Source organism: Hymenobacter arcticus (genome assembly GCF_054779975.1).
In genome coordinates this window covers 347,071-403,267 of sequence record NZ_BAAGXF010000002.1, presented here as the reverse complement: position 1 = coordinate 403,267, position 56,197 = coordinate 347,071, and the positions used below count along the sequence as shown (strand labels likewise).

Here is a 56,197-nt window from a genome sequence, read left to right as displayed (position 1 = left end):
CATCTCAATCTTGGCCTCCTGGCAGATGCGGAAGAAGTGGTCGACCGCATTACGGCTGGTGAAGATGACTGCCGTGTACTCCAGGATATTGATTTTATCCTTGCGGAATTCCTTGTAGGGGACCCCTTGCACGTCAATGAATTCCCGAAAATCTACGCGAATACCATATTTCTCAGCCAGCAAGAAGTAGGGCGAAACGTCGGTGGTAGGCGTGGGCTGGGTAACCAGAATGCTGCGAATGGGCTGGGCGTGCCGGTCCAGACCCGGCTGTGCTGCGCTCTCGGCCATAGAAGAAGTAAGGGTAACGCTAGAACTATAAAGAGAAAACTGAGCCTCGCCCGAAGGCAGCGGCACTGCCTAAGCAGGGTACGTAAACACGATGAGTTTCAATAATACTGCCAAGGGCAGTACTTCAGTAGCACAAAGGTACGCGAACAAATGAAGATTAAGGAGCGAGGCCCGTTGATGCAAGGTTCGGGCCACGCGAAGTACTGTGGCAGTGAGCAATAGCAGCACGCAGCCATTGGCCAGGCTAACAACGCCCGGCCAGTGGGCGTTCAGTCCGAGATAGAGCAAAAGCACCACGGGTAACAGTAAGCCCAGCAGCAGGGTGGTGCGCAAAAACTCGCGGTAGTGCAGGTTTACCAGCAGACGCAGATCGAAGATGTAGCTGAGCAGCTCTACCAGCAAATACTTACTGATTATAAAACTGATAATAAGCCCCGTATATAACAGCACACGGGCTATAATGGCCGACTCAGGTACGTTGAGCACGCGCTGCAACAGCGGCAAGTTGCTAAAATCGGTGTGCAAGGCTGTGAGCAGTAGGCCCAGCGATAGGGAAAACAAAAGCACCAGCGCCGTATTGAGCCACGTGAAGGCTGGGCGCGTGAGAAAGCTTTGCGGGTCGGCCGAGCTGCCAAATAGCTCATTTACTTGCAGAATACGCGCCAGGCCCACCGGGTAAGCGCTGCGCACCACGCCGTAGAGCAAGCCCAGCAGCAATAGCAATAGCAATAGTACGTTGGAACCCTGCACCGGCGGCAGGCGCAGCAACGGCAGCGCACTGGCGGTGGTAGTGGCCGAGGTGGTAGTGGCCACGGCTGGGAGCAGTGCCGCTGCCGTGGAGGCACTGAATGACCCAAGCGCCGGGTAGCCCTCGGGCTGCCACACGGCGAGCAGATGCGGCCGGCCCACCTGCGCGGCGGGGGCCGTGCGGGCTAGGTCAATGGTATACCGCCCGGCCGCGGGGGCCGTGAATACCAACTGGTTATCCAAAAAAAGACTTAGGCCGGGGGCGGCGGCAAACGACAGGCGAAAGGGCTGCTTTGGCAATAGCCGCACCCACTGGTAGTAGGCGTGGGCTGGGGCGTGGTAGCCCGGCAGGTAGAGAATGAGGCGGTTACCGGCCGCATCGTGCAGCAGCCAATTATCGGCCGATAAGCCGGTGGCAGCAGCGGGCGGCAGCGGCTGGTACTCGGCGGCAGCCACTGGCAGCAAAAGCCCTGCGGCCAGCAGCCAGGCCAGCACCAGGCTCAGGCAGTAGCGGTAAGGAAGCAGGCGGGCCGCAGTCACTCGCACTAAGTTGCTAATCAGGACGATGCCACTTGGCGGCGGGCGGCGCGGCTTTGGTACACGCCCAGAAACACGCTGAGCAGCACCGAAAACAGCACCAGCACGCCAATCAGCGGCAGGTCGCCCAGGAAATAAAAGTTGATGACGAACAGCACGACCACAATGTTGAGCAGGCCCAGCAACAGCACCGTGCTGATTTGGGAAAAGCCCATGGCCATGATGCGGTGATGCACGTGGTTTTTGTCGGGCGAGAAGGGCGAGCGGCCCGCCGCCATGCGCAGAATAAACACGCGCAGCGTGTCGAAGAGTGGCACGAACAGCACGCCGAGCGTAACGGCCGGCGCGGCATTGCCAAACGGCTGCCCCGTGCGGCTACCCAGCTCAATAAACTCGATGGCTAGGATGGACACGATAAAGCCGCACACCAGCGACCCAGTATCGCCCATGAAAATACTGGCTTTGTGGAAGTTATAGCGCAAAAAGCCCAGTAGGCCGCCCATCAGGCAGATGGCCACGAACGCGTAGTTGCTGAACTGCGGGCCGCCATAGCGGTAGAAATAATACCCAAACGTGCCGCTGAGAATGAGCACGATAGTACCCGCCAGCCCGTCGAGGCCGTCGATGAGGTTGATGGCGTTGGTGATACCCACAATTACAACAAAGGTGAAGGCATAGCTAACGCCCACGGGCAGCGTGTAGATGCCCAGGATACCCTGGAAGCTGGTCACGCGCACATCGGCCATTATCATTACGATGCCGGTGGCCAGCAGCTGGCCCACAAATTTTTTGGCCACCGAGATGGTCACCAAGTCATCACGCAAGCCTACGAAGAAGAGGATAATGCAACCGGCCAGTAGCTCCTTCACCCCATTTTCAAGGGGGGCAAAAATGGTGAGGGCCGACATGAAGCCCGCAAACACTGCCACCCCACCCAGGCGAGGCGTCAGCGACTGGTGCACGGTGCGCCCATTGGGGGTATCGAGCAGGTTTTTGAGGTGCGCGATATGCACAATGGACGGCACCGCAAACATGGCCACCAGCAGGGCCCACATGCCCGCCAAGCCCAGGTAGATGCTAAAGTGATTCCCGATAACAGGAGTTGTTATTTGTAATAAGCTCGTCATTATCAGTTAGTTACTAGTATGTTTCGTAGATAATAAAGGTCGTGCGCCAGCAGGCCGGGGCTATGTCATGGCACCACGCTAGCCGTGCAGCACGCCGGGCCGCCCATCCAGCAAGTTGAGCGGACTGAGATTGTCCGGCACAATAGAATCGGGCACGAAGAGGAATTTCTTATCAAAAATCCGGCCCTCTTGGTAGTAGCTCACCCAGTACTGATTGGTGAGGTGAAACACAGCGGGGTCAATGAGCTCAACGGCAGTAGCCGAGTGGGGCGCTATTGTCTCAAAATGATAGCGCAACGTGGAAGTGCGCACGGTTTCGCCGGTAGGCTGGGTGCCGTAGCCATCGGCCGCAATGAGCACGGTATCGAGGGCTACGTCGTTGTTATTCAGCAAGTAAACCGTCCACACAGCTACGCCATTCGGGTCAGAGGCAGCCGCTTCGTCGGGCACAATGGCAATTGATACGCCTTCTACGGGGTCAAAGGAAATATCCTGCTTCATGGGGTGGGTACGGGGGTAGAACGGGGTAAAGACAACTTACTGCGTCAGGTACGCATCAAACTGCGCCAACAGATTGCCAAGCAGGCGCTCCTGCACTTCGGCCACGGGCACGGCGTGGCCCAGCTCGGCTTGCAGCGAGGTCACGGCCTTGTCGGTGATGCCGCAGGGCACAATGTAGCCAAAGTAGCTGAGGTCGGTATTCACGTTGAGGGCCAGGCCGTGCAGGGTAACCCAGCGGCTGCACCGCACGCCTAACGCGCAGATTTTGCGGGGGTTAGCAGCACCTTCTTCCCAATCGAGCCACACGCCGGTGAGGCCCGCGATGCGGCCCGCCTGCAGGCCGTAGGTGGCCAGCGTTTGGATAACGGCTTCTTCCAGCGCCCGCAGGTACCAGTGGATGTCGGGCCGGAAATTTTCGAGGTCGAGCACCGGGTAGGCCACCAGCTGGCCGGGGCCGTGGAAGGTGATGTCGCCGCCGCGGTTGATGCGGTGAAACGTGGCCCCGTGCGCCGTCAGGGCTGCTTCGTCGAGCAGCAGGTGCTCGGGCTTGCCGCTTTTGCCCAGCGTGTAGGTGGGCGGGTGCTGGCAAAAAAGCAGGTGGTTGGGCGTGGGCTGCGGAGCCGCGCCGGTAGCTTCGGCCTGCCGGTTGCTAGCCTTGACGGCCACCGTATTGGCCAGCAACTGCTCCTGCAATTCCCAGGTGGGCACGTAAGGCACCAAGCCCAGGCGCTGCACCCGTATGCTCCGCTGGCCAGCCGCAACCGGCGCGGCCAGCGAATCGGCCCCCAGGGGCGAGGCGGGGGAGGCGGCCGGAGCCACGCAGGCCGAAAAGATATCCATGGGAAGAAGCAGAAAAAATAGAAGCCGGTAAGGCAAAGTTACTTCGCACCCGGTGGTTTAGCTTGCGCCAGCGGCCCGCCAACTTGGCACTGGGGCCAACCCGGGCAGCTAATTTATTTTCACAACCAACACTAAATCATTTATTTATGCCAACTGATGCCCACGCTCTCGGCCAGGCTGGTGAAGCGGCGGCGGCCAACTTTTACCAGCGGGCGGGCTACGAGCTAGTGGCTCAGGGCTACCGCCACGGCCGGGCCGAAGTAGACCTGATAGTGCGCCAGGGCGCGGCCCTGCTGGTATTTGTGGAGGTCAAAACGCGTTCGGGCGCGCAGTATGGCCCGCCCGAAACCTTCGTCTCGGCCCGCAAAAAGGAGCTGTTTCGCCTTGCCGCCACCCACTTGCAGGAGGAGCTGGACTGGCGCGGCGACATTCGGTTCGACATCCTGGCCATCACCCAACTCAGCCAGGGCTTTCGCATTGAGGCGTTTGAAGATGCCTTTTACTAGCCTACGCTAGGGGGTGGTGGCCCCGGCAGCGGGGGCGCTGCCGGCCGGCGTGGGCGACACGGCGGGCGGCGTGGCAGCGGGCGTATGGTAGCCGGGGCGGCGCGGCTGCACCTTGCGCACAGGCGGCCGGGGCGCGGGCACGCCGTGGCTGCCGGGGCGGCGGGCATCCTTCACGGGCGTGGCATCGGGGTCGGCATCGCCGCGCTTGTCAAGGTTTTTCTCCTTGTCGTAGATGACCGAGCCGCCATGGCTGTACTCGCGTACCAGTTCAGGCTCCTCTACTTCGGGCTCGTAGCCGCTCTCACCGTAGGCGTACACGTAGTGTGGGTATTTTTTGTAGTCGCCGTAGTTCACCCACTCCCCTACCCGGTGGCCGTTCTCGAATTTGCCGGTCCACTCGCGGCGGCCATCGTTGCGGTATTTTACATAATCGCCTTCTAGCTTGCCATTTACGTAGGGAACTACCTCGCGCAGCATGGTATTGCCGGCATCGTAATAGCTGATGTTGGCGTCGCGCGGGAAGCCCATCTCGTAGTGAATCTTGGTGAGCAGCGTGCCCTTGGCGTCAAACTTCTCCCAGCGTAGGTGGCGGGTGCCGAAGGCGAAGTAGCCACTTTCGAGTACCTTATTATTCTGCATCTTTTTGTAGGGGCCGTGTAGCACTTTGTCGGTGCTGGGGTCGAGCTCGCCGGTAGCTTTGTAAAGCTTGTGCTTTTTGGGGCTGAAGTAAAAAGCCGCCGGGGCCATGGGGTCGGGCTGCTTGAAGTTCTTGAGGTAGTAGAACACCTCCACTATCTGGTTGCGCCCTTTGCCGCCCGACTTGATGAAGCCCTTCTTGGTGCGCTCACCCAGAAACAGCTTCTTCTTGATGGGCTTTTTGCGCTGGGCAGCTTTTTCCAAGTCTTTGGCCGCCTTTTCTTCTTCCTTGGTTACAACGGCTTTGCGACCGGCAATGCTGAGCTTGGGCGCACCCTTGCGCTCGGTGGTGGTGAGGGTATCGCCGGGGGCCACGAGGGCCGTCACGGCCCCATCGCCGGGCCGCGAATTGAACGACACCGTTTTGCGGGTGCAGGCCACGGCCAGCAGCGCCAGCAGGCTCATCCCCCAAAAGCGAAAGCGTAGCAAAGACATGTTCGGGTTTAGTAAACGTTAATTATCTGGCAGCCAAACGTACAGGTGATTAGTTTTGGTGCCCTAGCTGGGTTCAGTGAACAGTTATCAGTGAGCCGTAAGCAGGACGTCCCCATTCTTCACTGATAACTGTTCACTGCTCACTGATAACTGAAAACGTATCGCCAGCCACCAGCAGGCTCATGCTAAAGCCCTTGCCGCTAATGGGTTGCCCCGTGGGCCGGCCGGCGTAGTTGCTGGCCGTTACGTGGCGGCCATCCGCCAGCACCACCACTTCGTCGCCAAATACCTCGGGCAACTGGCCGGGCCGGAAGATGACGCCCGTTTCCTCGCTCAGGCCCAGGCCTAGTAGGGCTGGGTGGGCCAGCAGGGCGTGTAGCAGGCGCGGGTAGCGGGCCCGCTCGGCAAAGTGCTGGTCAATCAGTAAGTTAGGTAAAATACCCAGGGCTGGAATCACCTCGATGCCGCCAGCCAGCAGGCTGCGCCAGCCGCGGCCGGCTACCAGCATTTGGCCGCCCAGAGCCGAAGCTCCGGCGCTGGTACCGGCCAGCACAAAGCCCGCCTCGTGCTGGCAGCGCTGGTGCAGCATTCGCAAAAACTCGGTGCCCAGCAGCAACTCGGTGAGGCGCTCCTGGTCGCCGCCGGTCAAAAACACGAGGCTGGCCCCGCGCAGGCGGCCCAGGGTGGTGGGCGCGTCGGCGGGGTGGTTTTCGTCTATCTGGAGGTGGCCCACGTTGGGGCAGCCCAGCTTGGCCAGCACCCGGGCGTAGGCGGCGTAGGTGCGGGCCGGGTCGTGGGTGGTGGCGGCGGTTAAAATCTCCACGGGGGCCGTGCGGGCGGGCAGCAGCCCAGCCAGCAGGGCTAGGGTGGGGTCGTCGTAGCCACCGCCCAATACTACAATGGTAGCCTGGGGCGAAGCGGCGGCAACGGGCGAAGAGGTGGCGGAAGTCAAATGGACGGGCAAAAGCGGATACAAGAGCGAAGTACGCCAAAAATGCCGACCGGGCTGCCGCCCCGGTGCTGATTGGGGCCGGTTCGGGCGTAATTTTGCCCCACTACCACTTATTGCCTAGCGAAACACTTCGTCTGTTTTAAAAATCTTCATCCGATTTTTTACCTTGCCTATGACTGCGCCCGAAACCGTGGACCACATCGCGACATTGATTCAGGAGGGCGAGTTTTTCAAGCTGAAAAAGCTGCTGCGCGATTTCCAGCCCAGCGAGCTAGTGACGCTCATTGAAAACGAGGACGAGCGCGAGCAGCTTATCATCTTCCGGATGCTGCCGCTGGAGCTGGCCACCGAAGTGTTTGAGTACCTCGACCTGGAGGTGCAGCGCCACTTTCTCGAAAACCTGGCCCAGGACAAGATGACCGACATTCTCAACGAGATGTCGCCCGATGACCGCACGGCCCTGCTCGAGTTTTTGCCCGCCAACTTCGTGGCCGAGCTGGTGCAAAACCTCTCCGAGCCCGAGCGACGCGTGACGTTGCAACTGCTGGGCTACCCCGAGTATTCGGTGGGCCGCCTCATGACGCCCGACTACATCGCCATTCGCGAGAACTGGACGGTGCAGCAGGTGCTCGACTTCGTGCGCCAGCACGGCGGGCAGTCCGAAACCCTGAACATGCTCTACGTGACCGATGCCCAGGGCAAGCTCATTGATGACATTCGGATTCGGGAGGTGTTGCTGGCCGCGCCCACCACGCGGGTCCGTGATATTATGGACCACCGCTTTGTGCAGCTCACGGCGGCGCAGGACCAGGAGGAAGCCATCGACATTTTCCGGCGCAACGACCGCGTGGCCCTGCCCGTGGTGAGCCCCGACCTAGGCATCCTGCTCGGCATCGTAACGCTTGATGACATCCTGAGCATCCGGGAGGAGGAAGACACCGAGGACATCCAGAAATTTGGGGGCTCGGAGGCGCTTGACGAGCCCTACCTCACCATTCCGCTGCTACAGCTGGTGCAAAAGCGCGCCGGCTGGCTGGTGGTGCTGTTTTTGGGTGAGCTGCTGACGGCCTCGGCCATGCAGTTTTTTGAGGGCGAGCTGCAAAAGGCCATCGTGCTGGTGCAGTTCATTCCGCTTATCATCAGCTCGGGCGGCAACTCGGGCTCGCAGGCTACCTCACTCATTATCAGGGCAATGGCGCTGGGCGAGTTTACGCTGGGCGAGTGGTGGCGGGTACTGCGCCGCGAGCTGGCGGGCGGCCTCATGCTGGGCATTATCCTAGGTATTGTGGGCTTTGGGCGCATCGCCATCTGGCAAAGCATCACGCCCATTTATGGGCCGCATTGGCTGATGGTGGCCCTCACAGTGGGCGTGGCGCTGGTGGGCATTGTGCTGTGGGGTAGCATTGCGGGCTCTATGCTACCGCTCATATTGCGCCGGCTGGGGCTCGACCCCGCCACCTCCTCGGCTCCCTTCGTAGCCACGCTCGTGGACGTGACGGGCCTGATTATCTACTTCACCGTGGCCCTGGTGATGCTGCGCGGCACACTGTTGTAAAAATGCCGCCAAGTAAGCAGGTATAAATACGTGTTCTCAAAACCACGTACTTCTACCCTAGTATTGCTACTAACCAAGCCGTCCCTTTGTGGCTATTACAACGGCTTCAGCATTGGTAGAAGACCCTTCCAAAAAGCCCCCACGTTAGGTACATGGGGGCTTTTTGGCTGCGGCCGAGCGGCCTGGCAGCTACTGCAATATATTGCCTTATAGCATTTTGCAAGTCAAAGGCTCCGCTGCTATTTCTCGTAGGCAACACGTTTCCCTCACTTTTTTTACCAACCCCATGGCCCCCCAGCCTCCTGTTCACATTCTCGACCAGCACCAGTTCGACAAATACGCAGCCGCGTGGAGCCGGCACGTAAGCCACCACCAAGATTTGACGGCCGTGTTTCAGCAGCCCGATGGCAGCCCGATGCAAGCCGTCCGGCTTTCCTTCCCTATCGTGGAGTACCTGCTGTCTACCGTAGGGGCACAACAGATTAAGGCCCAGTTTCTACTGAAAGAGGAGGAAAAATCGGGGGAGAAGCTCTTCGTGCTGGCGCTCTACGCTACTGATGCCCTGGGCGGCCGGGTATCGGCCTACTACCTGGCTGAGTACATGCCGCCGGTAACTACGCCTACCAGCAACGCTGTACAGCTAGGTGCAACTGAGCATCTCGGAGCCGACGACCAGGTAAGCAGCTTGGGTGACCAGATTCCGAACGAACTGGTGCACACCTGGCTCAACAACTGGAAGCAGGCATCGCTGAAAACTGCCCATATGTTTGGCAGCAACTACGGGCCGCTAACGGGCTACACCTTCGACATGGGTGACTTCCTGGACTCTTTCTTTTATGCTAACAAATTTAAAGAGAAGGAGTTACTGATACTTTTTGGTTTGCACCAGCACTACCCCGCTTTCCCGAACTGCTACACCCTGAAGCAAACGTTCGGCCTGGTTTTGCGCATTCGCCAAATAACTGATGCCGCGCCAAAAACGGAGGCTGACTTCGCTGCCGACCGCGAGGCTTTTGTAAAAACTATCAGTGCAACCAATTCCTACGCCGAGCTTACCAAGGCAGCGCTAATACAGGCCACCGGCGAAGATGCTGGGCAGCCATTCTACGACTTCTCCAGGCCTAGCCCACCCAACTAAGGGCTGGCAGCTACTAGCCCTTTATTCTGCCCATTACTATTGGTCTACCTACTACTAACTTGATAGCCACTACTCTTCAATCACTTTTTTTCGGTAGAGGCGTAGCTGCGCTGGCTCAGTTTGTACTAGGCGTAGCCTTTATAGGGGGCTTAATAAGGTACCGGCGCTTGCCAGTCAAGCTACGCTACTTAACGGGGCTGCTCGGCGTAGAGGTCGCTACTGAGATTGCGGTTGAACTTCTGCTTCATTACCACCGACCAAACTTATTCATTATCCCCATTTTTGTAGCTGGCGAAATCTGGCTGTTGGCGTTAGTGTATGACAAAGCCCTGAGTTGGGCCGCTTTTTCGCGAGTGCGGCCCTGGCTGGCTGGTGGTTTCGTAGCGTACTGTGCTTTCGACAGCCTGCTGGCTCCCGAAGTAGCTCACTTCAAGCCAGCGCTGCTCGTGCTGGAAAGCATCCTGGTGTTGGGATTGGTTACGCTGTATTTTCGTAAGCTCCTCAACGAGTTACGCGTAGCTAATCTTAACCAGGAGCCTATGTTTTGGGTGTCAATAGGCCTGGTTATCAAGCACCTCGGCAGCCTACAGATTTTCTTGTTTAGTAATTTCTCACTCAGCCATTATTCCAATCAGCTGAATGTGGATATCTGGGAAATTCACGCGCTCCTTTTGGTCGTATTATATAGCTGCTACCTTGTAGCCTTATGGATTCGCCCCCAGAAATAGCCTTCGGCCAGCTTTTGGTCGGCGGCATCAGCTTCATGCTGTTGTCGGCGGTGGCGCTGGTGCTGTTTATTGTGGTGTACCAGAAGCGGCTGCTGCAACAGCAGCTGCGCCTGCGCGCCGCCGAGGCCGACTACCAGCAGCAGCTGCTAGCCACCGTTATTGAGGCTCAAGAGCATGAGCGCGAGCGCATTGGGCGCGATTTGCACGATGGCATCGGCTCCACGCTGGCCACGGCTAAGCTGCTAGTGGGCCGCCTCGACAACAGCCTGGCCGCCGAAGAAATGGAGAGCCTCACGGCCATGGTAAAGGAGATTTTAGGCAACGCCGTGCATGACGTGCGCGGCCTCTCACACAGCCTTTATCCCGCCGTGCTCGACCGCTTTGGCCTGGCCGATGCCCTGCACCACCTGGCCGATGTGTGCAACGAGACCAGCACCCTCGACGTGGTGGTGGCCATCGATTACCCCAAGCCGCTGGCGCTGGCCCAGGAGCTGGCGCTCTACCGCATTTGCCAGGAGCTGATTCACAACGCCCAAAAGCATGCCCAGGGGGCCACCGTGCTGCACGTGGCACTGCATCAGGCCGGCTCCCGCCTCACCCTCACGGTGGAAGACAACGGTTGCGGCTTCGACCTGGCCGCCCGCGAAAGTGGGCAGTCCGTGACGAGTGGGGCGGGCCTGCGCAGCATCGAGGTGCGCGTGCGCATGCTGCGGGCGCACCTCAGCCAGCAGTCGGCCCCCGGCCAGGGCACCCGCACGCTTATTGAGCTTGACAACTCCGTTTCTTAATCTCCCGCTTCTTTCCCGCCCGCTAGCTATGCCAACGCCTACCACGCCCATCTACATTGCCTTGCTCGATGACCACCAGCTGTTTCGGCAGGGCATGCGCTACATTTTGCAGGCCCTGCCCTACGTGGAGGCCGTGACCGAAGCCGCCGAGCTACCCGAGTTGCTAGCCACCTGCCGCCAGCGCCTACCCGATGTGCTGCTGCTCGACCTGCAAATGCCCAACATCGACGGCCCCGAGGCGGCCCGCCTGCTGCTGCACGAGTTTCCCGACCTGAAAATTATCGTGTTGTCAATGTTCTCGGCCGATAAGTACATCAGCCAGATGATGAAGGTTGGCGTGCGCAGTTACCTACCTAAGGACGTGGACCAAGAGCAGTTGCGCCACACTATTGAGGAGGTAGTGACCACGGGCTACCACTTCACGCCGCGCATCTCGCGGGCGCTGGTGCGGGGCGTGCAGCACCCCGAGCGCACCCCCACCACCCGCCAGCCCGACCTGGTGCAGCTCACCACCCGCGAGCACGAGGTACTGCGCCTCATTTGCCAGGGCCGCACGGCCGCCGACATTGCCGAGCAGCTCTTCATCAGCCGCCGCACCGTGGAGGGCCACCGCCAAAAGCTGCTCGAAAAAACCAGCGCCCCCAACTCGGCCGGCCTGGTCGTGTACGCCGCCCGGCACGGGCTGATTGATTAGCGCAGCTACCCCCGTATAAATACCTGTTTTTCAAAAAGGGAGTTTTTACGCTCAACTCCTCACCCCTAAACATAGTCCTTTGTATCGGAAACTACGCTTTCGCCAGCGCAGCAACCGCCACCCTTTCTGACTATGAGACAACCCTGCTAGCCGCTCTGCCCGCTTCTATCCTACTCGCTCTGCCTGCCTCGTTACTCACCAAGGCCCACCCTACAAGGGCGGGCCTTTCTGCTTTTGGGGCTTTGCCGGGCAGTGGGCCGGGCGCAGTGGGCCGGCCAGCCGCTACTCGGGCCGCCGCCGGTTGGCCTTTTTCTCGCTTTGTATCTTCTTGCCTTCCAGTCGCTTGCGTACTGCGCCGGCGCCGGGGCGGGTGGCCCGGCGGGGCTTGGGGCGGCGTAGACTTTTTTGCAGCAGCTCGTAGAAGCGGGCCAGCGCGATTTCCTTATTGCGCAGTTGGCTGCGGTCGTCCTGGGCAATTACTTGCAGGTAGCCTTCGGCAGTGAGCTGCCCCACCAGCTTTTCCAGAATGAGCTGCTTTTGCAGCGCCGTGAGCACCCCCGACTCCTGCAAGTGCCAGCGCAGTTCCACGCGGCTTTCCACCTTGTTCACGTTCTGCCCACCCGGCCCACTGGCCCGGCTGGTCTGGAACGTGATTTCAGATAAAAAAGCGGCGGCGGGCGGCAGCATGAATTTCAGTTATCAGTGAACAATCATCAGTGAACAGACAGTAATGTGGTTTACAAGCAATTGCTCACTGCTCATTCCTAACTGCTCATTGTTTTTCCAGCAGCATGGCCCCGTAGGAGTAACCGCCACCGAATACCGTGATAATCAAGTTATCACCCTGCTTGATGTTAGGCCAGATTTCGGCTAAGCCGATGGCCGCACCTGCACAACCCGTATTGCCGAGGCGCTCGATGTTGTTCACGGCGCGGGCGGGGTCGAGGCCCAGTTGCTTCACCACGTTGGCCGAGATGCGCAGGTTGGCCTGGTGCGGAATCAAGTAGCTTAACTCATTTATTGTAAGCTTATTAGCATCCAACAGTTGTTGCGTAATGCGCGCCATGTAGGTACAGGCTTGCTGAAACACGTCGCGCCCAAACGGCATCACAATGCCCTTATCCACGGGCTTGAGGGTCACCGCTTCGTCGGCCTTGCCCATGGGCGCGGCCCCGCCCGTGAGCACCTGCACCACGCGCAAGTCGGTAGGGGCCAAGCGCTCCTTGGTAAAGAGCAGCGCCGCCGCGCCATCGCCCCACAGGTGGCCGGCCATGGTATCCTCTTCGTTGTTGTAGGCCGTGTTGTGCTCGGTTACTACCACCAGCGCGCGGCTGGCCTTACCCATGGCAAAGTAGCCTTCCACAATCTCAACCGCGTTGAGCAGCGACGAGCAGGCCGACGAAATACTCACCACCGGTATCTCATTGATATTCAGTTCACGCTGCACGGCATGGGCGGCAGTATAGATGGTATCGTGCGGCGTGTAAGTGCCCACCACAATGAGGTTGATGCTGGCTGGGTCAAACTCCGGTAGCCCCGCCACCAAGGCGTGGGTGGCCGCAATGGCCATCGTGTTCGCATTTTCGCCCGGCCCGGCCTTGCGGCGCTCCCGAATGCCGGTGCGCTCAATTATCCAGTCGGAGGCCAACCCGTTGAGACGGGTAAAATGTTCGTTGGTAACAACGGCCGCCGGTAGGTAGGAGGCCACGTAATGCAAGTACACGCGGTAAGCAGTGGGTGAAAAAATATCAATACAAAGGTCCGGCTAACAAACGTTAGGCCCCGAGAAAAAGCTGCAAAAGCCGGAATCTTATACGTAACCACCGCGTAGCTGCCCAGCGTAGGGCACTAGCCACCGATAGGCCGGCGTTGGCACCGTAGTTGCCTGCGCCACGCCAGCTTTGCTTTGTTACCAGTTATGACGCACCCACACTTTATCCGCCTCAGCGGGTTGCTGGCCCTGTTTTTGGCCCTCGGCCACGGGGCCAGCGCCCAGAAATACAATACTGCGCTGGGCGCACGCCTGGGGGGCGGCAACTACGGCATCACGCTGCAACAGCGGGTGGCTTCGCGAGTCACCATTGAAGGCATTGCCGGGCTGGGTGAGCGCGAGTACAGCGGCACGGTGCTGGGTGAGTATCACTTTGGTATTCTGGGGCCTAGCCTCAACTACTACTTCGGCGCGGGCGGCCACGTGGGGCACAACAAGGATACGGGCGGCTTTAGCGGCCTCGACGGGATAGTGGGGGTCGAGTACAAGGTGGCGTTTTTACCCGTGGCCCTCAGCTTCGATTTTAAGCCCACCATCGAGTTCAGTGGCGACGACTATGCCCGGTTTCCCACAGCCTTTTCCATTCGCTACGTCTTCATCAAGCGCAAAACCAGGTTTATTGATACCATTCGGGGCCGGTAGCGGCGAGCGCTGACAAAACAAAAAGGGCCTCTAGCGCAGTGCTAGAGGCCCTTTTTGTGGTGGCGACAGTTGGAATCGAACCAACGACACCAGCATTTTCAGTGCTGTGCTCTACCAACTGAGCTATGTCGCCGTTTTGCCCCAGGTAGCTTTTTAGCTGCTTGGGAGTGCAAAGGTACTAAAAATGCGTTACGACGCAAGAAATGCTGTGAAAAAAATTCTTTCAGCGAGTAAAAAGCTGAAGCCGGAGGCAGAAAGTAGTCGTCATGCCTACTAAATTGCAGCCCCATCCCACCCCGCCGCTTACCTTTACCGTCTATGCTGCAACCCATCCTTTTCGCGCTGCTGCTGCTGGCAGCCTTCGGCCTGTTTGCCTGGCAGGTTCAGAAAATCAGGGCCAATATTTTCGTGGGCCGCGCCCGCGACATGAGCGGCCACGCCGCCGAGCGCTTCAACAAAACGCTGCTCGTGGCCTTCGGGCAGCAGAAGATGTTTAAGCGCCTCACCCCCGCGTTTTTGCACCTCATTGTGTACGTGGGTTTTATCGTCATCAACGTGGAGGTTATCGAAATCATCATCGATGGCTTGTTCGGTACGCACCGCTTTTTGAGCTTCCTGGGGCCGGTGTACAGTGCCCTCATGGCGACCAATGAAGTGCTGGCGGCGCTGGTGCTTATTGCGGTGGCGGCCTTTTGGTGGCGGCGCAACCACAACCCGCCCGTGCGGCGCTTCACCGGCCCCGAGCTGCGCATGTGGCCCAAGCTCGACGCCAACATCATTCTCTACATCGAGGTGGCCCTGATGCTGGCGCTGTTCTTTATGAACTCGGCCGACATCCGGCTGCATCAGATGGAAGGCAAGGAGTTGCCGGGCGCTTTCCCGGTCAGCCACTTCCTGGCTAATCTGCTGCCTACCTCTAGCGTGGCGACGCTAGAAGTGCTGGAGCGTGCTGCCTGGTGGATTCACATTACGGGTATCTTATTGTTTCTTAACTACTTACCCAGCTCCAAGCACTTCCACATCATCACGGCTTTTCCGAATGTGTGGTACTCGCGCCTGGTGCCGCAGGGGCAGTTTTCCAACGTCGAGAGCATCACCCACGAGGTGAAGGCCATGATGGACCCCAGCTACGAGGTGCCCGCGCCCGCTACCAACCCCGATGGCTCGGCCGTGGCGCCCATGTCCTTCGGGGCGAAGGACGTGGAGGACCTGCCCTGGACGGCCCTCATGAACTCGTACGCGTGTACCGAGTGCGGCCGTTGCACCTCGGTGTGCCCCGCCAACCTTACGGGCAAGCTGCTTTCGCCGCGCAAAATCATTATGGACACCCGCGACCGGGTGGAGGAGAAGTACAACTCGCCGCTCATCTTCCACCCCAACGTGTATGGGGAAGAGACTAAGCACGAGCCCGTTACCGACCTCATGGAAGCCACGCTGCTGCGCGGCAAGGTGACGCCTGAGGAGCTCTGGGCCTGCACCACCTGCAACGCCTGCGTGGAAAGCTGCCCCGTGAACATCAACCCCCTGGAAAGCATCATCGAGATGCGCCGCTTCCTGGTGCTGGAAGAGTCGGCCGCGCCTAACTCGCTGAACGTCATGTTCTCCAACATTGAGAACAACGGCGCGCCGTGGGCCTTCTCGCCCTCCGACCGCCTCAACTGGGCTGATGAGTTGTACGCCGCCGAGAAGGCCACCACCACAGTATAGTATTGATTTATAAGCAGTAGTATTCTTTTCGTTATGACTCCTACCTCCTCTCCCACCGCCCCCACCAAGCGCCAGCTTACCGTGCCCACCGTGGCCGACCTCGCGGCGCAGGGTAAAGTGCCCGAAATCCTGTTTTGGGTGGGCTGCGCCGGGGCGTTTGACGACCGCTACAAGCGCGTGACGCGCGCCTTTGCCCGCATTCTGGAGCACGTGGGCACCGACTACGCCGTGCTGGGCCTCGAAGAAAGCTGCACCGGCGACCCCGCCAAGCGCGCCGGCAACGAGTTTCTGTTTCAGATGCAGGCCATGCAAAACATCACCACGATGAACGGCTACGGCATCAAGAAAATCGTGACGGCCTGCCCGCATTGCTTCAACACCATCAAGAACGAGTACCCGGCACTGGGCGGTGAGTACGAGGTGATTCACCACAGCACGTACCTACAACAGCTTATTAATGAGGGCAAAGTAGCCGTGAGCGGCGGCGAAAGCTTTAAGGGTCGCCGCATTACTTTCCACGACAGCTGCTACCTAGGCCGCGCCAACAACATCTACGAAGCCCCGCGCGACGTGCTGGCCGCCCTCGACGCCGACCTCGTAGAAATGAAGCGTAGCAAGGCCAACGGCCTGTGCTGCGGCGCGGGCGGTGCCCAAATGTGGAAGGAGCCCGAGCCCGGCAAAAAGGACATCAACATCGAGCGCACCGAAGAAGCCCTGGCTACCCTCAGCGGCGCAGCCGCAGCGCTCGACAACCTGCGCGGCGTCGAAACCGAGCGCGCCGCCCCCAGCGAGCACAGCCTGCAAGGCGCCATCATCGCCGTAAGCTGCCCCTTCTGCATGACCATGATGAGCGATGGCGTAAAGAATAAGGAGCAAGAGGCTAACGTCCAGGTATTTGACCTGGCCGAACTCATTGCCAGCGCCGAAGGTATTAACCGCTAATCGCAGATTTTGCAGATTGGGCAGATTTCGCTGATTCGGATGGCGCGGTTTTGGGTGGGCGTTTGGTGGCTTTCGCTTGCGAAGGTTGCCAAGCGCCCCTTTTGCGGTTTCCACTTTTAAAAGTTAGTACTTTGCGCCAGAGCTGACCCAAAATTTGCTCCGCACTAACCCGCGCCATTTGAATCAGCGAAATCTGCCCAATCTGCAAAATCTGCGATTTATGTATGTAGCCTTTGACCACCTGCCGCCGCAGGCCCGCGTGTGGATTTACCAGGCCAGCCGGCCACTTGCGGAGGAGGAATTGATGGCGCTGCTGCCGCGGATGGCCGCTTTTGCCGAGGAGTGGACGAGCCACGGGCGGCAGTTGGCGGCCTCGGCGCAGTTTCTGCACCGACAGTTTTTGGTGATTGGGCTCGATGAGGCGGTGGCCGGGGCCAGCGGCTGCTCCATTGATGCCTCGGTGCGCTTTGTACAGGAGCTGGAGCAGCGGCTGGGCTTGACGCTGCTGGAAAAATCGCGCATGGCGTTTCTGGATAACGGGGTGCTGAGCCTGTTTACCAAGCGTGAGCTGCGCGCAGCCATTGCCGCCGGGCAGGTGCAGGCCGATACGCTGTACTTCAATAACACGCTGACTACCAAAGCTGAGCTAGACGAGCAGTGGCCGGCCCCAGCAAGTCAGACCTGGCTATCCGCCTATTTTGCCAGCTAGCTGAAGGCAAGGCACGAACGGGCCCGCCCAAACGGTTGTATTATTGTTTATTAAACCAATAGACTCGCTATTCCGGCTGCATGGCTTTCCCTACCCGCTCCTCGTCCCTCAGAAAACTAGTACTACTTGGGGCAGTTGGCCCGGCCGTGGCACTGAGCGGCTGCGCCAGCTCGGGCAAGCTGAGCAAGGCTGACAAGCGCTTTATGCGCGGCGAGTACGAGGCGGCCATCCCGCTCTACAAAGCCGACGCAACCAAAGGCAAAGGTGCGGCCATTGCCAACTACCGCATTGCGGAATCATACCGGCTATCCAACCGCATCGACCAGGCCCTGCCCTACTACCAGGCCGCTGTGGATGGCAACGCCCGCACCGCCGACCTCGGTTACCGCTACGCCGAGGCGCTGCAAGCCGCCGGCAAGTTTGACGAGGCTGCTACGCGCTTCACCACCTACGCCCAAAGCGGCACCAACCGCACCCTGGCCAGCCACGCCGAAGCCGCCGCCCGCAGCGCAACCGCCAGCAAAGCGCTGGCCGGTACGGCGGCCGCCTACGACGTAGCGCCGCTCGACGCGGTAAACTCGCCCAGCTCCGACTTTTCGGCGGCCCGCATGCCCAACAGCGGCGAGTTGGTGTTTGCCTCAGGGCGCGATGGCAAGCCTTATCCCGGCAACGGCGAGCGCTTCACGGCGCTCTACGCCCAGAAATTTGACGACGCGGCGGCCATGACCGGCGGCACGCCGCGCAAGCTGGAGCCGCTGTTCAACAACGAGAAGGAGCTGCAAGCCAGCGCCACCTACACGCCCGACGGCAAGACAATGGTGTTTGCCCGCTCGAACGACGGCTCGAAGAAAGGCTACCGCAGCGTCGATTTGTGGATTTCGTACTACCGCAACGGCGCGTGGGTGGAGCCGATACTGGCGAACATCAACGACCGCACGGCCGACGACTTTTCGCCGGTTTTTGCGCCCGATGGCACTACGCTTTACTTCGCCTCGGGGCGTAAGGGCGGGCAGGGCGGCAATGACCTGTACAAGGCCACGCTGGGCGCTAATGGCCGCTTTTCGCCGGCTGAAAACCTGGGCGAAACCATCAATTCGGTGGGCAACGACAACTTCCCCGGCGTATCGCCCGATGGCACGCTGTACTTCTCGTCGGATGGCCAGCCGGGCTTCGGTAAGCTCGATATTTTTCAGGTGAAAGGCGGCAAGCCCGTGAACCTGGGGGCGGGCATGAACACGGCGGCCGACGACTTCGCGCCCTTCTTTATCGCGCCGGGCGTGGGCGTGTTTTCCTCCAACCGCGAGGGGGGCAAAGGCTCCGACGACCTGTACACATTCAAGAAAAAAGCCCGTAAGACGGTTATTTTCTACGTCGATGGCACTGTGCTAGAGCGTGATGACAAAGCCAACACCACTGTGCCGGTAGCCAGCGAAACCGTGACCATCACCAGCGGTAGCGGCCAGAAGCAGGATGTGCTTTCCGGCCCGGATGGCAAGTTCTCGGCCAAGCTCGACTCGGCTCAGACCTACGCACTCTTCGCCGACCGCAACAACGACTTCACGGCCCGCGCCAGCCTGAGCACCGTGGGCCGCTACCCCAACCAGGAAACCCTGACGCAGCCACAGACTGACATCCGGCTACCCGTAACGCTGACGCTCAATAAGATAGTAGTGAACCGCGCTATCGAGGTGAAAGACATTTTCTACGACTACGACAAGTTTAACATCCGCCCCGACGCCGCCGTGCGCCTCGATACGCTGGTGCAAACCTTGCAGGACAACCCCAAAATCAACATTGAGCTCAGCTCGCACACCGACCAGCGCGGCAAAGACGCCTACAACCTCAAGCTGAGCCAGCAGCGGGCCGAAGCCGCCGTGGCCTACATCGTGAGCAAGGGCGTTGACAAGCGCCGCATCACGGCCCGCGGCTACGGCGAAACCCGGCCCATCGTGAAAAACGCGAAGACGGAAGCTGAGTACCAGCGCAACCGCCGCACCGAGTTTAAGGTAACACGGATAGATAAGTAATTGTCAACGAGATATTTACATTAGCGCTCTGCATTTTAGCCGGCAGTCAAGAAGCCCCCGCCAAGCGGGGGCTTTTTTGTTGGCACGGCGTTTGGATTTGGATAGGAGAAGCCGGTAAAATTTCTTGCTGGCTCCTTGGTGCTCCGGTTATGAAAAGGCTTTTTACATTGGCGGTGGCCGCCCTCCTGGCAGCGGTGGCCGTAGTACCAGCGATAGCCGCGCCCCCGGCCAACCTCACCATCACGGCTGAGCGGGGCCAGCCCTTCAGCCTGGTGCTTGATGGGCGGCTACTAACCCGGCCCGTGGCTCGCCAGGTGCACGTAGGCCTGCTGGCGCCCGGCCGGCACTGGGCTGAGTTTAGCGTACCCACCGGCTACGGCCCGCCGCTGCGCTTCCGCACCAGCGTGTGGCTGCAACCCGGCCTCGAAACCGACTATGTCCTTATAATGCGCCCCTACGGCCCGCAGCTGCGGCAGGTGGGCGTGCTGCCGCTGGGTGGCCCCGGCTCCTACGGCCAGGGCGGCGCTCCCTACGGCAATGCACCAGGCGGCTACTATGGCCAGGGCCAGCAGCCAGTTCCGAACCAGGGTGGCTACGATAACGGCCCCGGCTACGACCCACGAAACGCCCCTGGCAACGGGCCGGGCGGCTACAACCAACCCACTCCCACCTACCCCGGCGGGCAGCCGGGCGGCTACAACCAGCCGGCCCCCACATACCCCGGTAACGGGCAGCCCAACGGCGGCTACAACGTGCCCGCCAACCCAACGCCGGGCTACCCCGGTGGCTATGGCAATGCACCGGGCGGGTACCCAAATCCGGGCCCTGGCAACGGTGGCGGTTACTATCCCGGCTCCAGCACAACTACCAACCTGCGGCCCCTCGACCCAGGCGAGGCCGCCGACCTAGCCCAGGACCTGCGCCAGCGGCCCACCGAGGCCGAGCGCCTGCGCACTGCCACCGAAGCCTTGGCCCAGAGCAGCTTACGTACCGAAGAGCTAACCGAACTACTCCAAACTTTCACCCACGATGAGTCGCGCATTGAGCTAGCCCGCTTTGGGTACGCTCACTTGAGCGACCCCCAGAATTTCAGCCGCGTGTATGGCGCGCTGCAATCTGAGTCCAGCGTGCGCGCCTTGCAGCAAGCGGTGGGCTTACCCCAGAACTAACCAGACTACCCCGCTCTTTCCAACCTAAAACACCCCCACGCAAAAGCCCCGGCCGCCAAGTTGGCAGCCGGGGCTTTTCATTTTTACGGTATCGTTACGTTTTAACCTACCGCAGGCGGTCGTAGCTATTGCGCACCATTTTCTCGTCGCTGCGAATGAAGCGATTAGCTAACAAATTCAGCATCAAAGCGATAGTGGGTAGGTAGAAAGCGGGTTGAAAAGCACCCTCCAGCTTGGGGTTGAGCAGCGCCTCACCTTTGTTGGAAAAGTAGAATTGCAGCCCAAACGTGGCCATGATGAAGAGCAGGTTGAGCATACCTAGCTTGAGCTGCCCCATGCGGTTGCGGAACAGAAAAATCTCACGAGCGGCCGTTACGGCCGAGGCAATGGCGCAGGACGCAATGAGGAAGATGGGGCCCAGGCCCTTGGGTTCGGGCATGCCGGTGGCGGTGAAGCCGAAGGCCGTGAGGGTTAATTCCTGGTGGGTGAGGCCGTCTACTTTGTGCCAGAGCGGCAGGGCCAGCATGCTGAGCATGGCCAATGCCAGCAGCAGCAAAAAAACGCTTTGAATTCTTTGTATCATCTTTGCGGTTGTGGAAAAGCCTCGCGCCAGTGCGCGTTGCCAGGCCAAAATTAGCCCTCAACCGGCGGACTCGCTTCGCCCCAACGATACTACTGGAATGCCCAATGTGTATATCGTGGATGCCGTGCGCACCCCGATTGGAAAATTTGGCGGCGCGCTCAGCAGCGTTCGCCCCGACGACCTGGCCGCCCTCGTACTGCGCGAGCTGTTGCGCCGCAACCCCAGCCTCGACAAAAGCGCCGTAGAAGACGTGATAATGGGCGCGGCCAACCAATCGGGCGAAGACAATCGCAACGTGGCCCGCATGGCGGGCCTGCTGGCCGGCCTCCCCGTTACGGTGCCCGGCAATACCGTCAATCGCTTGTGCGCCAGTGGCTTGCAAAGTATCATGGATGCGTTTCGGGCCATTAAGTGCGGCGAGGGCGACGTGTACCTGGCTGGCGGCGCCGAGAGCATGACCCGCGCCCCGTTTGTGATGGCGAAGTCGTCGACGGCCTTTGCCCGCGACTTTATGGCCCACGATACCACCCTGGGCTGGCGCTTTGTGAACCCCCGCCTGGCCAAAGAGCACTACCCCTATACCATGGGCGACACGGCCGAGAACGTGGCCAAAAAGTACGGCATCACCCGCGAGGAGCAGGATGCCTTCGCCTTTGAAAGCCAGCGCAAGTACCACCGCGCCGCCGAAAAAGGTCGTTTCCGCAAGGAACTGGTACCCGTATTTTTGCCCCAGCCCAAGGGCGATACGGCGCTGTTTGACACCGATGAGCAGCCCCGCATTTCGACCCTTGAAAAGCTGGCCACCCTCAAGCCAGCTTTCCAGCCCGAAGGCGGCACCGTGACGGCGGGCAACTCGGCGGGTATCAACGACGGCGCGGCCGCCGCCCTACTGGTGAGCGACGACGCTCTGGCGCGCTACAACCTCAAGCCGCTAGCCCGCATCATCTCGTCGGCCGTGGCGGGTGTTGACCCCGCCATCATGGGTATGGGCCCGGTGCCGGCCATTCACAAGGCACTGGCCCGCGCTGGCCTCACCCTGGCCGACATGGACTTGATGGAGATAAACGAGGCGTTTGCTTCGCAAAGCATCGCCGTTATCCGCGAGCTGGGAGCTGATATGAGCAAAATCAACGTCAACGGCGGCTCCATTGCCATGGGCCACCCGCTGGGCTCCAGCGGCGCGCGCATTATTGCCACGCTGGTGCACGAGATGCAGCGCCGCGAGGGCGTGCGCTACGGCCTCGCCGCCATGTGCGTGGGCGTGGGCCAAGGCATTGCTATGGTTATCGAAAAAATGTAGCAGTAGCGTGGACTCTGCGAGTCCGCGCGTTGAACGAACCAGAACGACTCACGCGCGGACTCGCAGAGTCCACGCTACCTCCCCACCCGCATGACCTACGACGCTTCCCCCGCCTTTGCCGCCGCCCAGGACGCGGCCGACCCGCTGGCCACCTTCCGGCAGGAATTTCACATTCCGCCCGGCCCCGATGGCCAGCCGACCGCTTACTTCTGCGGCAACTCGCTGGGCCTGCTGCCCCGCGCCGCCCGCGCCGCCGTGGAGGCCGAGTTCAAGTCGTGGGAAACGCAGGCCGTGGAAGGCCACTTTCACGGTGAGTCACCCTGGATGTTTTACCAAGACACCCTGGCCGAGTCGGCCGCCCGCATCGTGGGCGCGCTACCCTTGGAAGTGGTGATAATGAATACGTTAACGGTAAACCTGCACTTGCTGCTGGTGTCGTTTTACCAGCCCACCACCACCCGCTACAAGGTGCTTATGGAAGGCGGGGCCTTTCCCTCCGACCAATACGCGCTCGAAAGCCAGGCCCGCCTGCACGGCCTCGACCCTGCCGACGCCATTGTGGAAATAACGCCCCGCCCCGGCGAGCACACCCTGCGCACCGAGGATATTGAGGCCAAAATCGCGGAGCTGGGCGACTCGCTGGCCACCGTTATTTTCGGGGGCATCAATTACTACACGGGGCAGGTGTTTGATATGGCGGCCATCACGCGGGCCGGGCACGCGGTGGGGGCCAAGGTGGGTTTCGACCTGGCGCACGCGGCTGGTAATGTGGTACTTAGCTTGCATGACTGGGACGTGGACTTTGCCTGCTGGTGCACCTATAAGTACCTCAACTCGGGGCCGGGCGGCACGTCGGGCGTGTTTATCCACGAGCGTTTTGCGCACCAGCCCGACTTACTGCGCCTGGCCGGCTGGTGGGGCCACGACCCCCAGGAGCGCTTCCAGATGAAACCGGGCTTCCGGCCGTCGCCGGGAGCCTCGGGCTGGCAGCTTTCGTGCGGGCAGGTGCTGCCCATGGCCGTGCACCGCGCCAACCTGGAGCTGTTTGACCAGGCCGGCGGGGTGGCTACACTGCGCACTAAGAGCGAAAAGCTCACCGGCTACCTAGAATACCTTATCAATCAGCTGCAACTACCCAAGACGAAGCTGGAGATAATCACGCCCACCGACCCGGCCCAGCGCGGCGGCCAGCTGTCGGTGCTGGTGCACGAGCGCGGCCGCGAGCTATTCGATTTCCTGGCTGCCCGCGGCATCATCGCCGACTGGCGCGAGCCCAACGTCATTCGCCTCGCACCCGTACCACTCTACAACTCGTTTGCAGATGTGCAGCGGGCGGGTGCGGCTCTAGCTCAATTTTACAGTGAATAGTGAGCAGTGAGCAATTGAGTGGATAAGCCGTTAGCGCATCTTTCTCAATTGCTCATTACTCACTGCTCATTGCTCATTACCTATGGAAGACTACGCGGCCAAAATGGCCCTCAAGCCCGATGCGGCGCTGCGCGAATACGTGACTGGCCACGCCCAGTATCGCGAAGAAGCCGTGCTGGCGGCCCTCAACGAGCTGCGCCAGCGCGGCCAGCCCGCGCCCGAAGATGCCACCCTGCGCCCTCAGCTGGAGGCCGTGATGCAAAAGGCCCAGGCCGATGCTGACGCGCTGGCCGCCGAAGCCCCCGAGACTGATGTGGCCGACTTACCGCGCCTCTACTCACCGGCGGGCATTGTGGTGGTTTCGGCTACTATTTCGGTGGTGGCGGGCGCTATCTTATTGGCTCTCAACTTATATCGACTTAAGAAGGGCAGCACGATTATCAAGCTGGCGGCTTTCGTAATTGCCTATATTTTGGGCGAAGTATTAGTCCTGAAATGGCTGGTGGCGCAGCACTTATTCACCCCATTCACGGGGGTTTTACTTGATTTGCCGATTATTATCGCCTACGTATGGTGGTTTTGGCCCAATTACGTGGGCACCTACCAGTTCCAGCCGCGCAACTGGCTGGTGGTGCTTGGCGTTTGCTTGTTGCTTAAATTAGGATTATCTTATATACTGCTGCACAACCCCGCTACCGCTCCGATGATAAAGCAACAGCTGGAGCAAATGCAGCTACCGCAACGCTAGCCCTGTTTTGTCACTACAAAAAGGCCAGCTTTCTCTAGTAGAAAGCTGGCCTTTTTCATATAAATGCCTTATTGGAAATTTGGCTTCGCTTAGCCCACCAACTGGCAAATGACAGTTTCGCCGCCCTTTACTTTCTGGCCCAGCTCCACCTTAATCTCAGCATCGAGCGGCACGAAAATATCGACCCGCGAGCCGAACTTAATAAAGCCAAACTCCTCACCCTGACTTACTTCGTCGCCCTCATTCACGTACCACACAATGCGGCGGGCCATGGCCCCGGCAATCTGACGAAAGAGCACCAGCGGGCCGGCGTCGCTTTCGACCACTACCGTAGTGCGCTCGTTTTGGGTGCTGCTTTTGGGGTGCCAGGCCACCAGGTATTGGCCGGGATGGTACTTAAAATACTTGACAATGCCCGAAACCGGGTTGCGGGTGATGTGCACATTGATGGGCGACATGAACACGCTGATTTGGCGGCGCGCATCTTCAAAATACTCCCCCTCATATACTTCCTCAATCACTACTACTTTGCCATCGGCGGGGGCCAGCAGCAGGTCTTCGTGGGTGAGTAGCCGCCGGAATGGCGAGCGGAAGAACTGAAGCAGCATTAGAAACGCCACGACCGAGGCGCCCGCAAAAATGCGGTTGAATACCACGTTGGGCCCGTTGTAGCGGTTTAGCAAGAGGTTGAGGGCCAGCAGCACTAGCAGCGTCACGAACAGGATGCGCCGACCTTCTTTATGTATCTTAATCACAGATTTAAACGGATTTAACGGATTTCGCAGCTACGCGGGCTGCCTGGCTTTTTTGGCGAAGGAAGTTGGTTTTGGAGAAACGTGGGCTGGCCATAAAAGATTTAGCAAGCCGCGCTTCATTCCCCAAAAGTAGAAAAGCGCCGGCCAACCGACCCGCGCCTTTCAGTATTTTAACCAATGCGTAACGAAACAAGCGAATAAACGAACCAAGCCAGGTAGCCCGCGCAACAGGCGTAGCTGCGAAATCCTTTTGAATCCGCGGTGGGTTTAGTAGCCGCCGCGGTACTTGTAGGTTTGGGCTACTTTGTCGATGGCTACCACGTAGGCGGCGATGCGCAGCGAGATATTGTACTTCACGCTCACGGCGTACACCTTTTCGAAGGCATCAGTCATGATGCGGTCGGCGCGCTCGGTCACCATGTCGAGGCTCCATTTGAAGCCCTGCTTGTTTTGCACCCACTCGAAGTAGCTCACCGTTACCCCGCCCGAATTGGCGAGGATATCGGGCACTACCGAAATGCCTTTTTCGTAAATAATGGGGTCGGCCGAAGCCGAAGTGGGGCCGTTGGCACCCTCCACGATGAGCTTAGCCTGAATAAAAGGAGCGTTGTGCTCGGTAATTACGTCCTCCACGGCGGCGGGCACAATCACGTCCACGGCCGAGGTCAGCAGCTTGCTGGGGTCCATGGGCGTGGCACCTTCGAAGCCTTCGAGGCGGCCGCCGTGGGCGTTTTTGTACGCAATAGCCTCGTCGATGTTGATGCCGTTGTCGTTCCAGTAAGCACCCGAGATATCAGATACCCCCTTGATGGTCAAGCCTTTGTCAAACATCAGCTTGGCCGTCCACGAACCTACGTTGCCGAAGCCCTGGATGGCCACCGAAGTCTCTTCGATTTTCATTTCCAGCTTATTCATGGCGGCTAAGCAGGATACCATTACGCCGCGGCCGGTGGCCTCGGTGCGGCCCAGCGAGCCACCCATTACCAGTGGCTTGCCAGTTACCACGGCCGAAGCGGTTTGGCCTACCGTCTTCGAAAATTCGTCCATTATCCAAGCCATTTCGCGCGGGCCGGTACCCATATCGGGGGCCGGAATGTCGCGGTCGGGGCCAAATACGTCCTTCATGGCCACGGTGTAGGCGCGGGTGAGGCGCTCTAGCTCGCCCACGCTCATGGTGGTGGGGTCGCAGATGATGCCGCCCTTGGCCCCGCCGTAGGGGATGTCTACCACGGCGCACTTCCAGGTCATCCAGGCGGCGAGGGCTTTTACCTCGTCGAGGCTCACGTTTTTATCGTAGCGGATGCCGCCCTTGCTAGGGCCCAGAATGGTGTTGTGCACCACGCGGTAGCCTTCGAAGACGCGCACCTTGCCATCGTCCATCGACACGGGCATGTGCACAATAACCTGCTTGTCGGCCGCCTTGAGCACTTCGTAGGTGGCGTTGTCGAGCCCCAGGATTTCGGCCGCCACATTGAAGCGCGACATCATGGACTCAAGCGGATTTTCGGTGTTGCCAACCTGCGGGGCCGGCTCTTTATACACAGTGGTGGGTGCCATCTGAGAAGGTAAAAAGTGAGGGGGTGGGTGGGAAGGGGAAGAATGCGTGTGCTTACGAAAAAGCGCCGCAAAGGTAACTGTAGAATGGAGTGGTACTCCGTTCGTCATTCGCACGGGAATGGAGTACCACCGCGTTCGTCGCTCGCACGGGAACGGAGTACCACTCCGTTTTACATCGCTCACCCAAACAGCACTTGCAGCAGCGCCAGCACCGGCAGCACCAGCAAAAAGGCGTCGAAGCGGTCGAGCAGACCGCCGTGACCGGGCAGGAAGGTACCCGAGTCCTTCACGCCCGCGCTGCGCTTGAGCATCGACTCGGCCAGGTCGCCGAGTGGGCCGAACACGGCCACCACACCCGCCGCTACCAGCCGGTGGCTCAGCGGAATATCGGGTAAAAAGTAGCCCGCCGCCCAGCCCGTGGCTAGCGTGAGCGCCGCGCCGCCGGCCCAGCCCTCCCAGGTTTTGGCGGGCGAAATGCTGGGGGCCAGCTTATGCTTGCCAAAGTTTTTGCCGGCGAAATAGGCCCCGGTATCGGCCGCCCAGATGAAGAGGATGAGGAGGAAGACGCGGCCGGGAGAATACTGAGATTCACCGTTAGAGTAAATCCCACCCTGAAAACGGTTGGCAATGCTAGCTAGCAGACTCATGGGTACGCTAACATACATAATCCCGATTAGCGTGACAGCCACATTTATAAATGGTTGCTGCTCAGAAGGCCAACGTATAATTCCTCTTACAATTAGGCCGACAAATAAGACGACACCAAATACTGGCCAGAAATGCGCCAAAACCCACGAGAGGGCAATATCAGTTGAGCTAAGGGGGCCTGGGACTTCATCCAGACGCGGATAAACTGTTAATCCATTGCCTGAAAGTGTGGTATAGACACAATAGACAAACAACAGTGTGCCTGCCACAATACCAACCCAAAATGCTGGTTTATAGCCACTTGCCCGCATTATCCGGTAAAACTCCTTCAGTATCACAGCCTGCACGGCGGCAAAGAACAACGCGAACGAGATGGGCCCGCCGAAGGTGCAGCTGATGAGCAGCGCCGCCGCCAGGGTGGCCCAGATAACACGCAGGCGCAGGTTGCTGGGGCCTTTGGGCTGGTCGGCGGGGGCGGGTGAGAGCGTAGCGTCGGGATTCAAATTGGGCAGAAGATAGGTGGAGAAAGGCAGGCAGATGAGGCGGGGCTATGCGCGGGCAGGCAGCTCAGGGCGCGCGGCCCAGCGCTGATGCAGCCAGGTGAGCAGCCCCGCCGTGAGCACTGCCGATAGCAGGACGGCCGCCCAGGGCAACGGTTGCGTGGAGTCGGGGTCGAGGGAGGTGGGCAGCTGCTTGCCCTGGGCCAAGTATAAGAGTATCAGCTGGAAGGCATTTTGAGTGAAGTGCGCGGCCATCGACACCAGGATGTTGCCGCTCCACTCGTACAAGTAGCCCAGCACCAGCCCCAGCACGAAGCGCGGCACAAACCCGAAAAACTGCACGTGAATGGCCGAAAAAATGGCCGCCGCCAGCCAAATACCCACGTGCCGCGACCCAAACCACTGCACCAGGCAGCGCTGCACCCCGCCCCGAAACACCAACTCCTCGGCGACGGCCGGCACAATGGCAATAACCACGAGGCCCACCAGCAGCCGGCCGGGCGTGTTAAAATCGGTGAGAAACTTGGTGAGGCCAGCGGCCTGGTCCTCCTTCTCGCGCGACCACAGCTCGAAATCGTGCAGAAAAGCCGGGAAATGCGCGCCCGCATTCCAGGCCACCAGCGCCGATAAAAACGGGACCGAGCAGATAATTACCAGTCCCGCCGCCACCGGCCACCACGCTGCCCCCAGCCGGCGCGGCGCGAAGTAGCTGCCTACCGACTGCCCCAGCAGGCGCGGCAGCAGCAGTGCCCCCGCCCCAATGCCGGCCAGCGACAGGCCCTGGTAGAGCATCAGGATAGCCCAGCCGTTGGGCACCCCCTGGGGCGCGGCAGCCAGCGCGCCAAACTGCGCCATGGAGATGCCATAGCACACGTTGGCCAGCACCAGGGCCAGCAGGCTGGCCAGGCACAGCCCCGCCACCGCCAGCCCCAGCAACATCAGAAGCTGCACGGCGGGGTGCACGGCGCGGGGTACTAAACCTTTCATAAGGGTGGAGGTGTTCAAGGGGGCGTAAATTTGCGTAAGAAATTCTCGGTGGCGGCCAGCAGGGAAATGTTAGCCCAACCAAGAACGTCATGCTGAGCTTGCCGAAGCATCTCTACCACGCCGGTGGAGTTACCAATCTAAGCGGCGTGGTAGAGATGCTTCGGCAAGCTCAGCATGACGTTACTTCTTCCTCCCTCAACGCTAAATAGCCTCTATCCTCGTGGTCCATATCCGTAATATCCAGCTGCCCGACTTCCCGCTGCTCCTCGCCCCAATGGAGGACGTGAGCGACCCGCCCTTCCGGGCCGTGTGCAAGGCCAACGGGGCCGACCTCATGTACACCGAGTTCATTTCGAGCGAGGGCCTGATACGGGCGGCCGCCAAGAGCCGGCAGAAGCTAGATGTATTTGACTATGAGCGCCCTATCGGTATTCAGCTCTTCGGCTCCGATGTGGACACGATGGGCGAGTGCGCGGCCATCAGCACCGAGGCGGGGCCCGACCTTATCGACATCAACTACGGCTGCCCGGTGAAGCAGGTGGCGCTGCGCGGCGCGGGCGCGGCCCTGCTGCGCGACATTCCGAAGATGGTGGCCATGACGGCTGCCGTGGTGCGCAACACCCACCTGCCCGTGACCGTGAAAACCCGCCTCGGCTGGGACACCGACACCCAAAACGTGGAGGAAGTAGCCGAACGCCTGCAAGACGTTGGTATTGAGGCACTTACGGTACACGGCCGTACCCGCGTGCAGCTCTACAAAGGCGAGGCCGACTGGCGGCTCATCGCCAAAATAAAGGAGAACCCGCGCATTAAAATCCCGATTTTCGGCAACGGCGACATCGACTCGCCCGAAAAAGCGGTGGACTATAAAAACCGCTATGGCGTAGACGGCGTGATGATTGGCCGCGCGGCCATCGGCTACCCTTGGATTTTCCGGGAGGTAAAGCACTACGCCCTCACCGGTGAAAAATTAGCGCCGCCCACCCTGGAGGAGCGCATTGCCATGTGCAAAATGCACTTCGACAAGAGCCTGGAGTGGAAAGGCCCCAAGGCCGGCATCTTCGAGATGCGCCGCCACTACGCTCACTATTTCAGGGGGTTAGAAGGTGCCAAGCAGTGGCGCACCCGCCTGGTCGATGCTGATTTTAGCGAGGAAGTGTACGCTATTTTGGAAGAGATTGCGGCCAGTGACGCGGTGCTGGTAGGTTAGCGATGTAAAACGGAGTGGCACTCCGTTGGGCGTCTGGATTGCCGCACGCCTTCCAGATGCCCAACGGAGTGCCAATCCGTTTTACATTTTTCGCATTTCCTGGCGGCGCATGGGCATTTTATCAACCGTACCAAAAAAATCGGCGGCGGGCAAGGGCTTATTGCTGGTGCGCTTCATGCCACCGTCCTTACCCACTAGCACTACTACAAAACCGCTGAGCGGCTGGCCCAGCTGTTGCGTCCAGCACTGGCGGTCGGCGGGCGAAAGCTGGTCGTAGGGTACTTCCAGTACTTGGAAATCGCGGTCGGCCAGGCCTTTAGCGGCGCTGGCCAGCAGCTTTTTTTGGGCTTGAAAATCGGCCGCGCTGGCCGTGGGCGCGCCAATGAGCAGCAGGCGGTGCTGCCAGCGGCTGGCCCGCAGCGTGGCGGCCAGGCCGGGCGGAGTGGTGGGCTGAGCCGCCAGCAGGGGTAGTAAAAACAGCGCGGCCAAGCCGCCTGCTATCCAATGGGTAACCGCCATTTGCAAACCTAGTAAGGTGAATGTTGCTTACGCAAGCTGGGCTGTTGGCGGCTACTGGGCGGCTTCACGGGCCGCTCATAGGGCAGCCTGCCGGGCTTTTTCGCGTATAGCTTTCCTTTGCGCTTTCACTCCTATTCCTTCGCACGATGAGCGACACCCCCACGGACTACGCATTCGGCATGATTGGCCTCGGCACGATGGGCCGCAACCTGCTGCTAAATATGGCTGACCACGGCTTTGCCGTGGCCGGCTACGACAAAAACCAGAAGCAGGTGGACCTGCTGGGCCAGGAAGGCCAAGACAAGCCCGTGAAGGGCTTTACCGACGCGGCGGCCTTTGTGCAAAGCATCAAAACGCCCCGCGCCATTATGATGCTGGTGCCCGCCGGGGCCATCGTGGACAGCGTAATTGCCGATATGGTGCCGCTGCTCGCCCCCGGCGATATTCTGATTGACGGCGGCAACTCGCACTTCACCGATACCGAGCGCCGGGCCAAAGACCTGGAAACGAAAGGTTTCCACTTTTTCGGCATGGGCGTGAGCGGGGGCGAGGAAGGCGCCCGCTTTGGCCCCAGCATGATGCCCGGCGGCGACGCCGAGGCCTACAAAACCATGCAGCCGGTGTTCGAAGCCATTGCCGCTAAGGTAGATGGCGCGCCCTGCGTGGCCTACATGGGCCCCGGCGCGGCCGGCCACTTCGTGAAAATGGTGCACAACGGCATCGAATATGGCCTGATGGAGCTGATTGCCGAAACCTACGGCATCCTGAAAAATGGCCTGGGTATGGACAACGCCGCTATCGGCCAGGTGTTTACCCAGTGGAACGAGGGCCGCTTACAGTCCTTTTTGCTCGACATTACCAAGGATATTTTCGCCTTCGACGCGCCCGATACCGACCACCTGCTGCTCGACGACATCAAGGACGAGGCCCGCGCCAAGGGCACCGGCAAGTGGACCTCGCAAGTGGCCATGGACTTGCAGGCGCCCATCCCGACCATCGACGCGGCCGTGTCGATGCGCGACTTGTCGAAGTACAAGCAGTTGCGCGAGCAGCTGGCCCAGCAGTACGGTGCCGCCGAGCACCTGAAGGGTAATAAAGACGAGCTGCTCAAGCAGTTGGAGCAGGCCTTCTACTTCAGCATGATAATGAGCTACGCTCAGGGCATGCACATGCTGGCCAAGGCGTCGGAGGAGTTTAAGTACGATTTGCAGCTGGCTACCATTGCCAAAATCTGGCGCGGCGGCTGCATTATCCGCTCCACGTTTTTGAACGATATCTTCAACGCCTTTGAGGGTGATAACAAGCTGGCACACTTACTCTTAGATAAGAAAGTGCAAAAGTTGGTGCAAGGCAGCGCGGGCGGCGCCCGGGCCATTGTGGCGGCGGCCGTTACGGCGGGCCAGGCCCTGCCGGCCTACACGGCGTCGCTGGGCTATTTCGATGCCTTCCGCACGGCGCGGCTGCCCTCGAACCTCATTCAGGCGCAGCGCGACTACTTTGGGGCGCACACCTACGAACTCATTGGTAAAGAAGGTGTTTTCCATACCCAATGGACAGGCTTACGCGCCAAAGCGGAGGAGCCCGCCGGCCATACCGCCAACGAAAAGCCCACCACGCCGCCTGTGCCCAGCACCAAGGAGTCGGGCCAGGAAACCACTAACCCGAAGCTGTAGATGAACGCGCTTTTGAAAACCCAGCCGACGGTATTCGTCATCTTCGGCGGCACTGGCGACCTGAATGCCCGCAAGCTGGCCCCGGCCCTCTACAACCTCTACCTGGAGGGCTGGCTGCCCGAGCACTTTGCCTTTATTGGCACGGGCCGCACCAAGCTCACCGACGACGACTTCCGCGAGCGGATGCTTAAGGATATCAACGAGTTCTCGCGCAGCGGCAAGGTGACGGAGGAGCAGTGGCAGGGCTTCGCGCCCAACATCTACTACCAGGTTTCCGACGTGCAGGACGCCAAGACCTATAAGGATTTCGGCAAGAAGATAAAGGCGCTGGAAGGCGACTGGAAGGCCCCCGCCAACGTGCTCTACTACCTGGCGGTAGCCCCCAATTTCTTCCCCATCATCGCCGAAAATCTGGCTAAGGCCGGCCTGACCGAGGATACCGAGCGCACGCGCATCGTGATTGAGAAGCCGTTTGGCCACGATTTGGCTTCGGCCAAGGAGCTGAATGCGCTGCTAGGCCGCATCTTTCAGGAAAAGCAGATTTACCGCATCGACCACTACCTGGGCAAGGAAACGGTGCAGAACATCATGGCCTTCCGCTTTGCGAACGCCATTATGGAGCCGCTCTGGAACCGCAACAGCATAGAGCACGTGCAGATTTCGGTGACCGAGCAGTTGGGCGTGGGCGAGCGTACGGGTTACTACGATGGCTCAGGCGCGTTGCGCGACATGATTCAGAACCACCTGCTGCAACTGCTGTGCATTGTGGCCATGGAGCCGCCGGTGAGCTTTTCGGCCGAGGAAGTGCGCAACCGCAAGGTGGACGTGCTGCGCGCCATGCGCCGCTTTACGCCCGATACCGTGCGCGAGCAGGCCGTGCGCGGCCAGTACGCCAGCGGCTGGATGGAAGGCCAGCAGGTGCCCGGCTACCGCGAGGAGCCCGGCGCCAACCCCGCGTCGAACACCGAAACTTTCGCCGCGGTGAAGTTTTTTGTGGACAACTGGCGCTGGCAGGGCGTGCCGTTTTACCTGCGCACCGGCAAGCGGCTGCACCGCTCGGCCTCGGTCATCACCATCCAGTTTAAGGACGTGCCGCACCTGATTTTTTCGCCCGAAACGGCCGAAACTATGCGGCAGAACCGGCTGGTTATCAGCATTCAGCCCGAGATGAGCATTCGGCTGCAAGTGCAGGCCAAGCGCCCCGGCGTAGACATGATGCTAAACACCGTGGACATGGTGTTTGACTACAAAGGCACCTACAAGAGCGAGGCCCCCGAGGCCTACGAAACGCTGCTGCTCGACGTGATGCTGGGCGACCAGACGCTGTTTATGCGCGGCGACCAGGTGGAGGAAGCCTGGGATTTGGTGATGCCCATTCTGACCTCGTGGCAGAATCGCACCAGCCAGAATTTCCCCAACTACTCGGCCGACTCGTGGGGCCCCGAAGATGCCGAAGCCCTCGTGGCCAAGGACGGCTTTCACTGGTTTACGCTGCCGCTCAACGGCAAGAAATAGCCCATGACTTTGCACGTATTTCCAACCGCCGACGCCACTTTAGAGGCGTTGGCGGCCTATTTTGTAACAGCGGCGGCGCAGGCTGTGGCCGCGCACGACCGGTTTACGGTGGCACTGTCGGGCGGCAGCTCGCCCAAGAAACTGTACGAGCTGCTGGCCTCCGACGCCTACCGTGGGCAGGTAGCTTGGGAGAAGGTGTACTTCTTCTTCGGCGACGAGCGCAACGTGCCCCAGACCTCGCCCGACAGCAATTACCTGATGGCCAAGAAGGCCCTGTTTGACCCGCTGGGCATTCGCCCGGCCCAGGTATTTGCCGTGGACACGCGCCTGGCCCCGGCCGAGGCCGCCGCGCAGTACGGCGTGGCGGTGGAGGAGTTTTTTCAGGAAAATCCCGCGCACTTCGACCTCATTTTGCTAGGTTTGGGCGATAACGCGCACACGGCCTCGCTCTTCCCCAACACACCCGTGCTGCACGATAAAGCCGTGGGCGTGAAAGATGTATGGCTACCGATAGAGCAGGTATTCCGCATCACGTTTACCGCACCGCTTATCAACCAGGCGCGGGCGGTAGCCTTCCTCGTGTACGGGGCCGGCAAGGCCGAAGCCGTGGCTCAGGTGCTGGGCTCGGAGCAAAACATCGAGCAGTACCCAGCCCAATTGATTGCGCCAGCCAGCGGCCCAGCCGACTGGTTTCTGGACGAAGCCGCCGCCGGCGAACTCGCCCAGAAGGGCGAGTAGCCAGCTTGGCCAATCGGTAACAAGAAGGCCGCGCTACCCATTGGGTAGCGCGGCCTTCTTAATTTATACAAGCCGTCTGTCATTGCGAGCGCAACGCAGTGGAGCGCGGCAATCGCACCTGCACGATACCCACACGACAATGTTCTGATGCGATTGTCGCGCTCCACTGCGTTGCGCTCGCAATGACAGACGATTTACGTAATTTTAATTATAATTAATTTAAAATCAACCATTTATGGCAAGTCCATGAACTCGCTGGCGGGGCGGGCGGCCGCGCCCGGCTTGAGCAGCATGGGCTGCCCATTTTGGATAACCACAGCGGCCTTGGCCAAGCCAATGAACAGGCCGTGCTCCACGATACCGGGAATGGTTTTGAGTTGCACGGCTAGGCGCTCGGCATCCGGTATCTGGCCGAAGTGGCAATCAACCAAGAAGTTGCGCTGGTCAGAATACACGGGCGCGGCGGGGTTGGCCTTGTCCATGCGCAACTCGGGGGCACCGCCCAGCGCGGCTACCGCATCCAGCACCCAGGGCAGGGCAAAGGGCACCACTTCGAGCGGCAGCGGGAAGCGGCCCAGCACCGGCACCACCTTCGACGAATCGGCGATAACGAGCAGGTAGTCAGCGGCTGTTTCAATCGTTTTTTCGCGCAGCAGCGCCCCGCCGCCGCCCTTGATGAGGCGCAGCTGACCATCGAGCTCGTCGGCCCCATCCACGGCCAGGTCGAAGCGCAGGCCGCGGCGCGGCTCCAGCAGCGGAATGCCTACCTGCCGCGCCAGCGCCTCACTGGCCAGCGACGTGGCCGTGCCCTGCACCTTTAGCCCCGCCTGCACGAGCGCGCCGAGCTGGATAATGAATTGGGCCGACGTGGTGCCCGTGCCCAGGCCCAGCACCATGCCCTCGCGCACCCAGCGCACGGCGGCAGCGGCAGCCTGCTGCTTTTCAAGTTCTTGGGTGGTGGGGGCGAGCGGCGGGGTGGCGGGCATGGCGCGGGAAGGTGGGTGAGGAAGGACGAGCTTAATTTTCCCCAAAGAAACGGCGGCCGGCCGCTAGCCGCCCCGCCCGCCGCAGCCGGGCAGCGTAATTTTGCCCGATGTCCGCGTTGCCCCTGCCTCCTCCCCCCTCTCCCACCCCGACCCTGGATGAGCTGGCCCCGCCCGCCGTGGCTGCCGCGCCCGAGGTGGTGCCCACCCCGGCCAGCCCGGCGCCCTCGGCCGTGGCGTGGGGGCTGCTGCTGGTACTCTCGCTCATCTGGGGTACGTCGTTCATCCTGATGAAGAAGGGGTTAGTGGTGTTTTCGGCGATGGAGCTGGGCGCCACGCGGGTGAGCGTGGCGGCGCTGCTGCTGCTGCCGTTTGCGGTGCGCGAGGTGGGGCGCGTCGAGCGCAGCCGGCTCAAGTGGCTGGCGCTCAGCGGCACGGTGGGCACGCTTATTCCGGCGTTTTTATTTGCCTACGCCGAAACGCGGCTGGCCTCGGGGCTGGCGGGCGTGCTCAACGCGCTCACGGCGGTGTTTGTGCTGCTGCTGGGCGCGCTGCTGTTTGGGCAGCGCCTCACGGGGCTGCGCGTGCTGGGCATTGCGCTGGGTTTGCTGGGCACGGTGGTGCTGATGCTGCTGGGCGGCAGCGGCGGCGACGCGGCTACTCCGGCCGGCGGCGCGGGCAGCGCCTGGTACGGCCTGTACATTGTGGTGGCTACTATCGGCTACGGCCTGAGCGTGAACGTGATAAAGCACCGCCTGCACGCCCTCACGCCCATCGCCGTGACGTCGCTGCTGCTGTTAATTATCGGGGGGCCGGCGCTGGCCTACCTGCTGCTGGGCACGGGCTTCGTGCACAAGCTGACTACCGTGCCGGGCGCGTGGCCGGCCTTTGGCTACATTGTGCTGCTGGCTACCATGAGCACGGCCGTGGCCACGGTGCTGTTCAATATGCTCATTCAGCGCTCCACGGCGCTGTTTGCCTCGTCCAGCACCTACCTCATTCCGCTGGTGGCCCTGGCCTGGGGCGCGCTCGACGGCGAGGCCTTCAACCTGTGGCACGCGGCGGGCATGGCTATCATCCTGGCCGGGGTAGCCATCATCCACCGGGCTAGATAATTGTGAATGAGTGAATTAGAAGTAGGCCAGGACGTTTTATTCATTCACAACTCACTCATTCACAACTCACTCATTAATTAAAAAGCCCGCGCCAGCCCCACCGTGCCCCAGCGGTGCCGGCGGCCCCCGGCGAACTCCGGCCCTACGTAAGTGGCGGTAGCCGTGAAGCTCAGGCCGTTGTGCGCCACTACCAGGCTGCCGGTACCGTGCACCACTCCACGGCGTATTTGACTGTCTTTCAACACGTACGGGCTGCTGCGGTTGAGCAGGCCGCCTTGCAGTGAGGCATCGTAGCCCACCAGATACTCCGTAACCGTGCACTCGGCGTACACCTGCCAGGGGCGCAGGCCGGCGCGGCTGCGGGGGCCGGCCGTGCCGAGGCTGGCAAAGTAGGGGTCGAAGAGGCCGGCGCGCAGGCGCAGCCCGGCCGCGGCGTAGGTGCGCAGGGTGCTGAGCGAGGCGTCGGCGGTACCGATGAGGGCGGCCACGCGGCCGGCGGCCAGCAGCTGCTTTTCGTAAGTGGCGCGGTAGCCCACCACGGCATCGGAGCGAATCTGGTAGCCCCAGCCCTGCGGCAGGTCGTAGTGCGTGAGCTCGTGCAGCTTGGTTTGAATGTACTTGCCCCCGGCGGCCGGGCCGATGTAGCCCAGCTCCAGCGCCGTAGTGAGGCGCTGCTTTGTAATCGATTGGTTACTGACCCGGTACATCGACACGTAGAAGTACGCCGAGTAGGGCCGGTCGCCCACCCGAATGCGCTTGTCCACGATGCTGAGGGGCGTGTACCCGTCGTAGCGCAGGGCCAGGCCGTGGTAGCGTGTGCTGCGGGCGGGGCCCTTGGGCAACAGGTAGTTGGCGGGCGAGCGGGCCAGCCCGGGGCTCACCCAATCGAGGGTAATACCCTGGGTGAAGTAATAATCAGTGCCGAAGAAAAAGTCGTTGGCGTAGGTGGCGGCCAGGCGGCGGTCGGGGCTGAGGGGGCGCAGGCTATCGGGCGGGGTGGGCAGCAGGGCCAGTAGCAGCAGTAGGGGGGAAGCCATCGCTAGCACCTACGAAATTTCGGCCAACTAAATCGCGCTGTATGTTTTGGTTGAGCAGATTTGTTCAACGGGAAACGGAGTACCACTCCGTTTTACAGCCCGTAGGGCCACTCCTGAAACCGCTGAGGCAGGCCCGCCTGCCGGGCCTGCCCGCGCACGTAGGCCAGCACGCGCGCCAGCTCGGCGGCATCGGCTACGGGCAGGTCGTGCCAGCCGGGCTGCCAAAACGGGGCTTCGGGCGGCAGCTTGGGGCGCACGAGGCGGCGGCAGGCGGCAGCCGTGCGCTGGTGCAGCAGGTCGAGGGCTTTGGCCAAGGCCAGGCCGCTGCGGGCGGGCAGGTGCAGCACCAGGTGAGCATGGCTGGGCATAATGGCGAAGCCGAGCACCACAAAGCCGGTTTCTTCGAGCATCATGATTTCGCCGGCCAGCGCTTCGGCCAGCTTTTCATTTTCAAAATACTGCGGGCCACTGGCCGCGCGGTCGAGAGCGGCGTCGAACTTAGCAAAGAAGGCTTTTTGGGCGCGGTGGTGGTCGAGGCCGGCGGCCTGAGCCTGGCGCAGGTCGGTAGCCAGTGCGCGGGTGGCGGCGGCCGTCAGGGTGCCGGGCAGGCGCAGGGTGATGAGCACGGTTTCGCCGGGTGGCAGCATGGGCGGGCGCGTTGGGCCGGCAAGATATCTGGCGCAGACTAGATTTTGGAGGGTGCCGCGCCGTAGAGCTTCTTGAAAGCGAAGGAGAAGTGCGACAAGTCCTCAAAGCCCACGTCGAGGTACACCTCCGACGGCGTTTTGCCCTGCTCCTTCAGCAAATAATGCGCTTCCTGCAAGCGCCGCCGCACCAGCCAGCGGCTGGGCGAGAGCCGAAACAACCGCTCAAAATCGCGCTTGAACGTGGCCAGGCTGCGGCCGGTGAGGTAGGCAAACCGGCTGAGGGCCACGTTAAACTGAAAATTCTTCTCCATAAACGCGGCCAAGTCGATTTTGCCGGGCTCGGTGAAGTCGAAGAGCACGGCTTGCAGTTCGGGGTTGGTTTGCAGCAGCAGCAGCAGCGCTTCACGCACCTTCAGGGTCAGCAAGGCTTCATGGCCGGGCTGCGCCAACTACTCGTAGGGCTGCAAGGAGGCCAGGTAGCTGCGGTACAGCGCGTTGGGCGCGAGTGGCAGCACGGCATTGCCCGCCAGCGGGGGGGTAGGCGGGTAGCCGTAGGTGAGGCTAAAGGCGCGCAGCGTGGCCTGGTCAAACGACACGGAGAGCGACTTGAACTCGCCGGTTTCGGCCGGCTGCTTGTTGAATTTGATGAGGTGGTTGCGCTTCAACAAGTGGAACGACCCGGCCGGCAGCGCGTAGGCGCGGGCTCCATCGTCGAGCAGCAGCGTGCCCGCCATCTGGCAGCTGAACACGTGCTCGGGAATGAACTGCTCGCCCGCCCGGCTGTGGCTGGCGTAGCAGGAATAGAGAATGCGGGGCCGTGCCGGGGCTTCCTACTGACTGAACATAGGCCTGAATGTAGCGCCAAACCGGCCGGGCACCGCCCAGGCACCCGGCCAGCCCGGTAGTATTGCCCTAGCTAACGCTTGGTAATGTACGCTTGGCCAAACTCCGTTTCCAGGAAGTTGGTGGCCTCGTCGTGGTCAGTAGAAATGCTCACGGCGCGCCACGCTGCCAGCTCGGCGTGCTTGGCGGCTTCGGCAAACTCGGTGATGGCCACGGCTTCGCTGCCCAGCAGCAGGTGCACGGGCGGCGCGGGGCTGTCGATGAGACTAATCAGCACCTGCGCCGCCTTTGCGGGGTCGCCCATCGGCACGAAGCTGCCGCTTTGGAACATGGCCACGCGGGGCGCTACCGTGGTTTCGTAGCCCTCGACTGCGGGGGCATAGGTCATCGAGTCGCCGGCCCAGTCGGTGCGGAAGCCGCCCGGCTCCACGCACGTTACCCGAATGCCGAGCGGAGCCACCTCACCGGCCAGCGCCTCGCTAAAGCCACCTAGCCCAAACTTGGCGGCCTGGTAAATGCTCACGCCGGGGTTGCCCACGCGCCCGCCCATCGAGCTGATTTGCAGGATGTGGCCGCTGCGCTGCCGGCGCAACTGCGGCAGCACGGCCCGCGTCACGGCGATGGGCGCGTAGAGGTTGACCTCCAGCTGGCTGCGCACCTGCTCGTCGGTATACGCCTCGGCCGCGCCCGTGATGCCAAAGCCGGCGTTGTTCACCACCACGTCGAGGCGGCCGAAGTGGGCCACGGCGGCGGCCACGGCCGCCGTTATCTGCTTGCTATCAGTTACATCCAGCGCGAGGGGCAAGATGCGGTCGCCATACTCGGCCGCGAGGTCGGCGAGCTGCTCGGGGCGGCGGGCGGTGGCGGCCACGCGGTGGCCGTGGGCGAGCACGGCGGTAGTCAGGCTGCGGCCCAGGCCCCGCGAGCTACCGGTAATAAACCATATTTTATCCATGACTTTGAGAGGGTTAAGTTCCTGACAAAGGTCTGGGCAGCTGAGGTGGGGGGCTTTGCTGCAAAGCTCAAGTTTACTTTGTTGAAAAGCTCATGCACCGCTCGGGCTAGCACCCGCTATTAGTAGCTTAAGTCTACACTACCGCCGCCGCAGCTGCCGCAGCCGAAGCCCCTGCGCTACCCGCACGCCGATGAGCAGTGCCAGCAGCCCCGGCAGCAGCAGCAGCAGCACCCAGGTATTGGCCTCATTATAAGAAGTATGGGTGAGGTTGGCCAGGTTCACCATAAAATCGACGCAGTACCAATAGGCCACCTGCGCGCAGGTGGCCGCCACATGCAGGAGTAGCTTCATAGCCGGGGGGCCTTGCGCAGGCGGCGAATGGTGCGCGCATTGCGCACTGCCCCGTAGGTGAGCCAGCCCAGCAGCAGCGGCAGCAGGCCCAGGTACACCACCACATTGGTAGCCACGTACCAGCCGCGCCCGCCAGCGGCCAGGCTGCGCACGGTGGCCTCGTACACTGGCCGCAGCTGAAAATAGGCCCGGCTAGTAGCCCGTGTAGCATGGGTGCAGTGGTGCAACGCGCAGTAGCGTGTGCAGTAGCTCGCTACATGAGCGCGGCTAGCCGGGTGAGGCGCGTGAGAATTGACCCAGTAGCCAAAACCCAGCGGCAGCAAAGCCAGCACCAGGGTCAACAGCAACGGGCGAGCGGCGGGCAGCATAGCCTCGTAAAGCTACGCGCAGCAGTCTGGGTAGGCCAAGCGGCAGTAGCACGGCCGGGTATGGGGCGCAATAGCATGGTAGGGCATGCGGCGCAGTTTTTCACTGAAAAGCGACACCGGGTAGCGCGTAGAAGTACCCCGAATTACCCCAGCTGCCCACGCCCGGCAACGCGGCCCCGCAGCAGCCGTTTGCCTGGGCTATGGCTTTACTGCTGCGCTTTTTTCGCTACCTGCTGGCGGCCCTGGGTGGGCTGGCCCTGCTGCTCACGCTGCTTTCGATGCTGCCCACCTACGTGTGGTGGGTGCAGGCGCTGGGCTTCCCGCGGCTACAGCTGCTGGGGGTACTCGGGCTGGCGGTGGGCGGGCTGCTGGCGCTGGGCTGGCCGCAGCACCCACGCCGGCTACGTCTGGGGACTGCTGACCGGCGCGCTGGCTATAGTATTGCAGACCACTTACTTGTGGCCCTACTTGCCCTTCGCGCCCAAGGCTGTGGCTGATGCCACCCCCGCCCAGGTAGCGGCGGCGCCGTCCCACGTGCGGGTATTGGTTATCAATGTGTTAATTAAAAACCGGCAGGATGCCCGCCTGCGCCAGCTGGTGCAGGATACCCACCCCGATGTGCTGCTGGCCCTGGAGCCCGACGACTGGTGGGCCCGCGCCCTGCGCCCGCTGCAAGCTGCTTACCCCTACCGCATCGAGCTGCCCCGCGCCAATGCCTACGGCCTGATACTGTACTCGCGCCTGCCCCTGCTGCACCCCCACACCCAGGATTTGGAGCAGCCGGGCGTGCCCTCCATTATCACGGGCATGCGTCTGGCCGACGGACGCACGTTCACGTTTTTCGACATTCACCCCACGCCGCCCATCCCCGACAACTACCCCGACGGCGTGGGCCTGCGCAACGTAGTGCTGCAAAAAGTGGCCCGCCTGCTGCGCCAAACGCCCGGCCCCACCGTAGTGGCGGGCGATTTTAACGACGTGCCGTGGTCGAGCACTACCCACCAGCTCGTGGCGGGCGCGCAGGTGCACGATGTGCGCGTGGGGCGCGGCCTCTACCCCACGTTCAGCGCCCACCTGCCGCCACTGCTGCGCTGGCCGCTCGACCAGTTTTTCGTGACGCCGCAGTTTCGGGTCGTCTCACTGACGCGCCCGCCAGCCGTGGGCTCCGACCACTTCCCCATGCTGGTAGAGCTGGCGCTGGCGGCTGAGTAGCGCGGCTTAGCAGGCAGCGAAGAAAATCTACCAGATTAATTGCCTAAACTATTAGCAATCAATTAGTTTTGTTAATTGGGTCGCAGCACGCCATTGGTATCGGTTAGCTGCTGGCTGGTTAGTAATTGTTGAATAACCCCCTCAAAAAGCAAGCGCGGCTCCTCGCCTACCAACCGATTGAAGCCAAGCAGCTTGGCGGCCGGGCTAGCTACCTCCTCGCGCTCAATGGCGAAGCTTTGGCGCACTACTTGCAGCACCGCCTGGGCCAGCTCCTGCGGGGCAATGAGCGCGAGCTTGCGCGAGGCCAGGGGCAGGGCGCTGCGGTCGCGGGGCACCAGCACCTCCGCTGCGGCCGCGGCCGCCTTCCACAAGAAGCCATCCTGCTGCCGCACGCTATCCAGCTTGATTGCCAACGCGATAGCGGCCTCAACACTCGCCCGCATGCGGCGGCCCACCTGCGTCGCGCCCGCCGCCTGGCTCAGGCGGCGCGCCACTTCATCGGGGTGCACGGGGGCTTCCGCGCCCACTACTTCCGTTACCCAGCGGGCTAGCTGGCCGGTTGGGTACAGGTGCAATTCCTGCTGCCGGATAGCGTCGGGCAACTGGGCTAGCTGGTAGGGCACGGCCGCTACGGCATAGTTGGGGGCGGGGGCGGGTTCTTCGCGGGCCAAGCCAATAGGTACGGCTTCAGGCACTGGCTCATCTTCGGGCTCATCGGGCTGGTCGAGGGCCGCGAGGTGGCGGGCCTGCTCAATAGCGGCCACGGCCCGCGCTACTTCGCGGGCGGGGTCGCGGAACCAGTCGGTGCTCCAGATGCGGTGCAGGCGCCAGCCCACGGCTTCGAGCACCTGCTGGCGCAGGCGGTCGCGGTCGCGGGCCGAGCGGGCGCTGTGGTACATGGCCCCGTCGCACTCGATGCCCAGCACGTAGCGGTTGGGGTCGTCGGGGTCCACCACGGCCAAGTCGATGTAAAAGCCCTGGCTACCAATCTGGGGCCGCACGGTGTAGCCCCGCGCCGTGAGGGCCCGGTGTACCGCGTCCTCAAACGGCGAATCCAGCTCCCGGCCGGTTTCCTCCTTTTGGTTGAGGCGGCCGTGCTGTGCGAAGTTCAGGAAGGTCTTGAGGGCGGCCACGCCCTTGGCGCGGGTCCGGCTCAGGTCGAGGTCGTCGGCCGTGAGGTTGGTGAATACTTCGCAGCGCTGCTTGGCGCGGGTTATCAGCACGTTGAGGCGGCGCTCGCCGCCTTCCCCATTCAGCGGGCCGAAGCTCATGGTAAGATTGCCGTCCTTGGTGCGCCCGTAGCCGATGCTGATGAGGATAACGTCGCGTTCATCGCCCTGCACGTTTTCCAGGTTCTTAATAAAGAAGGGTTCGTGGCGATGGGCCGCAAAAAACGCCTCCGTCTCGGGGTGCTGGCGGCGGCAGATTTCGAGCGCGTCCTGAATGGCCTGGCGCTGCACGGTGCTGAAGGCCACTACCCCCAGCGTAAGCTTGGGCATGGTGCGGGCGTGGTGCAGCACGGCCGCGGCCACAGCCGCCGCTTCCTGCGGATTGGTGCGCGTAGTGCCGCGCTCGTAGTAGGTGGTGGGCAGGTAATGATACACCAGCCCCAGTTGCCCCTGGCCGCCGGGGCTCGGGAAAATCACGAGCTTGTCTTCGTAAAATAAGTGGTTGGAGGCCGCAATAAGCGACTGATGCAGACTACGGTAATGCCAGCGCAGCATCCGCTCGGGCATCTGGCGGGCCTTGCACAGCTCCAGAATACTCTGGATATCGGCCGTTACGTTTTCCTCGTCGGCCGACTCGCCGGTGCCGGTCAGCGAGTCGAAAAAGCTGGTGGGCGGCAGCTGCTTCGAGTCGCCCACTACTACCAGTTTTTTGCCCCGCGCCACCGCGCCGAGCGCATCCACGGGCTTAACCTGGCTGGCTTCGTCGAACACAATCAGGTCAAATTCTACCGCGCCCGGCGGCAGAAAGCTGGCCACCGACAGCGGCGACATCATAAATACGGGCTTGATGGCCTGCACCACCCGCCCAGCCTCCAGCATCAGCTTGCGAATGGGCACGTGCCGGCTCTTTTTAGCAAACTCGTTCTTAATGAACATCATCTGGCCCCCGGCCGTGGGCAGCAGCGGGTTGGGCAGGTTGTCGAAGTGGCGCGTCATGGCGCGGGTGCGGTTGTGCACCAGGCTGGCGCGGTCGGCCGCCCGAAATTGCGCGGCCGCGTCTTCGTGCCCGGCCCGCTCAAACTGCGGCAGCGCCGGAAACTGCGTGTAAGCCAGCCGCTGCAAGTATTCGAGCCAGGTTTGGCGCACGGCCGCCACCAAGTGCTGGGCCGCGCCGGGCCAGGTTTCGGCCAGGGGCAGCAGCTCGGGCCGGCCTTCGGCGTGCACCACCGCGGCCACGTTATTCCACTCAATGGCGAGTTGCAGGGCTGGCAAATCGCCTAGCCAGGCAGCTAGCTGGGTATTTTGGTCGGCCAGCGGCTGCATCACCAGCGGCCCGGCCGCGCCAAAGCGGCGGGTTTCATCCAGGGCCAGCGCGGCGCGTAGGGCCTGCCCGGTCGTAAGCTGCGCCAACAAGCCCTCCTCTACCGCACGCAAGGCGTGCGCTACGGCTTCGGGCTGGGGAGTGGCGGCTACCCAAGCATCCAGCAGGAGCTGCTGCGGAGCAAAAGGCTGGCGTTGCCAAGCGCTTGCCAGGCCAAAAACGGAGGCGAAACCAGCTGTTGGCAACGCCGACTCAATAGTCTGCCTGGCAGTAGCATACCCACTGGCGGCTGCCTGCCAGGCGGCTAGCCGGGTGGCTACGTCGGGGGCCTGGGGCGTGCGGGCCACCCACGCGGCCACAGCACTGGCCTGCGCCGGCCAGGGCTCGGTAGCCAGCTGCTCGGCTAGTCCCTGGCCCTGGCCGCTACCGGGCCGGCCGGCGGTAATGGCTTCTTGCAATGCCTGGGCATGTTGCGGCAGGGCTGCCACCAGGGCCGCCAGCGGCGCAGCCACGGCCGCCGCGTTGGGGTCAGCAGCCAGGTAGGCAAGCAGCGCGGTAGGCAGGCGCTGCTGCACCAGCAACTGATGCGTAATACTCAGATAATCAGCTACTTTCAGGAGCACAGGCCAGTCGGATGCTTCGGCGCGCCAGGCGGTGCCAAACAGCCGGCCCGCCAGCGGGCTCACTTCGTGCAGGGTTTGGGCGTGGCGGGCGGCCTCGTGCAGCGCATCAATAGCGGCTACTACCTCGTGGGCATCGCCGGGCAGCGGCCCCCGCCAAAGCTGCTGCAACTGGCGGCGGGCCCGCCGGTAGTCACTACTCAAAAAGCGCCACCACTTGGGGCCTATGGTGACAAGAATGGCGCGCTCGGCGGCTAGGTTTTGGCCCCAGGCCTCCGGTAGTAGCACACCATCGTAGCGCTGGTGCAGGTCGTTGAGCACCGCGGCGGCTTGCTGGGCGGCGGGCAACGGGCTGTTGGGCTGCGCCCAAAAGGCATCGGCCACGGCTACGCCCGGCAGTGGCGGGGCCAGCGCGGCGTGCGCGGCCACGGGCACCAGCGCGGTGGCGGTGGCCTGGTCAGTAGGCAGCGGCAGGCGCAGCAAGGTGGCCAAAGCGGCCGCCGCCACTTGCGCCACTTCGATGGCGGCGGCGGCCCGGCCGGAGTGCGCTATCAGCGCCTCGCCGTGCCGGTACTGGGCCAGTGCGGCCAGGGCTTCGGCCGCCGGCTGGTCGGTGGGCGGGGGCTGCTGCAACAGCTCGGCCAGGGCCGCAGCCTCGGTTTGGAGCAGCGCGACAGCGGCCGCGGCGCCACTTTGGTGGGCCGCCAGCGCCTCCTGGTGCGCCCGCTCGGCAAGGGGCTTTAGCGCCGCGGCGGCCGCCCTATCCAGCGGCTGGGATGCCCCCCATAAACTGGCTAGCGCCTCCCCGGCCAGGGTCAACTCGCTCACGGCCACCTGGGCGGCTTGCAGCTGGGTGGCCAGCCGCTCTTGGTCGATGGGCAGCAGCACCGTGAGGCCGGTGCCCCAAAACAGCAGCTGCGGGGGCGGCCCGAGTTTTTGCAGCGTGGCCTGCACGCGCGCCGCCAGCGCCTCGGTGCGGGTGGCGTCGGCGTCGGTCCAGCTGGCCAGGTCCGGGAAGGGCAGCCGGGGCAGCTGCTGCGCCCCGGTTTCTTCGCCCAGCGCCAGCAGGGCCCCGGCTACCTGCTGCATGGTGCGGCGGCTGCGGCCCAGCGGCGAGTTGACGGCCAACGTGTACGTATTCAGTCGATTGCGCAGGGGTGGCAACTGGGCTATCTGCTCATCGAGGTCTAGCGGGGTGGCCGGGCGGCCCAGCGCCAGGGTGTGGCGCAGCTCGTCGTGCAGGCTTTTTTTATTGGCCTTGTTGCTGTGCAGCTCCAGGCAGGCGGCCCCGAGGCCCAGCGCATCGAGCCGCCGCTTCACTACTTCCAGCGCCGCCATTTTTTCGGCCACAAACAGCACCTTTTTGCCGGCCCCGATGGCTTCGGCCAGCAGGTTGGCAATGGTTTGCGACTTGCCCGTGCCGGGCGGTCCCTGAATGACGAGGTTGCGCCCCTCCTGCACGGCCAGCAGCGCCAGCAGCTGCGACGAGTCGGCATCGAGCACCTGGTGCAGCTCGGCGGCCGGGCTTTCGGTATCCAGAAAAGCGTGCTCGCCCACGCTCGGGGCGGCATCGGTAAAGCCAGTTTCGGTGCCCAGCAGCGCCCCGATGGCCGGGTGCCCCAGCAGCGACGACGCGCCTTCGGCCGTGGCGGGCCAGGTGGCCGGGTCCAGGTCGCGGTACAGCATCAGCTTGCTGAACGAGAAGAACCCCAGCGCAATGCTATCGGCCGCTACCGCCCAGCGGCTGCGGCCAGCCACGGCTGCTTCCACGGCCTGAAAGTACTCGGCCAGCGACTGGTTTTCGACCTCGGGCAGGGACAGCACGATGCCAAAATCGCCTTTCAGCCGGGCTTGCAGGCTCAGGTTGCCTTCGACCTCGGCGCCCGAATGCGTGAGCTTGAAGCGCTCGGCCACCGTGCCGCGCTCCAGCACGACGGGCACCAGCAGCAGGGGCGCTTGGCGGGGCTCGGGGCTGCTTTCGGTTTCGTACCAGCTCAGCTGGCCCAGCGCCAGGTAAAGGATGTTGACGCCCGTTTCTTCCAGGCTGGTGCGGGCCGTGTAGTAGGTATTGAGCAGCCGGGTTTCGAGCCGGGCTAATGGCTCGGCGGTTTGCAGCTTGTTGTCGATGAGCAGGGCTTGCTGCTCGGCCTCGGTCAGCAGCAGCTCCGGCGGGTGTTCGCTGAAATAGGCTTCCAGCGGCGGCAGCTCGTCGGTCGAGACACCCGTTTTTTCCCCAGCTGATTCTGCTTTTTCCTTCTTCTTGGGCGGCTCGGGGGCGGCCGAAAAATACATGGTCTTACCCTGCCGCACCAGAATGTCCAGTACCTGCGCCGACTCCTCCCGCACCACGGCCACCCCTTGGGCTTTGGAGGGGCGAAAATTGAGCAACGGGTTGCGCAAGCCCAAGTCCAGCAGCTCCTGGCGGGAGGCTTCGAGGCGGGTAGTGAGGGTGGTGAGTAATGAAGCCTCCATGCGCTAGAATTATCAGAGCTATAATTTCTTACAGCGACAAATCTATTGCGCATTACCGCGCATTCCTACCCCACCGCCACCTTATTCAGCTTCGAGTGCCTGTGCCCGTAGGTGAAGTAAATGGCCAGCCCAATGAGCAGCCAAATCAGGAACATCGTCCAGTTGTTGATGCCCAGCTGCGTCATCAGATACATGTTGGTGAGCAGCCCCAGCACCGGCAGCAGCGAGAGCTTTTTCTGAAACGTGACGACCATGAGCACCAGCGAGGCCAGGATGAAGACGAGGTACGGAATCTGGTGGCGGAACACGCCGTAGTAGCCTGCGTGGGTGGTGCGGGCGGTGGTGCCGTCCACGTCGCTGATGAGCTTGGTAATAGTGTCGTGGTCGAAGCGCCAGAGCAGGTAGCCGGCCCCTACTAGCAGCAGCGGCACTAGCCAGCGCCCGCTGATGTAGGGCACCGTGAAGCGGGCGTCCGACTTGCCGTAGGGGTCGATGATGAGGATGCCGCCGCAGACCAGCGCAAAGGCGAACAGCGTGCCGATGCTGGTGAGGTCCACCACCAAATCCATGTTCAGAAACAGCGCCGGCACGCCCACAAAAAAGCCCGTGACGATGGTGCTGAATGAGGGCGTATGAAACTTGGGATGCACCTTGGCAAACACGGGCGGCAGCAGGCCGTCGCGGCTCATAGTCAGCCAGATGCGCGGCTGGCCCAGCTGAAACACCAGCAGCACCGAGGCCATCGCAAACACCGCGCTCACCGCCACCAGCGCCGAGAGCTTGGGCAAACCCACTTTGGCAAACACGAAGGAAAGTGGGTCGCCCACGCCCAACTCCTTGTAGCTCACCATCCCGGTGAGGACCAGCGTGATAATGACGTAGAGCACCGTGCAAATGATGAGCGCGTACATCATCGCCTTGGGTAGGTCGCGCTGGGGGTTTTTACACTCCTCGGCGGTGGTCGAGATGGCGTCGAAGCCGATGTAGGCGAAGAACACGGCCGACACGCCCTTGAGCACCCCGCCGATGCCGTGCGGCGCGAAGGGCGACCAATTTTCGGGCTTCACGTAGAACGCGCCCACCACAATGACCACGGCCACGATTATCAACTTCAACACTACCAGTAAGTTACTAGCATTCTTGCTTTCCTTGATGCCCACGTACACCAGCGCCGTAATGGCCACCGTGATAAGAAAGGCCGGCAAATCGACCACCAACCGGAAGCCGTCGAACAGCTCGGGGGCGTTGACCCAGGCGGTGTAAGCTTCGAGTTGGGCGGGCGTGGCGGCGGCCAGTGACTTGAGGGCCATCACGGCCTCGTAGCCGGCGTGAGCGCTCTGGGTGCCCATGGTGAGCCAGCGCGGAATGTGCAGCCCCACGCTGTCGAGCAGCCCGGTGAAGTAGTCGCTCCACGAAATAGCTACCACGATATTGCCCACCGCGTATTCCATAATGAGCGCCCAGCCAATAATCCAGGCCGCGAGCTCACCAAACGACGTGTAGGCGTAGGTGTAAGCCGAACCACTAACCGGGATGGTAGCCGCGAACTGCGCGTAGCACAGCGCCGAAAACGCGCAGGCAATGGCCGTGAACACGAATAGCAGCGACACCGCCGGCCCGCCATTCAGGCTGGCCTGGCCGATGGTGCTGAAAATGCCGGCCCCGATAATGGCCGCAATGCCCAGCCCGGTAAGGTCGCGCACGGTGAGGTGGCGGGCCAGGCCGCCGCCGGAGCCGCCGTGGCCCTCGGCATCAGCGGGTGGGTTGGCAAGGATAGCCGCGATGGTTTTGCGGCGAAAGAGCGAGTTATTAGTGGGGGGCATTCGGCCAGGGAAAGATTGGGCGCGCAAACTAGTAAACGGCCAAGTTACGGCGGGGCCGTGTGCAATTGGGCGCGGCGCGGCATCGGGAGGGAAAGCTATTCTCCCTTTCTGAGTTATGACCCGTCGCGTATCCGCCGTTCACATTGCCCAGCCCTGCCCCGAAAGCTGGGCCGCCATGACGCCCACCGGCCCCGGCCGACACTGCGCCGCCTGCCAAAAAACGGTGGTCGACTTCACCCACCAAACCGACGCCGAAATCCTGGCCGCCCTGCGCCAGGCCGCCGGCGAAACCTGCGGCCGCCTGCGCGCCGACCAGATAAACCGCCCCCTCATCATGCCTACCCCGGCCCCACGCTGGCGCGCCTGGCTCGGGGCCGCGCTGGCCGCCGGCAGCGTACTGGGGGCCGGCCGGGCCGCTGCGCAGGCCAACGCCATCTACGCCAACGGCGGCCCGGTACCAGCGGCCAGCGCGGCTCCAAACCAGCCCAGCCGGGAAGTAACCAGCAGCACCCCAGCGCTCCTCCACACCGATGAGCCGGTAGTGCTACGCGGCACCGTCACGGATGCCAATACCCACGAGGGGCTGCCGGGCGTCACGGTATTGGTGAAGGGCACGAATACGGGTATTTCGACCAACGTAGCCGGTGCATTTGAGCTGCCTGTTGCCGCAACCACGCAATCAGTGACTATTACCATCAGCATGGTGGGCTATGTGCATCAGGAAAAGACACTGACGCTATCAGCCACTTCGGATTTGCAGCTTGCGTTGCTGATGGACACCCAGGTATTGGGCGGACTAATGGTAATCGAGTACGAGCGCCCCTGGCCCTGGCACCCGCGCCGCTTTTTCAACTGGAGCAAGTATTGGCTGGCCAAACCCTTTAGAAATTAACTTACTACCTGTCAAACCCTTAACTACTATTGCGCATGCTTCCGCTAGCCATTCAAATTCCGCAGCCCTGCGCCGAAAGCTGGGATGCCATGACGCCCACCACCGCCGGCCGCCACTGCGCCGCCTGCGCCAAAACGGTGGTCGATTTTACCACCTACACCGATGGCGAATTGGCCGCCTATGTCAGCCAGCACAGCCAACTGCCGTGCGGGCGCTTCCGCGAAAGTCAGCTGGGTCGGGTGTTGCGGCCGGCGGCCATGCCCGTGGTGGGCTGGCGGCGCTGGCTGGGCGCCGTAGCCGCGCTGCTGGGCCTGGGTAGCCTGGCTGCTCCGGCCCGCGCCCAAAGCGGCCCCGCCCACCCGGCCACTACCCAGGTGCCGGCCGGCACCGGCCAGCTACTGGGCCGGCCGGCGCTGCCACCCCGCCCCAGCACGCACCACCCGGTGCTACCAGCTTGCCCCGTAACCCCGCCCGAGCGCATTTTGGGTGGGGCACCCATTGCCACGCCGATGCCGCCACCTCCCAAATCCAAGAAGTAAGTAGCGCTACGTATGCCCCGTACCAGCCTCGCCATTCCGCAGCCCTGCGCCGAAAGCTGGGATGCCATGATGCCCACCGCCGCCGGCCGCCACTGCGCCGCCTGCCAGAAAACGGTGGTCGATTTTACCTGGAAAACCGATGCCGAAATCCTGGCCATCCTTCGCCAAGCGGCCGGCGAAACCTGCGGCCGCCTGCGCGCCGACCAACTCAATCGCCCCTTAGTGCCGGCGGCGGTAGCCAGCCCCGCCCCACGGTGGCGTCCCTGGCTAGCCGCTACCCTAGCTCTGTGGGGCGTGCGCGAAAGCAGCGGCCTGGACGCTGAGGCCCGCACCGAGCCGGCCCCCAGCGCCCACCACTCGCCCACCAACACGCACAAGCCCCGCCATTCGGCATCAGCAAGCAAGCTGCTGCGCGGCACGGTGCGCGATGCCGGTACCCAGGAGCCGCTAGCGGGCGTGGCGGTTTTTCTGAAGGGCGAAAACCGGGCTACGACTACCAACGCGGCCGGTCAGTTTAGCTTGCAGTTGCCCGCGGGCCGGCCCGCGGCGCGGCGGCCGCACTTGGTGCTGCACCACGCGGGCTACCTCTCGCGCCAGCTGTCATTGACCCCAGCTGCGGGCGCGGTGCAGGTAGCCCTGCATACCGACCCGGCCGCCGGGGGCGTGGAAGTAGTAGCCATGTACCGAGAGCAAAGAAGAGAAACAGTAAGCGGGGCAGTTTCCCAGGTATTCGCTGCCGAAACGCCCCCTGCCCCACCCGCCGCTCAGCCCGGCCACGGGTTTTTTCATTGGCTCACCCGGCCTTTTCGGCGCAGTTAAAACGACGCTATACCCAAACTTTTTGGCCTCAAAAAGCCTTGTGCCAGGGTATGATGCGACTACCCATTGCCCTGCTGCTGACGCTGCTACTTGCCGCTTGCTCCACCTTTAAGCCGGTACCTACTACCCGCTTCAACCCCACCGCTACCCGCGCCGAGCTGCCCCACGAGGAGGCGGTGCACCCCAAAAACTCGCTGGAGTGGTGGTACCTCACCGGCCACCTGCGCGACCAGGCCAGCGGCGAGGAATTTGGCATCGAGTACGTGTTCTTTCACTTCAACCTGAAGGATGGCAAGGACGACTACCAAATGGTGAACGTGGCCATTACCGACCCCAAGGGCCAGAAATTCAACTACGACTACAAGCTGGGCAAGCTGCCGCGCCTGCTCACCGATTCGCTGCCCGTGCGCCTGCGCGAGCACAAAGACGGCCAGGTGTGGAGCTTCAACGGCCAGGAGGGCAAGTATCAGTTTGCCGCCGCCCTCACCGGCAAAGGCAACGCGGGCTACGCCCTCAACCTCAGCACCACGCCCACCAAGCCCGTGCTGCTGCACGGCGGCACGGGCTATGAAAACTATGGCCAGGGCATCACGGCGGGCTACTACTCGTACCCGCGCCTGGCTACCACGGGCACGCTCACGGTGGGCGGCAAAACCCACCAGGTAGCCGGCGAGCTGTGGTACGACCGCCAGTGGAACTGCACCAGCATCGTGAGCAAGGGCGTGGGTTGGGACTGGCTCAGCATCCAGCTCGACCAGCCCCGTGAGGAGCTGATGCTCAATACGCTGCGCAACACCGAAACCAACCAGACGCTCAACAACGGCTCGTTTTTCAGCGCCACCAACGAGAACGTGCACCTGAGCGGCAACGACTTCACGCTCACGCCCCTCACCTACTGGACCAGCCCGAAGTCGAAAAAGCAGTACCCCGCCAAGTGGCGCGTGCAGGTGCCCAGCCAGGGCTACGACCTCGTGGTGGAGCCCCTCGTGCCCAACCAGGAGCTGGCGCTGCGCTTCTTCCACGCCTTCACTATGTACTATTGGGAAGGCATGTGTAAGGTGACTGGCACGCACCGCGGCCAGCCCGTGACGGGCAAGGCCTACGTCGAAATCACGAACCGGCAGGCGGCGACAGCCACCCGCGGCGCAGGCGCGCCGGCCACTGACGCTGGCCAGCCCGCCCCAGCGGCTGGCGCGCGCTAGCCGCCGGCCAGCGCGCCAGCCAGCAAAGCCACGCCCACAATGGCCACGCCCGGCACGCGCTCCCACAGCAGCAGCAGAAACGTGGTGCCCACCAGCAGTGGGTTGAGGGGCAGGTGCCAGCCGGCCAGCGGGCCGGGCAGGGCCAGCAGGCGGTCGGGAAGCGGGTGGTAGAGCAGCAGCGCCGCCGCGCACACCAGGCCGGCACTCACCGCGTTAACGCCTTCTAGGGAGGCCTTTACCACGCGGTACTGCCGCAGGCCGTCCCAGAAGCGGATGACGAAGAATATCAGCAGCACGCCGGGTAAAAAGATGCCCACCGCGCCTACCAGTGCCCCCAGTAGCTGCGGGCCCGCGCCGCCGGCCGGCCTCATGGCCAATGCCCCGATGTATGAGGCAAACGAAAAATTGGGCCCCGGCAAAGCCTGCACCAGCCCCAGGCCCGACAAAAATTCGGGCCCCGTGAGGTAACGCTTGTATTCCACAAACTCGGCAAACAGCAGCGGGGCCAGCACCTGCCCGCCCCCAAACACGAGCGAGCCGTTGCGGTAAAAGTTCTCAAACAAGCGCACCGGCAGCAGCTGCGTATAGTGCCCCAGTAGGGCCGCTACCAGGAAAATGCCCAGCCACAACGCCCCATTGGCCCACTCCACGCGAATGGGCTTCTTATCGGGCACAATGGCGTGCTTGCGGTAGCGTAGCGCCGTAAACACCCCGCCGGCCAGCAGCAGCAGCGGCAGCAACCCCGGCAGCTGAAAAAAGTAGGCTACCATGGCGGCGGCCACCAGCAAAGCCACCGACGTTTTGGTGTGCACCACTTTTTCGGCAATGCGGTAGGCCGAAAACGCCACGAAGCCCACCGCCACCGGCTGCACAAACTGCACCAGCCGCGCCGTAAAAGCCGTGTCGAAGTGCGTGAGTAGCAGCCCCGCCAGCGTCATGATACTCACCGAAGGCAGGCACCAGATTATCAGCGTGAGGTAAGCCAGGTTGGGCCCGCCCAGCCGGAAGCCGATGGCCGTGATGGTTTGCGTGGACGTAGGCCCCGGCAGCAGCGCGCACAGCGCCTGCAACTCCAGCAACTCGCCCGCCGTGAGGTACTTACGCTTATTTACCAGCAGCCGAAACATCATGGCCAGGTGCGCCTGCGGCCCCCCAAAAGCCGTGCAGGCGAGGCCAGCCACGTCTTTCAGAAAAATAAAATTGCGGGTGTGGCGCAGTCGCCGCCCCGCCCGGCGCAACGGCGCCAGGGGAACGGGCAACTCAGAATAGGCAGGTAATTGGTCGGACACAGAACGAAAGGGTAGCCATGCCGAAGATAAAGCCAGCTAGCCACTAGTGGAAGCTGGCAACAAAAAAAGAACGTCATGCAGACCAAAGGGAAGCATCTCGCTCGAATCGTTGGAGTTGGTAATCCAACGGCGCGAGCGAGATGCTTCCCTTCGGTCTGCATGACGCTCTCAATAGACTCAATAGCCTATTTAGTAGCCACTTACTTCTTCTTCAGGCCCAGCTCAATCAGCCGCTCGTTCAGGAATTCGCCGGCCGTGATGTCGGCTTCCTTCTTGGGGTTGTCAGCCGTGACGAGGTGCGGCAGGGCCGCCAGGCTCATCTCGGAGCGCGGGTGCATAAAGAACGGGATGCTGTAGCGCGAGGTGTTCATCTTCTCGCGGGCAGGGTTCACCACGCGGTGGATGGTGCTCTTGAGCACGCCGTTGGTGAGGCGCTGGAGCATGTCGCCCACGTTTACCACAATCTGGTCGGGCAGGGCCGTGATGGCAATCCACTGGCCGTCGCGGCGCTTCACTTGCAGGCCGTCGGCGCTGGCGCCCATCAGCAAGGTAATCAGGTTGATGTCGCCGTGCTCGGCGGCGCGCACGGCGTCGGCGGGCACCGCGTCGGGGTCTTCGATGGGGAAGTAGTGAATGGGCCGCAGGATGCTGTTGCCGTTCTTCACCTTGTCATCGAAGTAGTTCTCGGGCAGCTCCAGGTACAGCGCAATGGCGCGCAGCACGTCCTGGCCAGCGGCCTCCAGGGTGCGGTAAGCCTTCATGGTGCTCTGCTCGAAACGAGGCACCTCGGCGGGCCAGATATTGGCCGGGTAATCGTTTTTTACCGGGTCGGTTTCGTCGAGCACTTCCTGGCCCACGTGGTAAAATTCTTTCAGGTCGCCGGTGTTGCGGCCCTTGGCGTGCTCCTTGCCCTTGCTGATGTAGCCGCGCTGGCCCGCTAGCTCGGGCACTTCGTACGACTGCTTCGAGTTGTCGGGGAGCTGAAAAAACGCCTGCACGTCGGCGTACAGCTCTTTGGTTTGCAGCTCGTTGAGGCCGTGGTTTTTGAGGGCGATGAAGCCAATGCTTTGGTAAGCAGCGCCCAGCTCTTGCACAAACTTGGCTTTGCGGGTGGGGTCGCCCGAGCGGAAGTCGGCCAGGTCGAGCGAAGGGATGTGGTCAGGCAGGTTATCAGCCATAAAAAAGTAGGGATGGGTTACTTGCTGATTATGGATAGCTAGTTTTTGGTAGCAGGCCGGGCGGCGGCGGGTTAAGTGCTTAACCCGCCGCGCGCCTAGCCCACCAGCAGCAACCAGAAACTAGCTAATGCGAAGTTAGTACAAAACCTTCTGCCCGCTAGTTCGCGTAGAGGGCCTGATAACTCACCTCCTTCTGTCTCTTTCACATGAATCGATTCACCGCCCCGCTTACTGGCTCGCTGGCCCTGGCCGCCCTGGCCATACTAGGTAGCTGCAGCACCAGCCAGCAGGCCGAAACTGCTACCACCAGCCCCGCCGACCGCCCCGCAGCCCTGGGGGCGCAAAGCAGCGGCTCCACCGTATCGGGCGCGGCCCAGTCGAAGGGCGGCATCACGCTCACACCCTACAACGACTCGCCTAAGTTTCCGACCGCTGCCCTGCGCCTGAATGCGCCCGTGCAAGGCTCCTCGGTGCCCAGCGGCGAGGTTACGTTCTCCTATGAGCTGACCAACTTTCAGCTCACCAAGATGACGGAAAGTGAGCACGGCATGCAAATGGCCAACTCAATGAAGGGCCAGCACATCCACAACATCGTGGACAACCAGCCCTACACAGCTCACTACGACACGAAATTCACCAAGCCAATTCCGGACGGTGAACACGTTATTTTGTCGTTTCTGTCGCGCTCTTACCACGAAAGCCTCAAGCAAAAGGGAGCCTATGACCTGCGCACTATCACCGTGGGCACGCCGGCCGCTGGCA

General features: G+C 62.0%; 54 protein-coding genes and 1 tRNA gene (2 of these 55 running past the window's edge). 27 read left to right on the top strand and 28 right to left on the bottom strand.

Annotated features, from left to right (window positions below; translation table 11 throughout):
- The 5 genes from ACYVGC_RS05290 to lipB all read right to left on the bottom strand — a co-directional run.
- Positions 1-288, bottom strand: the 5' portion of a protein-coding gene (locus tag ACYVGC_RS05290) for a uroporphyrinogen-III synthase (protein WP_460582747.1). The gene continues 537 nt to the left of window position 1, outside the view; the window shows 288 of its 825 coding nt (coding positions 1-288); the start codon lies at positions 286-288; its stop codon lies off the left edge, out of view.
- A gap of 69 nt (positions 289-357) precedes the next feature.
- Positions 358-1,575 (bottom strand): DUF4271 domain-containing protein, encoded by a 1,218-nt coding sequence (locus ACYVGC_RS05285; RefSeq protein ID WP_460582746.1) that lies wholly within the window; start codon positions 1,573-1,575, stop codon positions 358-360.
- A 17-nt stretch (positions 1,576-1,592) separates the two neighbouring features.
- A complete protein-coding gene (locus ACYVGC_RS05280) occupies positions 1,593-2,699 on the bottom strand; it encodes an MraY family glycosyltransferase (protein ID WP_460582745.1) in 1,107 nt (368 codons plus the stop codon).
- Positions 2,700-2,777: 78 nt separating this feature from the next.
- The gene (locus ACYVGC_RS05275) at positions 2,778-3,200 is read right to left on the bottom strand and encodes a hypothetical protein (RefSeq protein ID WP_460582744.1); all 423 of its coding nucleotides are present in this window, start codon (positions 3,198-3,200) and stop codon (positions 2,778-2,780) included.
- A 36-nt stretch (positions 3,201-3,236) separates the two neighbouring features.
- Entirely contained in the window at positions 3,237-4,040 is an 804-nt protein-coding gene (gene lipB / locus ACYVGC_RS05270; protein ID WP_460582743.1) for a lipoyl(octanoyl) transferase LipB, read from the bottom strand.
- Positions 4,041-4,186: 146 nt separating this feature from the next.
- On the opposite strand from lipB, the gene ACYVGC_RS05265 reads away from it, so the two are divergent.
- Positions 4,187-4,546: a YraN family protein gene (locus ACYVGC_RS05265; protein WP_460582742.1), complete on the top strand. Its 360-nt coding sequence runs from the start codon at positions 4,187-4,189 to the stop codon at positions 4,544-4,546.
- 6 nt (positions 4,547-4,552) lie between these two features.
- Here ACYVGC_RS05265 and ACYVGC_RS05260 read toward each other — a convergent pair whose 3' ends face one another.
- Both ACYVGC_RS05260 and ACYVGC_RS05255 read right to left on the bottom strand, forming a co-directional pair.
- A complete protein-coding gene (locus ACYVGC_RS05260) occupies positions 4,553-5,677 on the bottom strand; it encodes a toxin-antitoxin system YwqK family antitoxin (protein WP_460582741.1) in 1,125 nt (374 codons plus the stop codon).
- A gap of 133 nt (positions 5,678-5,810) precedes the next feature.
- Positions 5,811-6,629, bottom strand: a complete 819-nt coding sequence (locus tag ACYVGC_RS05255) for a cyanophycinase (RefSeq protein WP_460582740.1) — start codon at positions 6,627-6,629, stop codon at positions 5,811-5,813.
- A gap of 172 nt (positions 6,630-6,801) precedes the next feature.
- Here ACYVGC_RS05255 and mgtE point away from each other — a divergent pair, with 172 nt between their 5' ends.
- From mgtE to ACYVGC_RS05230, 5 genes are all read left to right on the top strand, one after another.
- A complete protein-coding gene (gene mgtE, locus ACYVGC_RS05250; protein ID WP_460582739.1) occupies positions 6,802-8,184 on the top strand; it encodes a magnesium transporter in 1,383 nt (460 codons plus the stop codon).
- 286 nt (positions 8,185-8,470) lie between these two features.
- A complete protein-coding gene (locus ACYVGC_RS05245) occupies positions 8,471-9,322 on the top strand; it encodes a hypothetical protein (protein WP_460582738.1) in 852 nt (283 codons plus the stop codon).
- Positions 9,323-9,636: 314 nt separating this feature from the next.
- A complete protein-coding gene (locus ACYVGC_RS05240) occupies positions 9,637-10,050 on the top strand; it encodes a hypothetical protein (protein ID WP_460582737.1) in 414 nt (137 codons plus the stop codon).
- Positions 10,029-10,838, top strand: a complete 810-nt coding sequence (locus ACYVGC_RS05235) for a sensor histidine kinase (protein ID WP_460582736.1) — start codon at positions 10,029-10,031, stop codon at positions 10,836-10,838. The genes ACYVGC_RS05240 and ACYVGC_RS05235 overlap by 22 nt, the downstream gene beginning before the upstream one ends.
- 28 nt (positions 10,839-10,866) lie before the next feature.
- Positions 10,867-11,532: a response regulator transcription factor gene (locus ACYVGC_RS05230; RefSeq protein ID WP_460582735.1), complete on the top strand. Its 666-nt coding sequence runs from the start codon at positions 10,867-10,869 to the stop codon at positions 11,530-11,532.
- A 282-nt stretch (positions 11,533-11,814) separates the two neighbouring features.
- On the opposite strand, the gene arfB is transcribed toward ACYVGC_RS05230, so the two are convergent.
- Both arfB and ACYVGC_RS05220 read right to left on the bottom strand, forming a co-directional pair.
- Positions 11,815-12,219 carry an aminoacyl-tRNA hydrolase gene (gene arfB / locus ACYVGC_RS05225; RefSeq protein WP_460582734.1) on the bottom strand — a complete coding sequence of 135 codons (405 nt, stop codon included), beginning with the start codon at positions 12,217-12,219 and terminating at the stop codon, positions 11,815-11,817.
- An 85-nt stretch (positions 12,220-12,304) separates the two neighbouring features.
- Complete coding sequence (locus ACYVGC_RS05220; protein ID WP_460582733.1) at positions 12,305-13,255, bottom strand: 3-oxoacyl-ACP synthase III family protein; 951 nt, start codon at positions 13,253-13,255, stop codon at positions 12,305-12,307.
- A 195-nt stretch (positions 13,256-13,450) separates the two neighbouring features.
- Between ACYVGC_RS05220 and ACYVGC_RS05215 the strand changes: the two genes are divergently transcribed.
- A complete protein-coding gene (locus ACYVGC_RS05215; protein WP_460582732.1) occupies positions 13,451-13,945 on the top strand; it encodes a hypothetical protein in 495 nt (164 codons plus the stop codon).
- A 57-nt stretch (positions 13,946-14,002) separates the two neighbouring features.
- Here ACYVGC_RS05215 and ACYVGC_RS05210 read toward each other — a convergent pair.
- Positions 14,003-14,078, bottom strand: a tRNA-Phe gene (locus tag ACYVGC_RS05210).
- A gap of 185 nt (positions 14,079-14,263) precedes the next feature.
- Here ACYVGC_RS05210 and ACYVGC_RS05205 point away from each other — a divergent pair.
- From ACYVGC_RS05205 to ACYVGC_RS05185, 5 genes are all read left to right on the top strand, one after another.
- Positions 14,264-15,652 carry a (Fe-S)-binding protein gene (locus tag ACYVGC_RS05205; protein WP_460582731.1) on the top strand — a complete coding sequence of 463 codons (1,389 nt, stop codon included), beginning with the start codon at positions 14,264-14,266 and terminating at the stop codon, positions 15,650-15,652.
- Between the two features lie 33 nt (positions 15,653-15,685).
- Positions 15,686-16,594 carry a (Fe-S)-binding protein gene (locus ACYVGC_RS05200; protein ID WP_460582730.1) on the top strand — a complete coding sequence of 303 codons (909 nt, stop codon included), beginning with the start codon at positions 15,686-15,688 and terminating at the stop codon, positions 16,592-16,594.
- A gap of 220 nt (positions 16,595-16,814) precedes the next feature.
- Complete coding sequence (locus ACYVGC_RS05195; protein WP_460582729.1) at positions 16,815-17,303, top strand: hypothetical protein; 489 nt, start codon at positions 16,815-16,817, stop codon at positions 17,301-17,303.
- An 80-nt stretch (positions 17,304-17,383) separates the two neighbouring features.
- Positions 17,384-19,330 carry an OmpA family protein gene (locus ACYVGC_RS05190; protein ID WP_460582728.1) on the top strand — a complete coding sequence of 649 codons (1,947 nt, stop codon included), beginning with the start codon at positions 17,384-17,386 and terminating at the stop codon, positions 19,328-19,330.
- A gap of 149 nt (positions 19,331-19,479) precedes the next feature.
- Positions 19,480-20,499, top strand: a complete 1,020-nt coding sequence (locus ACYVGC_RS05185) for a DUF4476 domain-containing protein (protein WP_460582727.1) — start codon at positions 19,480-19,482, stop codon at positions 20,497-20,499.
- 106 nt (positions 20,500-20,605) lie between these two features.
- Here the strand turns inward: ACYVGC_RS05185 and ACYVGC_RS05180 are convergent, their stop codons facing one another.
- Positions 20,606-21,082, bottom strand: coding sequence for a DUF4293 domain-containing protein (locus tag ACYVGC_RS05180; protein ID WP_460582726.1), 477 nt, complete (start codon positions 21,080-21,082; stop codon positions 20,606-20,608).
- Positions 21,083-21,179: 97 nt separating this feature from the next.
- Between ACYVGC_RS05180 and ACYVGC_RS05175 the strand changes: the two genes are divergently transcribed.
- The 3 genes from ACYVGC_RS05175 to ACYVGC_RS05165 all read left to right on the top strand — a co-directional run bounded on the left by ACYVGC_RS05175 (position 21,180) and on the right by ACYVGC_RS05165 (position 24,498).
- Positions 21,180-22,382, top strand: coding sequence for a thiolase family protein (locus tag ACYVGC_RS05175; protein ID WP_460582725.1), 1,203 nt, complete (start codon positions 21,180-21,182; stop codon positions 22,380-22,382).
- 90 nt (positions 22,383-22,472) lie between these two features.
- Entirely contained in the window at positions 22,473-23,750 is a 1,278-nt protein-coding gene (kynU, locus tag ACYVGC_RS05170; RefSeq protein WP_460582724.1) for a kynureninase, read from the top strand.
- A gap of 82 nt (positions 23,751-23,832) precedes the next feature.
- Positions 23,833-24,498, top strand: a complete 666-nt coding sequence (locus ACYVGC_RS05165; RefSeq protein WP_460582723.1) for a hypothetical protein — start codon at positions 23,833-23,835, stop codon at positions 24,496-24,498.
- An 89-nt stretch (positions 24,499-24,587) separates the two neighbouring features.
- Here ACYVGC_RS05165 and ACYVGC_RS05160 read toward each other — a convergent pair whose 3' ends face one another.
- The 4 genes from ACYVGC_RS05160 to ACYVGC_RS05145 all read right to left on the bottom strand — a co-directional run bounded on the left by ACYVGC_RS05160 (position 24,588) and on the right by ACYVGC_RS05145 (position 28,945).
- On the bottom strand, positions 24,588-25,250 hold the full coding sequence (locus tag ACYVGC_RS05160; protein ID WP_283566838.1) for a phosphatidylserine decarboxylase family protein: 663 nt from the start codon (positions 25,248-25,250) through the stop codon (positions 24,588-24,590).
- 270 nt (positions 25,251-25,520) lie between these two features.
- Entirely contained in the window at positions 25,521-26,810 is a 1,290-nt protein-coding gene (locus ACYVGC_RS05155; protein ID WP_460582722.1) for a Glu/Leu/Phe/Val family dehydrogenase, read from the bottom strand.
- Between the two features lie 179 nt (positions 26,811-26,989).
- Positions 26,990-27,961 carry a phosphatidate cytidylyltransferase gene (locus ACYVGC_RS05150; protein ID WP_460582721.1) on the bottom strand — a complete coding sequence of 324 codons (972 nt, stop codon included), beginning with the start codon at positions 27,959-27,961 and terminating at the stop codon, positions 26,990-26,992.
- A gap of 45 nt (positions 27,962-28,006) precedes the next feature.
- Positions 28,007-28,945 (bottom strand): CPBP family intramembrane glutamic endopeptidase, encoded by a 939-nt coding sequence (locus tag ACYVGC_RS05145; protein ID WP_460582720.1) that lies wholly within the window; start codon positions 28,943-28,945, stop codon positions 28,007-28,009.
- Positions 28,946-29,165: 220 nt separating this feature from the next.
- On the opposite strand from ACYVGC_RS05145, the gene dusB reads away from it, so the two are divergent.
- The gene (gene dusB / locus ACYVGC_RS05140) at positions 29,166-30,155 is read left to right on the top strand and encodes a tRNA dihydrouridine synthase (RefSeq protein WP_460582719.1); all 990 of its coding nucleotides are present in this window, start codon (positions 29,166-29,168) and stop codon (positions 30,153-30,155) included.
- A gap of 81 nt (positions 30,156-30,236) precedes the next feature.
- Here the strand turns inward: dusB and ACYVGC_RS05135 are convergent, their stop codons facing one another.
- Positions 30,237-30,674 (bottom strand): DUF4174 domain-containing protein, encoded by a 438-nt coding sequence (locus ACYVGC_RS05135; protein WP_460582718.1) that lies wholly within the window; start codon positions 30,672-30,674, stop codon positions 30,237-30,239.
- A gap of 146 nt (positions 30,675-30,820) precedes the next feature.
- Here ACYVGC_RS05135 and gndA point away from each other — a divergent pair, with 146 nt between their 5' ends.
- Genes gndA through pgl form a run of 3 tightly spaced genes read left to right on the top strand, consistent with a single transcriptional unit; the run spans position 30,821 to position 34,600 of the window.
- Positions 30,821-32,347 (top strand): NADP(+)-dependent, decarboxylating phosphogluconate dehydrogenase, encoded by a 1,527-nt coding sequence (gene gndA, locus ACYVGC_RS05130; RefSeq protein WP_460582717.1) that lies wholly within the window; start codon positions 30,821-30,823, stop codon positions 32,345-32,347.
- Positions 32,348-33,862, top strand: coding sequence for a glucose-6-phosphate dehydrogenase (gene zwf, locus ACYVGC_RS05125; RefSeq protein WP_460582716.1), 1,515 nt, complete (start codon positions 32,348-32,350; stop codon positions 33,860-33,862).
- Between the two features lie 3 nt (positions 33,863-33,865).
- On the top strand, positions 33,866-34,600 hold the full coding sequence (gene pgl, locus ACYVGC_RS05120) for a 6-phosphogluconolactonase (RefSeq protein ID WP_460582715.1): 735 nt from the start codon (positions 33,866-33,868) through the stop codon (positions 34,598-34,600).
- Between the two features lie 233 nt (positions 34,601-34,833).
- Here the strand turns inward: pgl and rpiA are convergent, their stop codons facing one another.
- Positions 34,834-35,586 (bottom strand): ribose-5-phosphate isomerase A, encoded by a 753-nt coding sequence (rpiA, locus tag ACYVGC_RS05115; protein WP_460582714.1) that lies wholly within the window; start codon positions 35,584-35,586, stop codon positions 34,834-34,836.
- A gap of 107 nt (positions 35,587-35,693) precedes the next feature.
- Here rpiA and ACYVGC_RS05110 point away from each other — a divergent pair, with 107 nt between their 5' ends.
- Positions 35,694-36,698 carry a DMT family transporter gene (locus ACYVGC_RS05110; RefSeq protein ID WP_460582713.1) on the top strand — a complete coding sequence of 335 codons (1,005 nt, stop codon included), beginning with the start codon at positions 35,694-35,696 and terminating at the stop codon, positions 36,696-36,698.
- 77 nt (positions 36,699-36,775) lie between these two features.
- On the opposite strand, the gene ACYVGC_RS05105 is transcribed toward ACYVGC_RS05110, so the two are convergent.
- The 7 genes from ACYVGC_RS05105 to ACYVGC_RS05075 form a co-directional block, all read right to left on the bottom strand.
- Positions 36,776-37,735 carry a lipid A-modifier LpxR family protein gene (locus tag ACYVGC_RS05105; RefSeq protein WP_460582712.1) on the bottom strand — a complete coding sequence of 320 codons (960 nt, stop codon included), beginning with the start codon at positions 37,733-37,735 and terminating at the stop codon, positions 36,776-36,778.
- A gap of 92 nt (positions 37,736-37,827) precedes the next feature.
- Entirely contained in the window at positions 37,828-38,382 is a 555-nt protein-coding gene (locus ACYVGC_RS05100) for a transposase (protein ID WP_460582711.1), read from the bottom strand.
- Positions 38,383-38,420: 38 nt separating this feature from the next.
- Positions 38,421-38,807: a helix-turn-helix domain-containing protein gene (locus ACYVGC_RS05095; RefSeq protein ID WP_460582710.1), complete on the bottom strand. Its 387-nt coding sequence runs from the start codon at positions 38,805-38,807 to the stop codon at positions 38,421-38,423.
- Positions 38,808-38,831: 24 nt separating this feature from the next.
- A complete protein-coding gene (locus tag ACYVGC_RS05090) occupies positions 38,832-39,131 on the bottom strand; it encodes a hypothetical protein (RefSeq protein WP_460582709.1) in 300 nt (99 codons plus the stop codon).
- Positions 39,132-39,298: 167 nt separating this feature from the next.
- Entirely contained in the window at positions 39,299-40,180 is an 882-nt protein-coding gene (locus ACYVGC_RS05085; protein ID WP_460582708.1) for a Rossmann-fold NAD(P)-binding domain-containing protein, read from the bottom strand.
- A gap of 138 nt (positions 40,181-40,318) precedes the next feature.
- On the bottom strand, positions 40,319-40,531 hold the full coding sequence (locus ACYVGC_RS05080) for a hypothetical protein (RefSeq protein ID WP_460582707.1): 213 nt from the start codon (positions 40,529-40,531) through the stop codon (positions 40,319-40,321).
- Positions 40,528-40,899: a hypothetical protein gene (locus tag ACYVGC_RS05075; protein ID WP_460582706.1), complete on the bottom strand. Its 372-nt coding sequence runs from the start codon at positions 40,897-40,899 to the stop codon at positions 40,528-40,530. Before ACYVGC_RS05075 ends, ACYVGC_RS05080 begins: the two co-directional genes overlap by 4 nt.
- Before the next feature lie 200 nt (positions 40,900-41,099).
- On the opposite strand from ACYVGC_RS05075, the gene ACYVGC_RS05070 reads away from it, so the two are divergent.
- Together ACYVGC_RS05070 and ACYVGC_RS05065 are read left to right on the top strand one after the other, a co-directional pair.
- Positions 41,100-41,396, top strand: a complete 297-nt coding sequence (locus tag ACYVGC_RS05070; RefSeq protein WP_460582705.1) for a hypothetical protein — start codon at positions 41,100-41,102, stop codon at positions 41,394-41,396.
- On the top strand, positions 41,368-42,111 hold the full coding sequence (locus tag ACYVGC_RS05065; RefSeq protein WP_460582704.1) for an endonuclease/exonuclease/phosphatase family protein: 744 nt from the start codon (positions 41,368-41,370) through the stop codon (positions 42,109-42,111). Before ACYVGC_RS05070 ends, ACYVGC_RS05065 begins: the two co-directional genes overlap by 29 nt.
- Before the next feature lie 71 nt (positions 42,112-42,182).
- On the opposite strand, the gene ACYVGC_RS05060 is transcribed toward ACYVGC_RS05065, so the two are convergent.
- Together ACYVGC_RS05060 and ACYVGC_RS05055 are read right to left on the bottom strand one after the other, a co-directional pair.
- On the bottom strand, positions 42,183-47,693 hold the full coding sequence (locus ACYVGC_RS05060; RefSeq protein ID WP_460582703.1) for a DUF3320 domain-containing protein: 5,511 nt from the start codon (positions 47,691-47,693) through the stop codon (positions 42,183-42,185).
- Positions 47,694-47,758: 65 nt separating this feature from the next.
- Positions 47,759-49,516, bottom strand: coding sequence for an amino acid permease (locus ACYVGC_RS05055; protein WP_460582702.1), 1,758 nt, complete (start codon positions 49,514-49,516; stop codon positions 47,759-47,761).
- Positions 49,517-49,631: 115 nt separating this feature from the next.
- Between ACYVGC_RS05055 and ACYVGC_RS05050 the strand changes: the two genes are divergently transcribed.
- The 4 genes from ACYVGC_RS05050 to ACYVGC_RS05035 are packed head-to-tail and all read left to right on the top strand — an operon-like array spanning position 49,632 to position 52,968.
- The gene (locus ACYVGC_RS05050) at positions 49,632-50,408 is read left to right on the top strand and encodes a carboxypeptidase-like regulatory domain-containing protein (protein WP_460582701.1); all 777 of its coding nucleotides are present in this window, start codon (positions 49,632-49,634) and stop codon (positions 50,406-50,408) included.
- Positions 50,409-50,443: 35 nt separating this feature from the next.
- Positions 50,444-50,947, top strand: a complete 504-nt coding sequence (locus tag ACYVGC_RS05045; RefSeq protein WP_460582700.1) for a hypothetical protein — start codon at positions 50,444-50,446, stop codon at positions 50,945-50,947.
- 12 nt (positions 50,948-50,959) lie between these two features.
- Positions 50,960-51,766, top strand: coding sequence for a peptidase associated/transthyretin-like domain-containing protein (locus tag ACYVGC_RS05040; protein ID WP_460582699.1), 807 nt, complete (start codon positions 50,960-50,962; stop codon positions 51,764-51,766).
- A gap of 50 nt (positions 51,767-51,816) precedes the next feature.
- On the top strand, positions 51,817-52,968 hold the full coding sequence (locus tag ACYVGC_RS05035; RefSeq protein WP_460582698.1) for a lipocalin family protein: 1,152 nt from the start codon (positions 51,817-51,819) through the stop codon (positions 52,966-52,968).
- Here the strand turns inward: ACYVGC_RS05035 and chrA are convergent.
- The gene (chrA, locus tag ACYVGC_RS05030; RefSeq protein WP_460582697.1) at positions 52,965-54,227 is read right to left on the bottom strand and encodes a chromate efflux transporter; all 1,263 of its coding nucleotides are present in this window, start codon (positions 54,225-54,227) and stop codon (positions 52,965-52,967) included. The two genes, ACYVGC_RS05035 and chrA, sit on opposite strands and share 4 nt — an antisense overlap.
- Before the next feature lie 230 nt (positions 54,228-54,457).
- Positions 54,458-55,435 carry an isopenicillin N synthase family dioxygenase gene (locus tag ACYVGC_RS05025; protein ID WP_460582696.1) on the bottom strand — a complete coding sequence of 326 codons (978 nt, stop codon included), beginning with the start codon at positions 55,433-55,435 and terminating at the stop codon, positions 54,458-54,460.
- A 206-nt stretch (positions 55,436-55,641) separates the two neighbouring features.
- Between ACYVGC_RS05025 and ACYVGC_RS05020 the strand changes: the two genes are divergently transcribed.
- A protein-coding gene (locus ACYVGC_RS05020) for a hypothetical protein (protein WP_460582695.1) crosses the window boundary here: on the top strand, positions 55,642-56,197 show its 5' portion. Its footprint extends 314 nt past the window's final position; the window shows 556 of its 870 coding nt (coding positions 1-556); the start codon lies at positions 55,642-55,644; its stop codon lies off the right edge, out of view.

Coding starts and splice junctions, on each gene's coding strand:
- arfB (WP_460582734.1), bottom strand. CDS start 12,219: ATGCTGCCGCCCGCCGCCGCTTTTTTATCTGAAATCACGTTCCAGACC.
- pgl (WP_460582715.1), top strand. CDS start 33,866: ATGACTTTGCACGTATTTCCAACCGCCGACGCCACTTTAGAGGCGTTG.
- ACYVGC_RS05145 (WP_460582720.1), bottom strand. CDS start 28,945: ATGAAAGGTTTAGTACCCCGCGCCGTGCACCCCGCCGTGCAGCTTCTG.
- ACYVGC_RS05155 (WP_460582722.1), bottom strand. CDS start 26,810: ATGGCACCCACCACTGTGTATAAAGAGCCGGCCCCGCAGGTTGGCAAC.
- ACYVGC_RS05055 (WP_460582702.1), bottom strand. CDS start 49,516: ATGCCCCCCACTAATAACTCGCTCTTTCGCCGCAAAACCATCGCGGCT.
- ACYVGC_RS05050 (WP_460582701.1), top strand. CDS start 49,632: ATGACCCGTCGCGTATCCGCCGTTCACATTGCCCAGCCCTGCCCCGAA.
- ACYVGC_RS05180 (WP_460582726.1), bottom strand. CDS start 21,082: ATGATACAAAGAATTCAAAGCGTTTTTTTGCTGCTGCTGGCATTGGCC.
- ACYVGC_RS05215 (WP_460582732.1), top strand. CDS start 13,451: ATGACGCACCCACACTTTATCCGCCTCAGCGGGTTGCTGGCCCTGTTT.
- ACYVGC_RS05280 (WP_460582745.1), bottom strand. CDS start 2,699: ATGACGAGCTTATTACAAATAACAACTCCTGTTATCGGGAATCACTTT.
- ACYVGC_RS05190 (WP_460582728.1), top strand. CDS start 17,384: ATGGCTTTCCCTACCCGCTCCTCGTCCCTCAGAAAACTAGTACTACTT.
- ACYVGC_RS05260 (WP_460582741.1), bottom strand. CDS start 5,677: ATGTCTTTGCTACGCTTTCGCTTTTGGGGGATGAGCCTGCTGGCGCTG.
- ACYVGC_RS05080 (WP_460582707.1), bottom strand. CDS start 40,531: ATGAAGCTACTCCTGCATGTGGCGGCCACCTGCGCGCAGGTGGCCTAT.
- ACYVGC_RS05025 (WP_460582696.1), bottom strand. CDS start 55,435: ATGGCTGATAACCTGCCTGACCACATCCCTTCGCTCGACCTGGCCGAC.
- ACYVGC_RS05070 (WP_460582705.1), top strand. CDS start 41,100: ATGGCTTTACTGCTGCGCTTTTTTCGCTACCTGCTGGCGGCCCTGGGT.
- ACYVGC_RS05185 (WP_460582727.1), top strand. CDS start 19,480: ATGAAAAGGCTTTTTACATTGGCGGTGGCCGCCCTCCTGGCAGCGGTG.
- ACYVGC_RS05110 (WP_460582713.1), top strand. CDS start 35,694: ATGTCCGCGTTGCCCCTGCCTCCTCCCCCCTCTCCCACCCCGACCCTG.
- ACYVGC_RS05175 (WP_460582725.1), top strand. CDS start 21,180: ATGCCCAATGTGTATATCGTGGATGCCGTGCGCACCCCGATTGGAAAA.
- mgtE (WP_460582739.1), top strand. CDS start 6,802: ATGACTGCGCCCGAAACCGTGGACCACATCGCGACATTGATTCAGGAG.
- ACYVGC_RS05035 (WP_460582698.1), top strand. CDS start 51,817: ATGATGCGACTACCCATTGCCCTGCTGCTGACGCTGCTACTTGCCGCT.
- ACYVGC_RS05100 (WP_460582711.1), bottom strand. CDS start 38,382: ATGCTGCCACCCGGCGAAACCGTGCTCATCACCCTGCGCCTGCCCGGC.
- ACYVGC_RS05205 (WP_460582731.1), top strand. CDS start 14,264: ATGCTGCAACCCATCCTTTTCGCGCTGCTGCTGCTGGCAGCCTTCGGC.
- ACYVGC_RS05235 (WP_460582736.1), top strand. CDS start 10,029: ATGGATTCGCCCCCAGAAATAGCCTTCGGCCAGCTTTTGGTCGGCGGC.
- ACYVGC_RS05075 (WP_460582706.1), bottom strand. CDS start 40,899: ATGCTGCCCGCCGCTCGCCCGTTGCTGTTGACCCTGGTGCTGGCTTTG.
- ACYVGC_RS05245 (WP_460582738.1), top strand. CDS start 8,471: ATGGCCCCCCAGCCTCCTGTTCACATTCTCGACCAGCACCAGTTCGAC.
- zwf (WP_460582716.1), top strand. CDS start 32,348: ATGAACGCGCTTTTGAAAACCCAGCCGACGGTATTCGTCATCTTCGGC.
- rpiA (WP_460582714.1), bottom strand. CDS start 35,586: ATGCCCGCCACCCCGCCGCTCGCCCCCACCACCCAAGAACTTGAAAAG.
- ACYVGC_RS05045 (WP_460582700.1), top strand. CDS start 50,444: ATGCTTCCGCTAGCCATTCAAATTCCGCAGCCCTGCGCCGAAAGCTGG.
- ACYVGC_RS05275 (WP_460582744.1), bottom strand. CDS start 3,200: ATGAAGCAGGATATTTCCTTTGACCCCGTAGAAGGCGTATCAATTGCC.
- ACYVGC_RS05085 (WP_460582708.1), bottom strand. CDS start 40,180: ATGGATAAAATATGGTTTATTACCGGTAGCTCGCGGGGCCTGGGCCGC.
- ACYVGC_RS05040 (WP_460582699.1), top strand. CDS start 50,960: ATGCCCCGTACCAGCCTCGCCATTCCGCAGCCCTGCGCCGAAAGCTGG.
- lipB (WP_460582743.1), bottom strand. CDS start 4,040: ATGGATATCTTTTCGGCCTGCGTGGCTCCGGCCGCCTCCCCCGCCTCG.
- ACYVGC_RS05135 (WP_460582718.1), bottom strand. CDS start 30,674: ATGGCGGTTACCCATTGGATAGCAGGCGGCTTGGCCGCGCTGTTTTTA.
- gndA (WP_460582717.1), top strand. CDS start 30,821: ATGAGCGACACCCCCACGGACTACGCATTCGGCATGATTGGCCTCGGC.
- ACYVGC_RS05105 (WP_460582712.1), bottom strand. CDS start 37,735: ATGGCTTCCCCCCTACTGCTGCTACTGGCCCTGCTGCCCACCCCGCCC.
- ACYVGC_RS05165 (WP_460582723.1), top strand. CDS start 23,833: ATGGAAGACTACGCGGCCAAAATGGCCCTCAAGCCCGATGCGGCGCTG.
- ACYVGC_RS05060 (WP_460582703.1), bottom strand. CDS start 47,693: ATGGAGGCTTCATTACTCACCACCCTCACTACCCGCCTCGAAGCCTCC.
- ACYVGC_RS05195 (WP_460582729.1), top strand. CDS start 16,815: ATGTATGTAGCCTTTGACCACCTGCCGCCGCAGGCCCGCGTGTGGATT.
- ACYVGC_RS05230 (WP_460582735.1), top strand. CDS start 10,867: ATGCCAACGCCTACCACGCCCATCTACATTGCCTTGCTCGATGACCAC.
- kynU (WP_460582724.1), top strand. CDS start 22,473: ATGACCTACGACGCTTCCCCCGCCTTTGCCGCCGCCCAGGACGCGGCC.
- ACYVGC_RS05265 (WP_460582742.1), top strand. CDS start 4,187: ATGCCAACTGATGCCCACGCTCTCGGCCAGGCTGGTGAAGCGGCGGCG.
- ACYVGC_RS05200 (WP_460582730.1), top strand. CDS start 15,686: ATGACTCCTACCTCCTCTCCCACCGCCCCCACCAAGCGCCAGCTTACC.